The sequence below is a fragment of the Alkalicaulis satelles genome, from assembly GCF_008630495.1.
GTDB lineage: Bacteria > Pseudomonadota > Alphaproteobacteria > Caulobacterales > Maricaulaceae > Oceanicaulis > Oceanicaulis satelles.
Genome location: NZ_VWOJ01000001.1, coordinates 56217 through 111783, shown reverse-complemented (window position 1 = coordinate 111783; position 55567 = coordinate 56217). Strand labels below are relative to the sequence as shown.

Here is a 55567-nt window from a genome sequence, read left to right as displayed (position 1 = left end):
GGGATCGCCTCGCCCGGCCAGGGCGCGGGCGAACACCATGGCAGGCGTTTCGCCATCGGTGAAGCGGAACAGATCGGCGAAGCGGCGCCCGGGCAAAGCCTGGCCGCCCGACAGCTGAACCAGCGCCGGATTGGCGTCCTCGATCACCGCATCCTGGGGATCCTCGCCGTCCAGACGCGCCACGCCGAAGGGTGCGGTGGCGAACATATCGTCAAGCGTGCGCCCGGCGCTGGAGGGCGACAGGGCCGGAACCTGGCCCTCGCCATGATGCGCGACCAGGACGGACGCCGAATCGTGAACGACCACGCGGGCGCACGCCGGGGCCGCATCAGCCCACTCAACAGACAGCCCGACCGGAACATCCACGCCGCCGCGGCCCTTCAGCCGCGCAGCGATGCTGATGACGGTCTTGGCGCCTTGGGATTTCAGAAACGCGCGGGCGGAGTCAGGGGCCAGAATATCGCGTATTCTCAAGGCCTTGTCCGCCGCAACGCCAAGCCAGTCGCGCAAGGTGGCGTTGGCGGCCAGCACCCGCCCCTCGCCATCGGCGAGGCACAGCCCGACAGGCGCATACTCAGCCCATTCCGGCGGCGCCGGGGGATCAAGGGAATCGTCGCCTTGCACGCGCGAAAACCGCCACAGAACCGCACCCGTGCTCATCGGGCTGACATCACAGGCATAGAACGCCGCCCCCTCGACGCCCGGCTGGACAACGGTCAGGGTTTCACAGCCCGGCTCGCCGCGCGCGCCAGCGCGCGCCAGCCGGTACACGCCCGCCGCGCTCTCGCCGGAGAACAGGCGCTCGGGTCCGGGCGCGCCGAACCCCGCCGACAGGCCGCTGGCCTTGGCCAGGTCCCGGTAAGCGGCATTGGCCCACAGCGTGCGCCCGGTGCGCGCGCTGATCAGCATGGGGTCTGGCGCAGCCTCCAGCGCGGCTTCGGCCAGGCTCGGGGGGGAGGGTTCATTGCCGCGCAGGGCGCGTCCCGCCGCCTCGCCGGCCGCCAGGGCGTAGAGCACCAGCAGCGCCGCCGCCGCGATCCCGCAAAGCAGCACCACGCCATGCCAGCCCGCCGCCGCGCCGGCGATCACCGCCACGCCCGCCGCGATGAGCGCGCCCAGGCTCGCCGTCCACAATATGATCCGCGCCAGAGGCCGTGTCAGCGATCCGGGACCGGATGCTGGAGCGGGCGCCGCTGCGGGCGCGGCCGCCGCAGGCGCGTCATCAGCGGTCTGGCCGGTCTCGGCAGGCGTGGCGTCAGTCATGGCGGGCTCCGTGGCGGACAAAAGCGATTCGGCCCTCAAGCATCCAGCCACAAGGTTAATCATGTTTCAGCATTGGCGATATTGCCTTGCCGTTCAGGCGCCGCCGGCGTGCGGCCCGCCAGTACGCGCGGCCATTTCGCCGATGGGCAGGACAGGGGCTGGAACGGAAAGCGCCACGGCCCTTGACCTCAAGTTAGCTTGAGATTCTAGACACAGGGCTGGTTCGTCGTGAACCCTGCAACAGCGAGGAGCTGATCATGACCCGGCGCACATCCGTCATCGCCAATCCCGAACCCGTTATCGAGCACGTCAATCTCACCATCGCCGATCCCGAACACACCCATGCCATGCTGCAAGCGGTGTTCGGATGGCGCGAGCGCTGGCGGGACAATGACTATGGCGGGCGCGTGGCCATTCATGTCGGCGGCCCGTCCAGCTATGTCGCCCTCTACGGGATAGGGTCCGGCACGCCGGCGCGGCAAGGCAAGCCAAGCGGCCCGTTCAATCATTTCGGCGTGGTGGTCAGCGATCTCGACGCGTGCGAGGCGCGGGTGCGCCAATTCGGCCTGAAGCCTTACGGCCACGCCGATTACGAACCGGGGCGGCGCTTCTATTTCGAGGATCTCAACGGGGTGGAGTACGAAGTGGCGAGCTATTAGCGCAGGGCGCGGCGCCTAGCGCCTTTTGCGCTCGGCCAGGCTCATCACATAACCGATCACCTTGGCCACGGCGGCGTAGTGCTCGGGATCAATGGGATCGTCCAGATCGGTGGTCGCATAGAGCGCGCGCGCCAGGGGCGGGTCTTCCACGATGGGGATGTCATGCTCCTGCGCGCGTTCGCGGATGCGCAGGGCGACCGCATCCACGCCCTTGGCGATGCAGATGGGCGCAGGCGTGCGGCCCTGCTCGTATTCCAGGGCGATGGCGTAATGGGTCGGGTTGGTGATCACCACGGCGGCTTCGGGCACCCGGCTCATCATGCGTTTCTGGGCGCGCTCCTGACGGATCTGGCGCAGCTTGGCGCGCACCAGCGGATCCCCCTCGGTCTCCTTGAACTCGTCGCGCAGCTCCTTGCGGCTCATCTTGTTGCGCTGGATGAACTGATGGCGCTGGAACATCCAGTCGAGCGCCGCGATGGCGGCATAGGCGACCAGCGCCGCGATGAGCAAAAGCACCGCTGCGCCATGCACTTCCGAGAGCACCCGCGCAGGCATGAGCATGGGAAAACTGGCCAGATCATCCCGGCGCGGCCATAGCACCAGGAAGATCGCGGCGCCCACCAGCGCCATCTTGCCGATGCCCTTGAGGAAATTGACCCAGCCCTGTGGGCCGAACATGCGTTTGACGCCTTCGACCGGATTGAGCTTGTTGAGCTTGGGCGCGATTTTCTTGGGCGTCCATAACAGGCCGTGCTGGACCAGATTGCCCGCCGCCGCCGCCGCCATCATCAGCGCATAGGCCAGCCCCATGATCAGCGCCAGCGTGGTCAGGGACTGGATCACCAGACCCAGCGCGGCGCCCGCATCCAGGCCGATCTGGTGAGGGCGCTCGAGAAACGGGCTCATGGCGCGCGCCAGTTCCCGGGTGAAGCCCGGCGCCATGAAGGCGATCACCGCCAGGCCGGCGGCCAGGGTGAACCAGCCTGAAATCTCCTGGGATTTGGGCACATCGCCTTCATCGCGCGCTTTTTTCAGCTTGCGCTCGGTGGGCTGTTCGGTCTTTTCAGACTTGTCTTCACCTTCGGCCATGGCGCACCTCTAGCCCAGCGTGGCGGCGAATTCTTCCAGCCGCTCCACCCAGATCAGGGACATGGCGCCCAGCGAGATCGCCAGAATGGAAAAGCCCAACAGGATATTGAGCGGCATGGCGATGAAGAAAATCTGCGCCTGGGGCATCAGCCGGGACAGCACGCCCAGCCCCAGATAGAAGATCAGCCCGAAGGCGATCAGTGGCGAGGCGATGCGCACCGCGATGATGAAGCTGTCTATGAACAGGCCCAGCGCCCACTGGGCCGCATCGCCCCAGATCGGCGCCTGCCCGGCGGGCATCAGCGCATAGGACCCCGCCGCCGCCTGCAGCAGCAGGTGATGGATATTGGTGGTGAAGATCAGGAGCAGGAACAGAAGATTGAAAAACTGGGCCGGCAGCGCGCCGGACTGGCCCTGCATCGGGTCGAAAGCCTGCGCCATGGCCAGGCCTGTCTGATAGGCGATCACCTGACCGGCGACAGCGGCGGCGGCCATCAACAGCCGGGCGCCGGCGCCGATCATCAGCCCGATCACCACTTCCACCGCCACAAGTCCGGCCAGTCCGGACAGGGATTGAGGCGGCGCGGGCAATTCTGGCGCGATCACCGGTCCGGCCACCAGTGCAAAGGCAAGCGCAAACGACAGGCGGATGCGCGGCGGGATTGATGGTTCGCCAAAGCCGGGAAGGATCATCAAAATGGCGCCCATGCGGGCGAACACCAGCACCGCAGCGAACAGGCTGATTCCGATATCGAAACCGGCGATCACCGCCTCACCCCGCCACGATGCGGTCTGTGATCATCTCCATGAACCCGCCCAGGAGCGCCCCCATAAGCGGCAGGAACACGATCAGCGCCAGAAAGATGGCCACGATCTTCGGCACGAAGACCAGCGTCATCTCCTGCACCTGGGTCAGAGCCTGGAACAGGGCGATCATCAGGCCTACGGCCAGCCCGATCAGCATGATCGGCGCGGCCATGCCCAGAAGGGTCCAGATCGCCTGGGTCGCGATGTCGAGCACTTCGCCGGGCGTCATGAGCCGCCTTTCCTCGCTGAGCGGTCACCAGTCATGACGGGATTCTGCGCCGGGCCGAAGCCTGAAGCGCGGTGAATTTATCCGGGCCGGGATTTGACCGCTTCCGTCAGGCCGGATGCTCGCCTATATCCCGATGGATCATGCAGACGAGCGAACTCATCCTGCTGGCCGCCGCCGGGCTGGTGCTGCTGGCGATTGCGGGCGTGGCCGCCACGCGCCGGGCAGGCGCGCCCCTGCTGCTGATCTTCCTGGCTCTGGGCATGCTGGCGGGCGAGGAAGGCCCGGGCGGGTTCGAGTTCCATGATCACGACACGGCCTATCTGCTGGGCTCGCTGGCGCTGGCGCTGATCCTGTTCGACGGCGGTCTTGGCACCAAGCTGCGCCGGCTCAAGGGGGTTCTGCGCCCGGCGGTCAGCCTGGCCACGCTGGGCGTGATCATCACCGCGGGCATAACCGCTGTCGGCGCCAAATACCTTTTTGATCTCAACTGGATCGAGGCCTTTCTTCTGGGCGCCATCGTATCCTCCACCGATGCCGCCGCCGTGCTGATGCTGATCGCGGGGCGTGATCTCAAGGCGCGCCCGCGCGTCGCCACCACGCTGGAGGCCGAATCCGGCTTCAATGATCCCATGGCGGTGATCCTGGTAGTCACAGCCGTGACCTGGATTTCCCAGGGGGGCGCACCGGAGCCGTTTGGAGCAGGTCTTTCCATCATCTGGGCGCTGGCCGCAGGCGGACTGATCGGCTGGTTTGGCGGACGCGCCATTGGCTGGCTGGAGCGCAAGGTTGGCCTGCCCATCGGGCTGTACCCCATCTTCGCGGCCGCCTCGGCGGTGTTCCTGTTCGCCTTTGCGCAAGTCATCGGCGCCTCGGGCTTCCTGGCCGCCTATCTGGCGGGTGTGGCGCTCGCCTCGTCGCCGCGCCGTGCGGCGGACGCCACCGAGCGGTTTTCAGACGGGCTCGCCTGGCTGTCCCAGATCGGCCTGTTCCTGATGCTGGGCCTGCTGATCACACCCAGCCACGCCGCTGAAGTGGCCCTGCCCGCGCTGGGCGTGGCGCTGATCCTCATTCTTGTGGCCCGCCCGCTGGCGGTGCTGATCTGCCTGGCGCCGGAACGCTTCCGCCTTAATGAGCGCGCCTTCATCGCCTGGATGGGGCTTCGCGGCGCGGTGCCGATCTTTCTGGGCGCTTATCCGGTGATCGCCGGTGTTGAGAACGCCAATCTATATTTCTCTGCGGCCTTTGCGGTGGTGATCGCCTCGCTGGTGATCCAGGGCTGGACCGCCGGACCGGTGGCGCGCCTTTTCGGCGTCGCCCCGCCCCTGCCGCGCGCCGGGCGATGGACCAATGCGGGCATGGTGGCGGCGGTGGTGGCCGGTTTCTCCACAGTGAGCTTTGCGGTGTCCTGGGCGGTGACGCGCGAGGCGCCGTCCGAGCGGCTGATCACCACGGCCTCAGTGGCCGAGTTGCGTTCGGCGCTGGAGCCGTTGCGGGCATCCAGTTCAGCGGTCAGGCTGGAATCCTTTCCCGCTGATTGGGCTGATCTGGCGCCCGAGGAGCGCCGCGAGACATTCGCGCGTGTGGCCGCAGGTCTGATCACGGCGCAGAATGCGCGCATTCTCGACGACCGCGCAGCCTTGCTGGCCATGCGCGCGCGCATAGAGGCCGGCGAGCCGCTCCTGCTGCCCCAGCAGGCGCGCCGCGACACGCTGGCCCGGCGGTATGGCGTGCGATACGAGGACCTCGATATGCTGATCGAGCGGGTGGATATCATCCCGCCATCACTGGGCGCCGCCCAGGCCGCGCTCGCCACAGGATGGGGCGGCAATGAAAGCGCGTTGGCGCGCAACGCCCTGTTCGGGCGTTTCCCGTCTGGACAGGAGCGCTTTTCCAGCCTGCTGGCGTCAGCGGGCGATTATGTGGATCTGATCAACACCCACCGCGATTTTGCCGGGCTGAGAGCCGAGCGCGCCCGGCTGCGTGCCGAAGGCGAAGCGATCACGGGCCTGGCGCTGGCCGCCCATATAGCGCCCTATGCGTCCAGCGGCGAAGCCTATGCCGCTCAGGTCGCCAGCGTCATCTCCAGCGCCGGGCTGGAGCGCTTTGACCCGGATGCGCCCCAGGACGCCCATGAAAGCTGAATGCTTCAGTGGCCCTCATAAGCCACAAGAGAAACGCAAGGCACCCCCAGCGCCTCGACACGCCGGGCGCCGCCCAGATCGGGCAAATCAACCACAAAGCTCGCCCCGATCACATTCGCCCCGGCCTGGCGCAGCAGGCGGATCGCGGCCTCCGCCGTGCCGCCCGTGGCGATCAGGTCATCGACCAGCAGCACCGTCTCGCCGGGCGCCACGGCGTCGGTGTGGATTTCCACCTCGTCCACGCCGTATTCCAGCTCATAAGACTGGCTCAGGGTGGTGTGGGGCAGTTTGCCCTTCTTGCGCACCGGCACGAAGCCGACCGACAGCTGGTGAGCCACGGCGCCGCCCAGGATAAAACCACGCGCCTCAATACCGGCCACCTTGTCGATCTTGGCGCCGGCATGGGGCTGGACCATGGCATCCACAGCCTGGCGGAAGGCGCGCGCGTCGCCCAGCAGGGTCGTCACGTCGCGAAACTGGATGCCCGGCTTGGGATAATCCGCAATGGTGCGGATGGCGTCCTTGAGAGACTGCATGGAAAAGCCCTGCCCCTGGCGAGTTGTACGGCCCGGAGCATTCAAGCGCCCGCCCGCCCCGTCAAGGCCGCCTATGCGCTGACCGCGCCCAGCAGCACCACAACCGTCAGGCCCATGAGGATGAGGAAGCCATAGGCCGCATCCAGCGCCGCCACGCGCAAGATCGCCTGGATTCGCCCGGTCGAGTAGACCACGCGCAAAAGCCTGTAGAGATAGATGTGGGCGTAGATGAAAAAGGCCAGCACCGCCCATCCTGGCCCCGTGACCAGGCTTATCAGGATGGCGGCCAGCATGGCGATGAAGATCGCGGCGTGAAACTGCAGCGCGGTGATCAGGTGATCGAAATAGAGAAACCCCCGCCGCCATACATAGACCAGCCCGAGAAGCACCCCGAACAAGGGCACCATGACGAACATGATGCGCGGCGCCCAGGCGAAACTCTCCGCCGCCCAGCGGTCCGGCGCGCGCGCCAGGCGCTCGATCCGGTCAGCGATATAGCTGCGCGCCGCGCGTGAGCCGGTGACGCCATCAGGCGCCTCGCCGAATTCCTCGGGCACGAAGACACGGCGCATGGCGGTGATCTGGCCGTCGCTGATCTGCGGTCCTGTGAGAATGGACTCACCCTCGGACGCTTCGCCTTCGGATTCCTCCCCCGCTGCAGCAGGCGTCTGGGTTTCGAACGCCATCACTGTGTCGATCGCTCTCATGGAGCGGTCGAAATCGGCCTGGGACATCTCCCCGCTTTCCAGCGCCTCGGTCAGGGCCAGGCGCGCCTGATCAGCGCCCTCGGGCTGGAAATTGATCAGGGCGTTCTGGGCCGTGATCAGGGGCAAGATGAGGAAGAACGCCAGCGAGGCGATCAGATAAAGCCGGAAGGGCGGGATATAACGCCCGCGCTGGCCCTTGAGATAGGCGCGCGTGACCCGCCCGGGGAACGCCATCAGCTCCCACAGAGTGCGCGCCACCCGGCCATCCAGGGCGAACATGTCCGATATGCCATCGCCGATAAGGCGCCAGACCGGGCGCTTATAAAGATCGGCATGCTGGCCGCAGGCGTGGCAGACCGGCCCCATCAGCTGCGCGCCGCAATTGGCGCACACGCCGTCGGGCGTGTCAGGCCTCAGGGCGGAGGGCCGCGACGGACGGGTTTGAGGCTTGCGCCCGGCGCCAGCGGCGGCGATGGCCACTGCATGCTCGGCGGCGGTGCGGGCGGCGGCTTCCAGATCAGGTTCGCTCATTCTGAAAGCCGCCCCAGCCATGAGTGCGCAAGATTATTCAGCGCGCTCCAGATCCGCAAAGCACAAATAGCGCGTGCGGTGAACATGGTTGGCGTTATCCACCCAGCCGGTCACACGCGGGCTGACCAGTGCGCGGTTCACCAGATAGTGGATCGGCATGATGGGCTGTTCATCCAGCAGGACCTGCTCGGCCTCGGCCATAATGCGGCCGCGCTCCTCGCCGTCCAGCTGCTGGTTGGCCTCGGAAACCAGCCGGTCGAACTCCTCGTTCTGGAAGCGCGAATAGTTCATCGGAATGGATGCGCTCTCGCCCAGGAACAGGAAGTTGTAGACATCGTTATAGTCCGCGATCCAGCCGCCATCACCCACCTGGAAGTCGCCAGCGCGCAGATTGGCGTAGTGGATCTGGGCCTCGCCGCCGAGCAGCTCGACACGCACCCAGGGCGCAATCTCGGCCCAGTCGCGCTGGACCACCGGCGCCACGCGCGGGTTATCGCCCGAGGTGCGGTGCGCGAAGGTGAAGCGCAGCGGATTGTCCGGGCCGAAACCGGCCTCCTCCAGGAGCTCCCGGGCGCGCTCGCGGCGTTCATCCATGGATTGGTCGGCCCAGCTGATGCGGGCCGTGCCGGGATAATTGTCAATGGTGGGCGGCACGAAGCTGTAGGCCGGGTCCTCGCCCGAACGGCGGATCTCGTTGACGATGAACTCCCGGTTGATCGCCATGGACAGGGCATTGCGCACCCGGGCGTCATCGAACGGGGCGAGCTCGGTATTAAACGAGAAATAGGTCAGGCCCATATACGGGTGCAGGCGCACATAGTCCGGGATCTGCTGGCGCAGGAAGCTCAGATTCTGGCCTGCGAAATCGGCGTTGATGTCCAGCTCGCCGTTGCGCACACGGCGTTCGGCGGCGGGGTTGTCGACGGTGGGATAGAAGAACACCTCGTCGATGCACACATTCTCATTGTCCCAGAACAGCTCATTACGGCGCAGATGGATGAAGTCATTCGCGCGCCAGCGCACCAGCTTGTAAGGGCCGTTGGTGACAATGTTCTGGGGCTGGATCCACGCATCGCCATGGCGCTCCACCACATGGGCGGGCAGCGGGAAGGTGGTGTAGTGGGTTAAAAGGCCCGGCAGATAGGGCGCGGGAAACTCCAGATCGATGCGCAGGGTGCGCTCATCAATCGCGGTCACGCCCAGCGTTTCGGGCGGATTGTTCTCCGGGTCCAGATTGACCGGGCGCGCATTGCGGATGGGATAGAGGACCTTGGAGTATTCCGACAGGGTCAGCGGGTTGAGGATGCGGCGGAAGGCGAAGACGAAATCGTCAGCCGTCACCGGCTCGCCATCGCTCCAGCTCGCCTCGATCAGGGTGAAGGTCCAGCTCAGACCATCTTCGGACATCTCCCAGCTTTCGGCCATACCCGGTACGGGCGACCCGTCAGGCGCTTCGGTGAACAGCCCGATGAACATGTCCCCGATGATATTGTTCTCCCAGACGCCCTGCGCCCGGTGCGGGTCGAGGGACAGGGGCTCGGCGCCATTGCCGCGATGGAGCACGACCGCGCCGCTGTCATCACCATTGCGGTCTCCGCACGCGGCCAGAGTCAGGGCGGCGGCGCCGGCGGCGGCCATAAGCATGAGACGTCGGGTCAGGGTCATCTAGGCGGTCTCCTTCAGTCAGCGCCGGCGCAGGGAACGCCGGGCCCGCATCAAGGCGGGGATGTTTGTACGGTTTCCGGGGTTCAGAGCCGGAAAGGTTACTGTCATCATCATGCAACAAAGCGCACCGCTCCGTAACCTTGCGGAGCCGTGACCCTGCGATGCGGCGGCCTGATGTGTGGACGCTCAACTCTTGACGCGGGTTTAATGTCCTAGAGAACTGTATCTGAATGCAAGCAAAACCGGTGATCCCATCACCCCTTTTCCGCGCTTGCGAAGCCCTCATGGCCTGCGCCCTGCTCTCGGACGCCAGCCAATGGCCAAGTCTGGCTGCGATCCGATTCCACCGCGTTCGGCCGGGTCAGCAGCCGCAGGCTTGAGGAAGGCGTGAGCGCGGATCCCAATCCCGGCGCCCTGGGCTCGCACTTCATGTCGCTCAGCCACCATCCGCGACGCTTCCGCGCCCGCCGCAGCCAATAGCGCCGTCGGACGATCCTTCGGATCGATGGCGTCGCCCGGAATCTGAAATGATGCGCGCCGTCAGCGATCCTTCGGATCGATGGCGTCGCCCGGAATCTGAAATGATGCGCGCCGTCAGCGATCCTTCGGATCGATGGCGTCGCGCAGGCCGTCTCCGATGAAATTGAAGCAGAACAGCGTGATCATCATGGTCGCGGCCGGGAAGAACAGCGTCCAGTTGGCGATCTCCATGTCCCGCGCGCCGTTGGCGATGAGATTGCCCAGCGAGGTGAGCGGCTCCTGAACGCCCAGCCCCAGGAAACTCAGAAAGCTCTCGGCCAGGATCACGGCCGGAATGGTCAGCGTGACATAGACCACCACCGGGCCCAGCACGTTGGGCACCACATGACGCCGGATGATGGAAGCCTGGCTCACCCCGGCGGCCTGGGCCGCCTCCACGAACTCCATGGCCCGCAACGAAATGGTCTGGCCGCGCACGATGCGCGCCATGGTCAGCCATTCCACCGCGCCGATGGCCACGAAGATCAGGATGATATTGCGTCCGAACACCACCATCAGGATGATCACGAAGAAGATGAAGGGGATGGAGTAGAGCACATCCACGATCCGCATCATGATCTGGTCGGTGCGCCCGCCCAGGAAGCCGGCGGTAGCGCCCCAGAGCACCCCGATCACCAGCGACACGGCGGTCGCCACCACGCCCACCAGCAGCGACATGCGCAGGCCCACCAGGGTGCGCGCGAACAGATCGCGCCCCTGAGCGTCGGTGCCGAAAATATGCCAGTTGTCCCAGGTGGGCGGGATCTGCACGCGATCACGATAGATCTCGGTGCTGTCATGGATCCAGATCAGCGGCCCGATGAAGGCCAGGAAGACCAGCACCGCCAGCAGGATCATGCTGGCCACCGCCGCCTTGTTGCGCATCAACCGCGCGCGCGCGTCATCCCACAGGGAGCGCCCCTGCACCGCGCTCGCTTCCATGAGCCCGGCCTTTTCCGACGGGGTGGAGGTGAAAACCATCAGTCGTACTTCACTTTCGGGTTCAGCGCCGCATAGAGCAGGTCTGCGACCAGATTGAGCACTATGATGAGGCTGGCGTACAGGATGACCACCCCCATAACCACAGTGTAGTCGCGCTGCAGGGCGGCGAAGACGAACTGGCGCCCGATGCCGGGCAGGGAGAAGACCTGCTCGATCACGATGGAGCCGGTCAGCAGCGCCGCCGCCGCCGGTCCCAGATAACTCACCAGCGGCAGGATCGCGCTTCGCATGGCGTGACGCGTGATGACCGCTCCTGCGGACAAGCCCTTGGCGCGCGCGGTGCGGATATAATTCGAACGGATCACTTCAATCATCGAGGCGCGCATGAGGCGCGAAATGATGGCGATCTGCGGCAGCGCCAGCGTCACCACCGGCAGGATCAGGCGTTCTATGGTCATGCCATGGCGCGGATCCAGCCCCCCTGACGGCAGCCAGCCCAGATAGATGCCCACCACCAGAGACAATACCGGCCCGACCACGAAGGGCGGGATGACGATGCCCACAGTGGCGAAACCGACCACCCCGAAATCCGCCGCCGTATTCTGGCGCAGGGCCGCCAGCGAGCCCAGCACCGAGCCGATCATCAGGGCCAGCGAGATGGACAAAAGGCCGATGGTGGCCGAAATGGGAAAGCCTTCCGCAATGATGTCGGCGACGGTCTTGTCACGAAATTTCAGCGAGGGCCCGAGATCGCCGCGCACCAGACCGGCCAGATAGTCGACATATTGCTTCCAGAGCGGCTGATCCATGCCGAAATGCGCCAGGATGTTCTGGCGGATCTGCTCGGGCATGGGCTGTTCCATGTCGAACGGCCCGCCCGGCGCAATACGCATCATGAAGAAAGCCACCGTGATGATGACCAGAATCGTCGGCACGGCGACGAGCAGGCGGCGGGTAATATATCCGAGCATGAAGCGTGGGTTCGATTTCGACTGTTGTGATGTCGCGAGGCGGTTTTGTGGGCGCTGCGCGCCGCCTGATCAAGGATGGCTCGCAGTCAATTAGGTTTGTCTAGCAGACGCAGGCCCGTCCTCCATTTCAGGGTTTGCATCTTGCCCGCCCCTATCAGGGCGACCCTGAATGAGGGATGAAGCCGGCGTCCCGGATGCGGGCGCCACAGCCGGTTCCGGCGTGCTGGCCAGTCCGGCGCCGGCGCGGATCGCGATCACCGCCAGCACGGCCAGCGCTGCAATGCGCAGCCGGGCGCTCATCCAGACCGCTGCTGCGGCCAACCTGTCACCCATGATCGTCTCCTCATCGACGTCACACCCTGTCAAGCAAGGCGCGGGCCAGAACGGGCGCAGATTGAAGTCAGCGTGAAAGGGCATAGAGTGCGCAGCGCTGAGAGGGAGTGACAGCCATGCATGCGCGGGCCTGGTGGCGCGATTTTTCGCTGGAGGGCGGCGCCGTGCGCGTGCACGCCACCGGCGCTCTGGTGCCCCTGTCACGCGCCGTGATCAGCGATGTGCTGCACTGGCTGCCCTATTATCTGGCCGTCGAGTCGCGCCGGCCGGGCGTTGCGCAGGATGGCCCGGTCATCGCCTTCGCCCCTCACGCTCCGCGGCCCTGGTATCAGATCTGGGCGGCGGTCCATCTGGCGGGCCTGCGAGTCAGCGATGACCTGCGCCAGGCCGACATCCTGTTTCATTTCTGCGATGCGACCCACAGCCCCCGCCCGCCGGGATGGACCGGCCCGGGTTTCAACCTGGACTGCAGCGACATCTCCAAATCCCGGGTGGCGGGCGTGTTTGAGACGGTATCAGGACGCCAGCTATTGATTGATCCTGAACAGTTTGACGGCGCGTTCGTGGACAAGTCGGAGGCTAACGCCGCTCATGACGGCAGGGTGCGCACCCAGCCCTGCCCGCCCGCTGCCGGCCGGTGCTATCAGCGCCTGATCGAAACAGCGGGACCGGACGGCATGGCGGAGGATTTGCGCTGCGTGATGGCGGGAGGCGAGATCGCCGCCCTGTTCGTCAAGCGCCGCCCCGCTTCGCGCCGTTTCGAGAACCATAATGCCGAGGTGTTCCTGGCTGATCCCGGTGTGCGGTTCAGCACTGAGGAACGCCGCCTGCTCAGGCAATTCTGCCATGCGCTGCATCTGGACTGGGGCGGGCTCGACGTGCTGCGCGACCGGGCCACGGGCGAGATTTGGATCGTGGACGCCAACAAGACAGATATGGGGCCACCGGTCTCCATGGCGCTGGGCGACCGGCTTGAGGCCATTGAGCGCATTGCCGCCGCGCTGCGCCGTCATTGCGAAAGCCTTTTGGGCTGGAGGCGTGCAGCGTGATCGAGTTCATCCACCAGCTGGACGCAGCCTATGAAGAATGCGAGCGCCTCTCGCCCCTGGTGCGCCGGGTTATGGCGCGCAATCCCGGCCCCTTCACCTATACCGGAACAGGCGTGTTCATTATCGGTGCAGGTGAGGTGGCGGTGATTGATCCCGGCCCGGCCCTGCCCGAACACGCTGCGGCTCTGGACGCCGCCCTGGAGGGCGAGCGCGTCACCCATGTTCTGGTCACCCATCACCATGCCGACCATTCCCCGCTGGCCCGTCCGCTCGCCCGCAAGCATGGCTGCAAGGTGTATGGCATGGCGCCGCGCGCCCTGCCCGACATGGTCAGCACGGTGCAAATGGAAGCAGGCGACGATTCCGGCTTCCGCCCGGATGTGGAGATCGCTGATGGCGATGAGGTCAGTGGCCCGGGCTGGACGCTGCGGGCCCTGCACACGCCAGGACACACCTCCAATCATGTCTGCTATGGGCTGACAGAGGAGAACACGCTGTTCTCCGGCGATCATGTCATGGGCTGGTCCACATCGGTGGTGGTCCCGCCTGACGGGCGCATGGGCGACTACATCGCCAGCCTGGAGCGCGTGCGCGCGGAGAACTTCGCCCTGATCCGGCCCACGCATGGACCGGCGATCGACAAGCCGCGCTCCTTCCTGTCAGCCTATATTGGCCACCGGCGCGCACGCGAACGCCAGATCCTGGCGCATCTGGCCAACGGGCCGCAGCGCATCCGTGATCTTGTTGCGGCGATGTACGCCCAGGTGGATGCGCGCCTGCATCCGGCGGCGGCCATGTCCGTGCTGGCCCACATGATCCATCTCATCGAACAGGGCAAGGCGGCGTGCGAAGGCCCGCCCGGGCTCGATTCAGTTTATGCCCTGCCCTGATGACAGGCCCTGTTCAGCCTGTGAGCTTTCTGTCTCAATATGTTCCATCATGACCACTGACGCCCTGACCGCCCTCACCTCCGCTCTGCCGCCCGCCTCCTGGAGCCGCGATGCTGACGAGATCGCGCCCCATGCGCGCGACTGGCGCGGGCGGGTGCAGGGCGACACCCCTCTTCTGCTCAAGCCGGGCAACACCCAGGAGGTCTCGCGCATCCTTGGAATCTGCCACGACCGGCGCATCGCGGTCCTGCCCCAGGGCGGCAATACCGGGCTGGTGGGCGGCTCCACGCCGAAGGGCGAGGTGCTGATTTCGCTCAAGCGGATGAACGCTATCCGCGCCGTGGACCCGGCCAATGATTCCCTGACCTGCGAGGCGGGCGCGATACTGGAAACCGTCCAGACCGCCGCACGCGAGGCCGGGCGGCTGTTCCCGCTCTCGCTGGGCGCGCAAGGATCGGCGATGATTGGCGGGCTCATCTCCACCAATGCCGGCGGGGTGCATGTGCTGCGCTACGGCATGATGCGCGAGCTGGTGCTCGGGTTGGAGGCGGTGCTGCCGGGCGGGCGGGTGGTCAGCGATCTGGCGGGCTTGCGCAAGGACAATACCGGCTATGACCTCAAACAGCTCTTCATCGGGGCGGAGGGCACGCTGGGCGTGGTCACAGGCGCCACGCTGAAATTGTTCGCCCGCCCCGCCTCCACGGCGGTCGCGGTGGCGGCGGTGGCGGACCCGGCCGCAGCCGTGGAGCTGCTCTCCCTGATGAAAGAGCAGACCGGGGGCGTGTGCGCTTTCGAGCTGATGCCGCGCATCGGGCTGGACCTGGTGGTCGCTCACGTGCCCGGTTCGCGCCATCCGCTGGGTAGAGAAGCGGACTGGTGCGTGCTGATCGAGGTATCCAGCGGCGAACCGGACCGGGCGGGACTGTTGATGGAGCATGCCCTGGAAAACGCGTTTGAGCGCGGGCTTGTCAGCGACGCCGTCATCGCCCAGTCCGAGGCCCAGGCCGCCGAGTTCTGGCGCCTGCGCGAATCCATACCTGAGGGCGAGAAGGCTCACGGCAAGGCCGCCAAGCATGACGTCTCGGTGCCCGTCTCGCGCATGGCCGCCTTCATGGCCGAAGCGGCCGGGCTGGCCGAGACCGAGCTTGAAGACGCGATGGTCATCGCTTTCGGTCATGTCGGGGACGGCAATGTGCATTTCAACATCGCCCGGCGCACGCCCGGCGCGGGCGACGACTTCCTGGCCCAGGCCGCGCCGGTGACCGCCCGGCTTTATGATCTTGTGGACCGCCATAACGGCTCGATCTCCGCCGAGCACGGCATCGGCACGATCAAGCAGAGCGAATTCCTCCAGCGCAAACCGCTGGAAGTCGAACTCATGCGCGCCATCAAGGGCGTTATTGATCCTCACGCCATCATGAACCCGCGCGTGCTGCTGGGCTGACGCTCAAGACTTGGATGCAAGCCCCTGCCGCCTTATTTCAGGGTTCAAGCCTGATGAGGACGACTGATGCTGATTCTGCTGTCACCCGCCAAGCAACTGGATTTCGAGCCCGCCCCCGCGCCGCAGCTCACCACGCCGCGCCTGCTGGAGCGTACGCGTGATCTGGCCAAAACGGCCCGGCGCCTGAGCGCCAGCGATCTCAAATCCCTGATGCATCTGTCCGATGATCTCGCCCAGCTCAACCGCGAGCGATTCCAGGCCTTTGACCCTGACGCCAGCGAAGGCCAGCCCGCCGCTTTCGCCTTCGCCGGCGAGGTCTATCGCGGGCTGGATGCGCGCTCGCTGAGCCGCGATGATCTCGACTGGGCACAAGACCGGCTGCGCATACTGTCGGGTCTGTATGGCGTGTTGCGCCCTCTGGACGCCATTCAACCCTACAGGCTGGAGATGGGCACGCGGCTGAAAACCCGCGCGGGCGCCACCCTCTATGATTTCTGGGGCGATGACATCGCCAGCGCCCTGAAAGACGATCTGGTGGGCCAGCGCCAGCCCGCCGTGATCAATCTCGCCTCGCAGGAATACGCCAGGGCGGCGCGGCTGAAATCGCTCGGCGCGCGCGTCATCACGGTGGACTTCAAGGAAGAGAAGGACGGCCAGCTGCGCGCCCTGATGGTCTACGCCAAGAAGGCGCGCGGGATGATGGCGCGCTGGATCATCGAGAACCGTATCGAGGACCCGGACAAGATCGGCCAGTTTAACGTGGACGGCTACCGGCTCGACAAGGCCGGGTCCAGCGCCGACCGGCTGTTGTTCACCCGTCCCCAGCCGCCGAAAAAGGGTTGAAGGTCTGCGCAGGCGCGGTGAGCCGGTAGTGCACCGCCAGCCGCTCCAGCGCCAGCCGCAGGGCTGGCGCGCCCGCCCGTGCAGGCCAGCCGAGCTCGCGCTCGGCCTCGCCCATGGGCGTATCGCGCAGAACCAGCGCCGTCAGCAAGCGGTCCAGCCCCGGCCCGGCCGCTTCTAACGCATCGAGCACGCGCGACTGGGCGGCCAGACGGCTTGAGGGCGCATCGGAGCGGTCGCGCGGCGCGCTACGCGTGCGCGCGCCGGGCTGGCCGCTCCAGTCCATGGTGACGCGCGACATCAGGGCCGAGCGTTCATAGTCGTGGCGCAGCATGGCGGCGGCGGCGGCGTGAACCGGCTCGATCAGCGCCGGACGCCCGCCCTGGGGCCGGGCATAGCGCGCCAGCGGCGATCCCGCTGCGATATCAGCCTGTGTCACGCGCTCACGCCCGTCATCATCCATGACGATGCGTGGGGCGGTCTTGCGGTGCTGAGCGCCGAAATCACCGCCAGCATCCGCGCGTTTTAGGCGGGCGCGCCCCGCACTGGTCAGGCGCCAGCCCGCCTCACTATGCTCCAGCGCGCCAGACGCGGCCGCCTCACGCACCTCGGCCTCGCGCGCAATGGCCATGGGACGCCGGCGCCGGTCAGGGCCCTGGAACACGCCAAACCCCTTGCGCCCCGCAGGCAGCGGCGCCAGCACGCGCCCGGGCGCGTCCAGACGCTTCATCCAGGACGGGGCGCTCATGCCGCCTGCCCCAGCCGCGCCGGGCTGGGCGGGGGCACGCTGCGCAGGCACGCCTCCAGCTCGTCCAGACAATGGTCAAAGGCCGGGTCGTCGCGCCGGTCTTCCACCTTGTGGCAGGCATGGGCCGCGGTGGAGCGGTCCCGTCCGAACGCCTCGGCGGTGCGCGCCAGGCTGATTTCAAACGCCACATGGGTCAGATAAATCGCGATCTGCCGGGCCAGAGCCGCGCGCGCCGATCCGCGCGTCGGGCTGGTCATTTCATCGACGGCAATGTCGAATGCATATGACACCGCCTGCTGAGCCAGGCGGGCTCGCGCCAGATCCAGCGCTCGGGTGTGGGCAGGCATGGGGCGTCCTCCGTCCAGAAGCATTCCGCTATGGGAACACTATAAGAACGGAGGGCCGAAGCGAGGATAACTTTCCTATCGGCGCGCACAGACTCTCTGCACACGCTACAATTTCTGCTTTTGCGCGAGAGGGCTACAACGGGGAGAAGTAGGCGACCAGAAGCACACCCGCCAGAAGCACGCCGGTCCAGATCGCCATCAGCCCTGACGGGAAAATGCGAGACAGGGAGCCTGCAGGGCTGAACAGGTTGAACAAGCGGTTGGTCCAGCGTGAGATCACCACGCCCAGACCGCGCTCGCTGGCGCCGGCCATGAGCTGGCCCATCTGCCCGCCCCAGCGCACCACCCCGTCGCCGAGACGGCGGTAGAGCCAGTCGGCGTCCAGAACGGTGCGATCACCACGCTGCGGGAACAATCTGAGCCAGACCAGCGCCGCGAACACGAAAGCGCCCGCCAGAAGGATCTGGATCTGTCCGATCACGTTGTCCGCGGTATAGGGCTGGTAATCGATGGCGAAGGGCAGAAGGCCGTAGAGCACCTGCCAGTGCGACCCGAGATAGATGCACAGGAAGGCGGCCAGCCCCATGGCCAGCAACATGTTGAGCGGGGCTTCCTTGACCCGGTGGCCCCGGTCCTCACCGAAGAAAGCGAAATAGGGCACTTTCAGCGCGCTGAGCTCCATCACGCCCGCCGCCGCGACAACCAGGATGGCGAAGGCCAGAACATCCCCGTGATAGGACACCGCCGACAGCACCAGCGTCTTGGCGACAAAACCCGAGAAGAGCGGCGCCCCGACAATGGCCAGCGCGCCAATGATGGCCAGTGAGCCGGTCAGCGGCATGGAACGGAACAGCCCGCCCAGCTCGCTGGCCTTGGCCGTGCCGGTGCGGTGCATCACCGCGCCCATCACCATGAACATCAGCGCCATGTAGAACACGCCCACAAAGGCGTTGGCGGCGGCCGCGTTGAGACCGAGCGGCGTGCCCACGCCCACGCCCACCACCATGAAGCCCAGCTGGTTGTTGAGCGCATAGGCCAGAGTGCGGCGCAGATCGTTCTCCACGATGATGAACAGGATCGGGAAGACCGCCATGATCACCCCGATGGTGATCAGGATTTCGGTTCCGGCAAAACCGCGCGCCAGCGCATAGACCGCCAGCTTGGTGGTGAAGGCCGACAGCACCACCGCGCCCACGCCGGTCGCCTTGGGATAGGCGTCCTGCAGCCACATGTGCAGGAGCGGGAAGGCCGCCTTGATGGCGAAGGCGATGAAAATCACAAGGCCCGCCGGATCATCAAGGCCGATGGCGTCAAAGGTCCATGAACCGGTCTGGCTCGCCCACACCGCGGCGCCGCCGAGCAGCAGCACGCCCGAGAGCACCTGAATCGCCAGATAGCGCAGGCCCGCGCGCTGGGCCGCCGCAGTTCCGGCCGCAAAGATCAGCGGCGCGGAGAACAGCGCGGTCAGCTCCCAGAACACGAACAGGGTAATGAGATCGCCTGCGAACACCGCGCCCACCGCCGCGCCGGCATAGATCAGCGCCGAACCGTCGCTGATGCGGCTGCGCTCATGCAGGGCGTAAATGCCGTTGAGGAAGGCGGCGATCAGGAAGACCAGCGCCCAGATGCGCGAGAGCGCGTCATAGCGGAAGGTTTCCAGTGTCAGGGGACCGAGCTCAATAACGCCATAGACGCCCGGCTCGCGCGTGGCGAACCAGGCCGCCAGGCCGGCCAGCGGCGCCAGCAGCATCACCGCCTTGCGCGCCATGGCCCAGGGCAGGGCCAGCGTGATGGCCCCGCCTGCGATCAGGATCAGGGCCGGATTGACCGCGTGCAGGAGGCTGAGGAAATCAGTCATCACGCCCCTCCCCGGCCTTGGAATCGGTCACATCGCCCGCCGCGCGCTCGTAATAATCGCCCCGGCGGCCCAATAGCCAGCGCAGCCCCCAGGCCGCCAGAATGGCCGCCGCCGTGAGCGGCATCAGCACGAACTCAAACGGTCCGGTGACATCGCGATATTTGGCGAAGCCGTCCTCGGTGAGGAAAAACTCCAGCCCATAACCGGCCAGATTGATCACGCCCAGGGCGATCACGATGGCCAGCCCGGCGCGGCGCGTGCTCAGTTGCGCCAGCAGGCCGGCGCCCGGCGCCGTCACGTCCTTCGGGGCGCTCATGGCGTCATCTCCGTCATGAAGACCGGTGTCAGGAAGTCCATCAGCGGACCGATGGCGAAGAATAGCGCTATCGTGCCGATGGCGGTGATCAGCGGAGCGATCCAGGCCAGCGCGGGCGGCTGGCCGGGCTTCATCGGGCTGGGCGCCGGCGCCGGGCGCATGAAGCCGCGGATCGCGATCGGCAGGAGATAGCCGATATTCAGCAAGGTAGAGGCGATCAGCACCGCAATCAGCCAGGGCTGGCCGGCCACCGCTGCGCCCTCCATCAGGAACAGCTTGGGCCACATCCCGCCGAACAGCGGCATGCCGATGATGGAGAGCGCGCCGATGGTGAACACGCCAAACGTCACCGGCATCAGGCGTCCAAGGCCGTCAAGCTGGGAGATCTCGGTCTTCTTGGCGCCGGTATAGATCCCGCCTGCAGCCATGAAGAGGGTGATCTTGCCATAGGCGTGCATGATGATCTGCAAGGCCGCGCCCATCAGCGCCAGCGGGCTGGCCAGCATGGCGCCCAGCGTGACGTAGGAGAGCTGGCTAACCGTGGAGAAGGCGAGCCGGGCCTTGAGATTGTCCTTGGTCATGGCGATCACCGAGGCGATCACGATAGACGCGCCTGCGATCCAGGCCAGAACAGGCGCGGCGGGCAGGGTCTCGATATATTGCGGGCCGAAAATATAGACGGCCACCTTCAGGATGGAGAACACGCCCGCCTTCACCACCGCCACCGCATGCAGCAGCGCCGAGACCGGGGTGGGCGCCACCATGGCGTTGGGCAGCCAGGGGTGGGTCGGCATCAGCGCCGCCTTGCCGATCCCGAACGCAAACAGCACCAGAATGATGGAGCCCACGACTGGTCCCACGCCCGACATCACGCCCCCGGCGGTGAAGTCGGTGGTGCCGGTCAGGGCGTAAACGGCGAAGATCGCGGGCAGGAACAGGCCGATAGAGGTGGCCAGCAGAATGCCCAGATAGATCGAGGCGCCCTTCCTGGCCTTGGCGTCGCCCTTGTGGGCCACCAGCGGGTAGGTCGCCAGGCTCAGCGCCTCGTAGAAGAAGAACAGGGTGATGAGATTGCCCGACAGGGCGATGCCCATGGCCGCAGCGATCGAGATGGTGAAGCAGAAATAGAACCGGGTCTGGTCCTTCTCCTTGTTCCCGCGCATATAGGCGATGGAGTAGAGCGAGTTCACGATCCACAGCCCGCTGGCCACCATGGCGAACACCGCGCCCAGGGGCTCCAGCGCGAATTTCAGCGACAGGCCCGGGGCGATCTCCACCAGCGTGATCTCGGGACGCGAGCCCGCCGCCTCGACCAGATAGGCGACCACGAACGCCAGAGCCACGGCCGTGACCAGGGTCACAGCCTCGCGCAGGTTCGGCCAGCGGCCCAGCAGCACAACGCCAGCGCCGCCCGCGAGCGGCAGGATCAGCGCCAGCGCCAGAGCGAGTTCAGGTGTCCAGCTCACGGCGTCACCCCTCCGTACACAGCCGCATCAGCCGCCGCGCGGGCGATGGAGACGATCGGGTCGGCGTAGACCCCGAACACCAGATTGGCCAGCGCCAGCACGCCCAGCGGAACCGCGATGGCCAGCGGCACGCGCCTGGGGGCGCCCTTGTCCGTCTCGCCCTGGGGCGTCACCCAGATAGCCACCAGAATGCGGTAGACATAGAACACCGCGATCACCGAGGAGATCAGGATGGCGGCCACCGCCCACCACCAGCCCGCGTCCAGCGCGGCCTGGATGAGGTAGAATTTGGAAATGAAGCCCACCGTGAACGGCACGCCCACCAGCGAAAGCGCCCCCACGGTGAAGGCCGCCGAGGTGACCGGCATGGCCTGGCCAAGCCCCTTGAAGTCCTCGATCCGGCGGATGCCGTAGGACAGGGCGAACGCGCCCAGCGCCATGAACAACGCGCCCTTCATCATGGCGTGATTGATCAGGTGGAGCATGCCCGCGGCCAGGCCCAGCGAGGTCGCCATGCCCAGACCCAGCATCATATAGCCCACCTGGGCCACGGACGAGTAGGCGAACAGCCGGCGCACATTGTTCTGGAACAGGGCCTGGGTGGACGCCACCAGCATGCCCGCAATCGCCAGCGGGGTGATCACCCAGATCATGGCGTTGGACACAAACCCGGTATGCACCGAGAACACGTCATAGCTGTAGCGGATGATGACGTAGAACGCGACTTTCGTAGCTGTGGTGGCCAGGAAGGTGGTCACGAAGTTCGGAGCATACGCATAAGCATTGGGCAGCCACTGGTGCAGCGGGAACAGGGCGGCTTTCAGCCCGATCCCCACCAGGATGAAGGCGAAGCCCACCTCAACGGCCCGGTTGCCGTTCATGGCCGCAATGGCCTGGGCCTGATCGGCCATGTTGAGCGTGCCGGTGGTCATGTAGATGAAGCCGACCCCGATCACGAAGAAGGTCGCGCCGATCGTGCCCATGACCAGATAGTTGAACGAGGCGGTCAGCGCCTGGCGGTCATTGCGCCAGCCCATGGCGATGATGGCGTAGGTGGCGATGGACGAGATTTCCAGGAAGACGAAGAGGTTGAACGCGTCGCCCGTGCTGGCCACGCCGCTGAGGCCTGCAAAGCAGATCAGGAAGGCCGAATAGAACAGCGAGCGTTTGCCGCGCGCAATCTCGTCGGCCACGCTGGGGCCTGCGAACATCAGCGCCAGAAAGCCCGTGGAGCCCAGAAGAAGCAGCAGCGCGGCATTGAGCGCGTCGATGCGGTACTCGATGCCGAAGGGGGGCTCCCAGCCGCCCATGGCATAGGAAATGATGGCCCCATCGGCCCGGGTGGCCAGGAAAATCTCCGCCGCCAGCACCAGTGAGGCGAGCACGCTCAGGACAGCGATCGCCCAGGCCACGCGGCCGTTTTTGATCATGGCGGCGGGCGCCGACATGATCAGCGGGATCATCACCAGCAAGGCTGGCGCATGGGCCGCGAGCGCGGCCGGGAGAACTTGCGGCTCCATCGCCCTACACGCCCTTCTTCAATTCGTCGTCGTGATCGATCTCGGACAATTCGTCATCCTCGATGGTCCCGTAGACCTCGCGGATGCGCACCACCAGCGCCAGACCCATGGCCAGCGTCGCCACGCCCACCACGATCGCGGTCAGGATCAGCACGTGCGGCAGCGGGTTGGCGTAGATCGCGTCCTCGGGGATCGTTCCGTAGGTCAGATCGTCATAGTCGAAAATGGCCGGGCCGCCGCCGAACACCTTGGCGGTGGCGATGTAGAGCAGGAACACCGAGGTCTGGAAAATGGACAGGCCCACCATGCGCTTGACCAGATTGCCGGTGGCGATCACGGCGTAGAGGCCAACCATCATCAGCACCAGGATCACGGCGTAGGTGAAGCGTTCGGCGACAATCTCGACCATGGATCAGTCCTCCGCCTCGCCAGCGGGGCGCTCACGCCCGGCGAACGCATAGAAGATGGCGATGATCACCGCGGTCACGCTGACCAGCACGCCGAACTCCACCGCCACGATGCCGATATGCTGGCCCAGATAGGTGCGGTTGGGATCCAGCACGGTGTAGTCCAGATAATTGCCGCCCATGAACAGGGAGATGAAGCCGACGCCCGCAAAGATCAGCGCGCCCAGCGCCATACCGATGCGCGCCCAGTAGGGCGGCACGGCCTTGCGCGCCGCCTGCAGGCCGAAGATCAGCGCGTAGAGGATCACCCCCACGCCGACCACAACACCGGCCGCGAAACCGCCGCCAGGCGAATACTCGCCATGGAAGTGCACATAGAAACCGTACAGGAAGATGAGCGGGATCAGGAGCTTGGAGACGACCCTGAGAACGACGTACGGGCTCATTCGCCATCCTCCTCACGCCGGCCGGCGCCGGACAGGTTCAAGAGCAGCGCCACGCCCACCCCGGCGGCGAACACCACGAACACCTCGCCCATGGTGTCAAAGCCGCGATAGCTGGCCAGCACGGCGGTGACCACGTTGGGAATATTGATCTCCGACGGGGTGCGCTCGATATAGGCCATGCCCGGGCCGGTATTGGCCGGGGTATCGGCGGCGCCGTAAACCGGCAAATCGCCCAGCGCATAGAACACCGCCACGCCCGCCGCCGCCATCACCACCAGCGCCGCCCAATGACGGAAGGCGGTGGTCGGCTTGGCCTCGCGCGCGGTCAGCAGCATGGCCGCCAGCAGGAGCACGGTGGATATCCCCGCGCCCACCGCCGCCTCGGTGATCGCCACGTCAGCAGCCCCCAGAGACACGAACCAGGCCGCCGCGATCAGCGAATACACGCCGGTCAGCATGACCACGGCGAACAGGTTCTGCAGCCGGATGATGGTCAGGCCGATGAACAGCAGCATGATCATGAACAGATAGTCGAAATACTGGGTGATATCGCCGCCGGTCATGCCGCGTCTCCCCGGTTCTCGTCAGAGCGCCAGCGGCGCAGGATCGGCTTCAGGCCGGAGCGGTAAGCCGCATTGGCCACCGCATGGGTGGAGGTCGGGCTGGTCAGGAAGATGATCAGGCCCAGCAGCGCCAGCTTGACGCTGACCAGAGTGAAACCGGCCTGCAGGATCAGACCCAGAATGATGATCTCGGCGCCCAGCGTGTCGGTCACCCCCGCCGCATGCATGCGGGTGTAGAAATCGGGCAGCCGGATCACACCGACAGCGCCGGCCAGAATGATGCCCGCGCCCGTCAGCATGAGGGCGGCGGACACCAGAATGACGGCCAATTGCACAAGTCCCATCCAGTCCATCACGCGCCCTCCCCCTTATCGTCACGGGCCGGCGCCGGGGCCATCTCGTCGAGCGCCACTTCCAGCGAGCGGTAGCTGAAGAATTTCAGGATCGCGATGGTCGCCACGAAATTGATCAGGGCGTAGAGCAGCGCGATGTCCAGGCTATCGGCCCGCCCCACCGCCAGGGCGAACACGGCCAGGAACAGCACGATCTTGGTGCCGAACGCATTCACCGCAAGCACGCGGTCATAGAGCGTCGGACCGATAAACAGGCGCACCAGCATCAGGAGCATGGCGCCAACCAGCATCAGCCCGACCGTGAAATCGATGGCGGAGGCGAAAGTCATTCGGAGCCCTCCCCGGTCGCGCTCTTCACCTTGCGCTCAAAGATGCGGAAGCCCTCCTGCCCGCAGAATGATTCGTCGAGGCCGTGCAGGATGAACCCGCCCTCCTCGATCTCCATGGTCACTGTGCCCGGGGTCAGGGTGTAGGAATTGGCCAGCGTGGCGCGCGCCACATCATCCTTCAGCGACACCGGCGTGCGGGTCACCACCGGTTTGATGTCGATCACCGGCGACAGGACGATTTTCAGGACCGCGATATTGGACTTCACGATCTCTCGCCCCAGCCAGCCCCAATAGGCCAGATAGCGCAGGCGCCAGTAGGGAATGGCCTCGCCGTCCAGAAGCCCCATGCGGATGGTCATGAAGACCGTCACAACAATGGAGAAAATCGCCAGCGACAAAAGCGGCTGCTTTAGTCCGTAGCCGGACAACAGCGCCCACATCGCCGTGAGCACGATGGTCAGGGTCACGCCATAGAGCCATTTGCGGGTCAAGGCCCGATCCTCCCGGATTAGGTGACAGCTGGTGACGGCGAACGGATTGGAACGCGGTTCTAGGCAAGCCGGTTCACGATTTCCAGCAAAACCGGTGCGTCTGGCGGCAAATTCTTCATATGGCCGGGAGCCGGAGCGCCCTCAGAACCGCTCGCCGCGTACGACTTCCACGTCGTGAGCGTAGATGATGCCGGGATAGCGCCTGAAGAAGACCTCAGCCTTCTCAAACACCGCATCGGCTGTTTGAGCGTTCACCACGGTGTGGACGATTTTCATTTCCACCGCCTCGAACACGCCCTCGCGGGTCCAGTCGCCGGTGACGCCATAACCCTCGCGCCCGTCAATGACGGTCAGGCCCGCCGCGCCGCAGCCCTGCATCAGATCGACAAGGCGGCGCAGATGGGCGGCTTCAACGATGGCGATGATCTTCTTTCGGATCGGGCGGGGCATGTCAGCCTCCCAGAACGGCGCTGGCGACCCCGGCGTAGAGCGGAATGCCGATGGTCAGGTTGAACGGGAAGGTGATGGCCAGCGAGAGCGTGAGATAGACAGACGGATCCGCCTCGGGCAGCGCTATGCGCATGGCCGCCGGCACGGCGATATAGCTGGCGGACCCTGACAGGATCATAAGGGCGGCGGCGTCGCCCGGCGTCATGCCGATCAGCCAGGCCAGCGGCAGGGCCGCGAACGCGCCGATCAGCGGCATCACGATCCCGAAGGCCGCGCCGGACCAGCCCAGCTTGCGCGCGCCATTGAGACGGCGCGCCGCCACCAGCCCCATATCCAGAAGGAACAGGCACAAAAAGCCCTGGAACAGCCCGTTCACGAACAGATCCAGGCGCGCCATGCCCGAAGGACCGGACGCCCAGCCGATCAGGAAGGCGCCAATGAGCAGCACCACCGATCCGTTCAGCAGAACCTCGCGGATCAGCTCCGGGCGCGCTTCCGGGTCAGGCCCCTTCGAGGCCCGGCCCGCCAGCCACAGACCCGTCAGGATGGCGGGCGTCTCCATGATCGCCAGCACCGCCACCATATGACCCGACCAGACCAGGCCCGTCAGGGTGAGAAATTCCGAGCCCGCCACGAACGTCACCACCGAGATGGAGCCGTAATGGGCTGCGCTCGCGGCTGCAGTGGCCCGGTCCACCTTGGTGAACGCGCGCAGAAGCGCAAACGCGACCACAGGCAGGGAGAAGCTCAGCAGCACGCCCGCCAGGGCGGCCAGCAGGAGCGTGTAGGACAGACCCACCTCGGCTACCGCCGCACCGCCCTTGAAACCGATGGCCAGCATCAGATAGAGCGCCAGCCCCTTGGCGACGGCTTGCGGAATGGACAGGTCGGAACGCGCAACGCCGGCAAAAATCCCCAAGGCGAAGAACAGCACCGCCGGGGTGGTGAGATTGATCAGGGCCAAGCCAATCGCATCGCTCATGAACAAGAGCGCTAGCGGAGCTGCGGTGTCTCGGCAAGCGGATTTGGCGGATCAGCTTGAGGGAGAGCGCGCGATCACCCAGTTCCAGTAGCGCAAGACCGTCTGGGCCTTGTCCACGGTCAGGGTGTCGAACACACGCAGCGCCTGGGATATGCGCATGGGCGTATCGGTGCGTCCGCCCGCTTCCACCAGCATCACCATATGCTCACGCGACAGGCCTGTGGCCTTGGCGAGCACAGCCAGCGGCTCGCCGCCGAAGTCCTCGATCATGCGGTCGCATAGCGAACGGGTGATGGCGGAGAGACTGGCCATCTCCGCGCGCATGGCTTCGGTATAACCTTCGCGGGCGATATGCTCGGCCACACCTTCCAGCGAAGCGTAGGGCGAAAGCTCGGCCGCTTGGCGGTCGCGCTGGCGCCGGTCGATATAGGCCAGGGCCGCATCCACCGCGCGATCACGGTCATCGCTGCGCGACGCCAGCGGAAACACGTCGCCGGCGGCCTCCTGAAGGATGGCCCGCGAGGCGGCGAAGCGCTCCAGGATCATGCGCCGCTGATCATGGCCGCAGGCCCAGAACAGGTTCAGCGCCTGGGCCGGGCGCAATTCGTTGCGCTTGATCAGCAAGAGGGCGAGACTTTCGTGATCGGCCGCCTCTCGCACCAGATAATCCACGGTCTCCTGGGCCAGGCGCGCGCCCGCATTGCGCAAGACGGCGGTGATCACCTGGACATCCCCGCCCGCACACAGCGCCGCGGCCAGCACTTCGGACACGGTTTCGCGGCGCGCCAGCGCCATGCGGTGGGGATGGCCAGCCTTGCGGGCGATCTCCATCATGTCGAAATCGGTCAGGGCGCGCGCACGCGCCACGATCGGCTCGGCGATCTCGAACGCATCCATGCCCAGACGGCGCAAAAGGCCCGGCGGCGCCTCGGCTTGTTCGGCCAGACGCGCGGCGATTTTTGCGCGCAGCGCAGGATCAGCGGAGGTAAGCAGGGTGTCGAGCACGTCGGCCACCATCCAGCGCTCCTGGGGCGGTACGCGGCTGGCGGGCAGGCAGACAATGTCCGCCAGGCGCCGCGCCAGCAGGGCGCGCGCTTTGGCGGACGGCGCCGGAGGCGGCGGCGCCTGCGGGACAGATCGCATATCGTCAGCCATGCCAGATCCGTGACGTCTCGTGAAACCAGGCGTCACTCTGGAGCATGCGGCGTTAAGGAATGGTCTAAGTCCCTGCTATCCCTCGCGCGGGGCCGAACGCGGATTGGTCACGCGCAAGCCCGCGCCCGGCGGCAGGCCCAGATCGTCACGTGTCCACACAAGCTCCACGCCCCGGGGCAGGAGGGCGCGGCAGTAATCGGGATGGATGCGCACCAGGGTCACGTCGAAATTCCAGCCCTGTGCGCCGGAGCCCCGCACATCGGTGTAGAAGCTGTCGCGCGTTGTGCAGCCATTGGACGGCACGCGCACCACCAGCTCGCCGTCGCGGTTCAACCGCCAGTCATAGACCGGCTCGGATACATGCTGATAATCAGGTCCCGCAGGAGTGTGACAGGCGCCCAGCGCCAAGGCTAGCAAGCCCGCTAGCGCCATACTGAACCGGATCATCACGCCTCTCCCCTCGCCAACGGCGCACCCAGCTTAACCGAGCCTTGCCGCAGGCAACAGCCAGCTTGCGGCAAGAAAAAGGCCCGCCGGTCTGACCGGCGGGCCTTGATCGGCTCCGTCCCCGAACGCGTGTGCGTTACGAGGAATAGAATTCGACCACGAGGTTGGGCTCCATCTTCACCGGATAGGGCACCTCGTTAAACTCGGGCACGCGCGCATAGGTCGCTTTCATGGCCTTGGGGTCGAGCTCGATATACTCGGGCACGTCGCGCTCGGGGCTGCCCAGGGCTTCAAGCACCAAGGCCATGTTGCGCGACTTCTCGCGCACTTCGACCACATCGCCCGGCTTGCAGTGATAGGACGCGATGTTCACGCGCTGGCCGTTCACCTTCACGTGGCCGTGATTGACGAACTGGCGCGCGGCGAACACGGTCGGCACGAACTTGGCGCGATAGACAATGGCGTCCAGGCGGCTTTCCAGTAGGCCGATCAGGTTTTCCGCGGTGTTGCCCTTGCGGCGCATCGCCTCGGTATAGACCCGCTTGAACTGCTTCTCGGTGATGTTGCCGTAATAGCCTTTCAGCTTCTGCTTGGCGCGCAGCTGCAGGCCGAAATCCGACAGCTTGCCCGCGCGGCGCTGGCCGTGCTGGCCCGGGCCGTAGGCGCGGTTGTTCACCGGCGATTTGGCGCGGCCCCAGATATTCTCGCCCATACGGCGGTCGATCTTGTATTTCTGCGAATGACGCTTCGACATGGTTCTCTCTATCTCTTGACGCGGCCCGGCGCAGCGCCCTCTTCGCTGCACGATGGAAACGGCGGTTCTCGCGTCGTCCGTGCGTGTTGATACGAGCGGTCCGGTCGCCCGGCCGCTGAGGGAGCGGGGCTTATGCGCCAGGCGTGGGCGCAAGTCAATCAAGGCGCCTGCAGGCGCAAGAAACGGGTGGCCGCCCGTCACCGTCCCCGCTAGCCTCGCGCCATCGCGCGCAGGAGACGCCCATGACCGAACGCTGTCCCTGGCCGGGCCAGGATCCGCTCTATATCGCCTATCATGACGAGGAATGGGGCGTGCCTGAATATGACAGCCGCGCCCTGTTTGAAAAACTGGTGCTGGACGGGTTCCAGGCGGGCCTGGCCTGGATCACCATATTGCGCAAGCGCGAGACCATGCGCGCGGCCTTTGACGGGTTCGATCCCGAAACCATCGCGCGCTATGACGCGGCGGACACGGCGCGCCTGCTGGCCGATCCCGGCATTATACGCTCACGCGCCAAGGTCGCCGCAGCGATTTCCAATGCGCAGGCTTATCTGGAGCTGGAGGAAAAGGGGCCGGGTCTGTCAGCCTTCCTTTGGGACTTCATGGACGGGCGCCCGGTTCAGAACCGCTTTTCCTCCATGCGCGAGGTTCCCGCCGAAACGCCGGTGAGCCAGGCCATGTCCAAGGCGCTCAAGACGTCCGGCTTCAAGTTTTGCGGTCCGGTCATCGTCTACGCCTTCATGCAGGCGACCGGCATGGTCAATGATCATCTCGTCTCCTGTCCGCGCCATGAGGCGGTTGCGGCGCTGACGCAGTGAACGCCCTGGTTGGCGCACGGCGCGATGCCCGCTAGTTTGCGGGGCTAACAGAGATTCACTGATACGCCGGAGCCGCTCATGACCGCCGCCGTCATCCGATCCACAGGCCTGTGGACGCCAGCGGAATCCATCTCAAACGAAGAGCTTGTGGCCAGCTTCAACGCCTATGTTGAAGCCTACAACTCCGCCCACGCCGACGAGATTGCACGCGGGGAGGTCGAGGCGCTCAGTTCCTCTTCCGCCGAATTCGTGGAGAAGGCGTCGGGCATCAAGTCGCGCTATGTCATCGACAAGGCGGGCGTGCTGGACATCAAGCGCATGGTCCCGCGCATCCAGCCGCGCGCCAATGACCAGATCGCCATTCTGGCCGAGATCGGCGTCAAGGCCTGTCAGGACGCGCTGGAGCGCGCTGGGCGCACGCCGGGCGATGTGGACGGGGTGATCGTGGGCGCCTCCAATCTCCAGCGCGCCTATCCGGCGGTCGCCATCGAGATCCAGGACGCGCTGGGTATTGAGGACGGGTTCGGCTTCGACATGAACGTGGCCTGCTCCTCAGCCACTTTCGCCATGCAGGCCGCTGCCGACATGATCGCACAGGGCCATGCGCGCGCCATTCTGGTGGTGAACCCTGAAATCTGCTCGGCCCATCTCAACTGGCGCGACCGCGACAGCCATTTCATCTTTGGTGATGTGGCCACCGCGATCCTGCTGGAGCGCGAGGATCTGGGCGAAGGCGGCTGGCGCATTCTGGGCACGCGGCTGCGCACCAAGTTCTCCAACAATATCCGCAATAATTTCGGCTTCCTGAACCGCACCGAGCGCGCCGACGGCGACAACACCGCGCTGCAGAACGGCTCGCCCAACGATGACAAACTGTTCGTCCAGGAAGGGCGCAAGGTGTTCAAGGAAGTCGTGCCCATGGTCTCGGAAATGATCCGCGATCATATGGAGGCGCTGGGCCTTGAGCCGGACGAAATGCGCCGCATCTGGCTGCACCAAGCCAATATCAACATGAACCTGATGATCGCACGCAAGGTGTTTGGCCGCGAGGCCGGGGGCGAGGACGCACCCACCATTCTGGACACCTACGCCAATACCTCTTCGGCCGGATCCATCATCGCCTTCCACCTGCACAGCCAGGACCTGGCCGCCGGCGACAAGGGCGTCATCTGCTCCTTCGGCGCAGGCTATTCGGCCGGATCGGTGTTTGTCGAGAAGATGTAAGGTGAGCGGGCAGCCCACCGATGCTGAGCTCTTCGCCCGCGTGCTGGCGAAGACCCACGAATATCTCGATTTTCCTTCCGTGGTCGGTCACGAAACCCCGTTTCTCGACCATCTGGCGCGCGATTTTGAAGCGCTGGGCGCGCGCGTGGAGCGTCCGCGTAATCTTTGCGTAGCCCAACTGGGCGACGGTCCGGTCTATTTGGCCCATATCGACCGCCACGGCGCCATCACCGCCGGGGACGGGATTCCGGTCTATGCCGCCCATGCGGTCAAGAACGAGAAATACGCTGAATCCCAGACCGTGTCGGCCAGCTTCGCCGAAGCTGTCTCCAAGCGGTATGCGGGTGAGACCATCTTCGCCTATGACCGCAAGACCGGCGGGCGCATCGCCTATGGCCGCATAACGGGCGCCGGGCTCGACGCCAGGGGCCGCCTCGCCCTGACGCTGGAGGGCATGATCGCGCTGACGCCGGGCACGCCGGTCGCGTTCGCCCGCTCGCTGGGGCCGGTGGAAGCCGGCTTCGTTTCCGGTCAGCTGGACAATCCGGTCTCCGCCGCCGCGCTGCGCGTCGCCGCCGAATTCGGGCTCAAGGGCACGGTCGTCTTCACCGCCGAGGAGGAGATCGGGCGCTCTGCGGCCCATGCGCTCAGCTGGTTCGCCTCATCGGGCCAGGACCGGCGCGATATCGTGGTGCTGGACACCACCCCGTTTGACGACAGCGCAGCGGCGCTGGCTGGCGCGGTGATCCTGCGCCGGCGCGACGCCACCGCCTCGTTCAATCCCGACATGGTGCGCCGACTGGAGCAGGCCGCCAGCACGTCAGACGCCCCCATCATTTTCAAGGACAGCTTCATCGAGCGCGAGAATGACGCCCGCGCCCGGCGCGGCCAGCCGCTCAAATCCATGGGCCTGACCGAGCTTGGCCGCATCGCCGCCATGTCGGCGGGCCGCTGCACGGGCGCCACCTTGCAGATCCCCACCTTCAACTATCATTCCAACCAGGAATCCACGACGCCGCGGGCCATCACCGCCTTCGCCCGCACCCTGCTGGCCCTGGAATAGGGCCCTCAGCGCGCCCGCACGCGCGCGCCGTCATGGATGCGGTCTGACGGATAGAGCACCACGCGCTCGCCGGGATTAAGGCCGGAGACGATATGGGCCGTGCGCCCGTCATTGGGTCCGGTCTCCACACGGCGCAGGCGCGCGCGCCCGTTCTCCACCGCAAATACGGCCCAGCCGCCCTCGTGGCGGAACAAGGCGGCCACCGGCGCGGTCAGCACATCCTCCCCGCGCCATACTTCGACCGCGGCGCGCACGCGGTAGCCATGACCCAGCGCGGACCAGTCCTCCCAGGGTTCGAGAATGTCCAGGATCACATTGACCCGGCGCTCCTCCACGCCGAGTGCGCTGATCCGGCGCGCGCCGAACGGCTCGACCCGGCGCACCTCGGCGCGCAGATCACCCTCCCCGCCCCAGGCGGTGATGCGCGCAGGCGCGTTCTCGCGAATGCGCACTGCATCCTCCGAGCGCACCTCGGCGATGATCTGCAGATCCACCGGGTCACCCAGTTCCAGAACACGCTGGCCCGGCGCAAGAACCGTCTCGCTCTGCTGCTCCACACTCAGCACCCGGCCGGTGATCGGACTGGTCAGGCGCACGACACCTTCCTCCTGGCCGTTGGCGGGCGGAGCGAGACGCGCCTCAGCCGCATCGCGCTCGGCCTCGCGGGCACGCACGGATGCACGCGCCGTCTGCAGGGCGGCCTGGGCGGAGCGGGACTGGAGGCGGGCGCGGTCCAGCGCGCCCTGGCTGACCGTGCCGCGCTGGGCCAGGGTCTCGAAGCGCTCCAGCTCAGTGCGGGCGTAATCGGCCTCGGCCTCGGCGCGGCCCAGCTCGGCGCGCGCAAAGCCCAGCAGCGCCTCGGCCGATTGCAAAGCGGCCTGGGCTTCCGAGCGGCTGCGCGCGTCCAGCAGCACAGGGTCCACCGGCAAAAGCATGGCCAGCGTCTCGCCCGCCTCCACCGCATCGCCAGCGCGCTTCTCCACCCTCATAAGGCGACCGGCGATGGGCGCCGACACGGTGAACACATCGCGCACCTGGGCATGGCCTTCCGCCGATACGCTCACCGATAGCGGCGCCGTCTGCGCCTCGCCGAAATCGGCCGGAACCGGTCTGGGCGCCACCGCAAACGCGAAAGCCAGCACCAGCACCAGCGCGGCTCCGGCCCAGAACACATGACGGAATTTCAGGTTTTTCAGGGACATGACAGAACCTATTCGCGTGTTTTCAGAACCTTGACCATATCCAGCCGGTCAATGCGCCGGCGCACCAGCGCGCCGCTCAGAACTACAGACATGATGAGGATCAGACCGGCATAACCATAGGAAGCCGGACTGATCATGAAGGGCAGGCGGAACACGTCAGAGTCCATGGACAGCGATAGCGTCCAGGCGAGCCCGGCGCCCGCCAGGAGGCCAACGGGCAGTGCGGCCAGGGTAATCAGGGCGGCCTCGGCCAGCAGTATGTAGCTTACATCCCCGCGCGAGAATCCCAGCACCCGCAAGGAGGCCAGCTCACGCTCGCGCTCGGCCATGGACACGCGCACCGCATTATAGGCGACCCCCAGCGCGATCACACAGGCGAACAGGATGAAGGCGCCGATCACCGTGCCCATGGTCTCGTCCATGATCTCGCGGAAGGTGGCGCGCGCTTCGGCGTTGAACTGCATGCCGGCCACGGCCGGCGCATCCTTGAGCTCCGCATAGAGCGCGCCCGCCTCACGGGCGTCCATGCGCAGCACCGCGCCATTGATCACATCGCCCTCTCCCAGCGCCCGGTTGAGATCATCCAGGCGCATCTGGGCGCCCGATCCCACCCAGGTCTGAGGCGTAGCGATCACCTGCAGCTCCAGCTCCGGGCGCGCGCCGCGCGTCAGCGCCGCCAGGACGGTGTCGCCAGCCCCGGCCCCCAGCCGGTCAGCCAGATCGCGTGACAGCACCAGCCCGCCGGGGACGGGTGCGATCGTCTCTCCGCGCTTGCCGGTCAGGCGCGCAAGGCGCGGGTCGTCCACCACGCCGGTCAGAGCGGTCAGAATCTCGTGATGGCCAAAGCGCAGCCGCACTGGCTCGGCGCGGAAGGGCTCGATTTCCATCACCCCGGGCCGGGCGGTCAGCGCATCCAGGGCTCCCATGGCGCGCTGGTCGGCCAGGTGAACGCTGAGATCCTGACGGTTGGCGAGGGTGAAATATTCCTCGACCATCACCTCTACGGCGTCCGCGAAGTAGAAGGCGCATACCAGCAGCGCCGCAGACGCTGTCAGGCCAGCCCCGGTCAGCCCCGCGCGCAAGGGAAAGCGCAACAGCTGGCGCAGCACCATGCGCGACTGGTGATCAATCTGCCTGAAGGCGATCAGCCGGGCGCCCAGTCCGCGCGAGTAATCCGCCGGCGCCGGCGGGCGCATGGCGTCGGCAGGCGTCAGGCGCGAGGCCCGGCGCACCGCTCCGGCCGCACCCAGCATCACCGCCCCCAGCGCCAGAGCGCCCGCCAGCGCATAGCCGCCCGGATCGAGCCCGAACAGCAGAAAGGGAAAGTGGTAGTAATCGGCCAGCATGCCCGCCATCGCATCCCCGAGCCAGGCGCCCAGCGCCGCCCCGGCGGCCAGCCCCAGCAGAGCGATCACGCTGGCGAATTTGAGGTAATGGCCCGCGATCTGGAGCGGCGTATAGCCGAAGGCGCGCAAGAGGCCGATCTGCTCGCGCTCCACAGCGACCATGCGCGAGACCACGATATTGACCAGAAACGCCGCCACGATCAGGAAAATGGGCGGCATCATGCGGGTCATGGTGCGCATCTGATCGATTTCGGCGCTGACAAAGGCGTCAGAGACCTGCTCGCGCCGGCCATAGGCCCCCGCCGCGCCATAGGGGGCCAGCGCCTGGTCCAGCGCCGCGCGCACCGCCGGCTCGCTGGCCCCGCGCATCAGGCGCACCACTGCCTCGTTGAACGCGCCGGACATGCCGGTGGCGGCGGCCACGCCCGCCTCGTTCATCCAGATCACGCCGAACAGGGCCGGATCCGGCGCCAGCTGGCCGGGCGCAATAGCGTAAATCCATTCCGGGCTCAGCACCACGCCGGAAATGGTGACGTTCTCGCGCCGCCCGGCCAGTGTCAGGGTCAGACTGTCTCCCGGATGCAGGCCGTGGGCGCTAGCGAAACTGTCGAGCACCACCACCTCATCGGACGAACCCGGCGCAGGCAGGCGCCCTTCAGCCAGATGCAGGGCGTTGACCGCTGGCTGCGACCCGTCTTGCGGGAGGGAATGCACAAATCCCGAGGGCGGCGGCCCCTCCCCGCCCAGCTCGAACAGGACCGGCGCGGTGATGCGCGTCTCCACGCTGGCCACGCCATCAATCGCGCGCAATTCCATCGCCAGCGGCAGGGGCGCGCGCACTACCGGCGCCCACAGATCAGCGAAGCGGTAGCGCTCGTAATAGGCCGCGCGCGTCTCGGACAAAGAGACGGTCAACCCGCCCATGGAAACTTGCAAAGACACGCCGGCCGCCGCCACCAGAGCGATGGCGATCACCTGTCCGCGCATGCGCCAGAGATCACGCAGGACCTTGCGGTCCAGGACGCCAAGGATGCGCGCGCTCACCAGCTCAGCTCCGAAGCCGGAACCGGATTGGCGTTCACCCGGTTCTCGCGCACTGCGCCGTCGGCAAACTCGATCACCCGGTCAGCCATCCAGCCTACAGAGACATTGTGAGTGATCAGGAAAGTGGTGGCGCCCAGCTCCCGGTTGACGTTCTGCAAGGCCTCCAGCACCCGCACGCCGGTTTTGGAATCCAGCGCGCCTGTTGGCTCGTCGCACATCATCACATCAGGACGCTTGGCGATGGCCCGGGCGATGGCCACGCGCTGTTGCTCGCCGCCCGAGAGCTGGGCCGGGAAATGATCAATGCGCGGCCCCAGCCCCACCAGTTCCAGGGCCTCGGCCGGGTCCATGGGATTGCGGGCGATTTCGGTGACCAGCGCTACATTCTCGCGCGCGGTCAGGCTGGGCATCAGATTGTAGAACTGGAACACGAAGCCGACATGGTCGCGCCGGTAGCGGGTCAGCGCGGCGTCGCTGGCGTCATGAAGATCCTGACCGCGGAACCGCACCGTGCCGGCCGTGGCCCGGTCCAGCCCGCCAATGATGTTGAGAAAGGTCGATTTTCCCGAACCCGACGCGCCCAGCACCACGATCAGCTCGCCTTCGGGCACATCAATATCCACGCCGCGCAAGGCATGCACGGCGGCTGGACCGTCTCCATACACCCGTGACAGGTCGCGCACCTGATAGGTAGGCGCAGCCCCATCCGGCTCAGCATCCAGGCTGGCCATCATCTCCTCCTGTCCAATTCAAACTCTAGCCTTGCAACAGCCACCGCCCAAGAGTGCGCGCCTGCGCCTGCTTGCCGCAGCAGATGAATGCCGGTATTTGTCCGGACATGACTCAGCTCAGTTCAGTCTATTTCGCGTCACACCGCAGTCCTGAGGACGAAGCGTTACGCCTGCAAAAGCTGGACGCTTTCTACGCCGCCCCCACCCGCGCCTGGCTGCAGCAGTGCGCCGGGCTCACGCCCGGCATGGCTATAGCCGAATTCGGCCCCGGCTCAGGGCGCATGCTGGACTGGTTCGCCGGCCAGACCGGTCTGCACGGTGATGTACTGGGCGTGGATATTGATCTGTCGCGCGCCGGGCCCGTATCGCCGCCCGTGCGTCTCATGCAAGCCGATCTGATGGCCCCCGCCGCCGAGCCCGGCGGGTTTGATCTGGTCTATGCGCGCATGGTGCTGGGCCATCTCAGCGACCCTAAGACCGCCATAGCGCGGCTGATGGAGTGGCTGAAGCCGGGCGGACGCTTGGCGCTGGCCGATCTGGACTGCTCGACCTCAAAACCAGTGGATATGGACGCGCCGGGCATGGTTGAATTCGCCGAGGCCCTGGATGCTACACGCCGGGCCATGGATGAGACCGGACTGATGGACAGCGGCTTCGGCGCGCGCCTGGCTGGCTTGATGCAGAACGCCGGGCTTGCTCACGTTCAGGAGCAGCGCTTTGAGCGGGTTGTGGAGGGCGGTTCGGACTGGACCCTGTTTCAGGCGGATAATGTGGAGATCATCGCCCGGCTCACAGGCGCCCACGGCGCGTCCGAAGTCACCGCGCGTTACATGCGCACCCCGGGCGTGCATTATCATGACCAGGTTCTGGTGTTCTGCACCGGGATCAAGCCGGCCTGAACGCCAGTGCGGCGCCGCTGCACATTGATGGACCCAGCCGGACGCAGTACCCATGTCCAATCCACCAGACAGGAGAGCGCCATGCCGCACAGCCATCTTAACCGCGCCCTGATCGCCGTTTCCTGCGCCGGATTGCTCGGGCTGGCCGCCTGTGGCGATAGCGGATCCGGCGATATGCCGGACTCCCCTGGCGATGGCCCGGCCATCGCGCCTGAGACGGACGCTCCCGCCAATGATGTTGACACACAGGCGGTGCTGGCGGCGCTCGGCGAGGCCTATGTGAACGCCGATCTGGCCAATGGCGAGCGGATGTGGCGGCGCTGCCAGTCCTGCCACACCGTCACCGAGGGCGGACGCCATATGGTGGGCCCCAATCTCTATGGCATGTTCGGCCAGCAGGCCGGAACCATGGAGGGTTTCCGCTATTCCAGCGCGCTCGCAGAGGCCGGATTCGTCTGGACGCCTGCAGAGCTGGACGAGTGGCTGGCCAATCCGCGCACCTTCCTGCCGGGCAACAGGATGAGCTTTGCAGGCCTGCGCAATGAGAGCGACCGCATAGATCTGATCGGCTGGCTGGCCGTGGCCACTGCGCCCGCCGATTTTGCAGAAAGCTTCGATCCTGAAGCTGACGAGACAGGCAGCGAAGGCTGATACCGGCTTTCCCTTGCCGCCTATGGCAAACGCCCCGGCCATCAGGCCGGGGCGTTGCGCATTGAGGCTCAAACCCTGGTCTAGAATTCCAACCGCAGGCTCGCGCTCCAGATGGCGCCGTAAGTGTAATAACGGCTGCCCCAAGAGCCCGGAGCGGCGCCGGGGGCGTTGCCGGCCAGGAAGATGTCCTCGTCGGTGATGTTCTTGCCCTCCAGCTTCAGACGCCAGCGCCCGTCAGGCGAGGTCAGCTGGGCGAACACGTCCAGCGTGGTCACTTCATCCGAGAAGATGGCCGGCGAATTGCCCACATTGCGCGCGAAGGCGCTGGAATAGGTGGCCGAGCCGCCAAAGGCGAACTCGCCCAGCTCGGTGGGCTGGTAGAACACCGCATTCAAGCGGGCGGCCAGATCCGGGAATTGCTTGCCGTCCAGCGTGTCGAACGGCACGCCAACGGCCGGATCGATGCGCGATCCCTCATCATAGCGGAAATTGGTGGTGCCCAGATTGCCCGACAGCTGGAACTGATCTGTGGGACGCCACACGCCCTCAAGCTCGAGGCCGTGAACGATGGCGTCGGCGTTGATCACGCCGAACTGGAAGGTGGCCGGCTCCAGCACGGACAGCTGCAGCGCGTCATAGATCGCGTAGAAATAGGTCGCGTTGAAGCGCAGCGTATTGTCGAACAGATCCGAGCGCAGGCCCACCTCCCAAGAGGAGAGCTCCTCGGGCTCATAGGTGTTGAACGCGACATTCGGCGTGATGGGACGCGTGCCGGCCAGACCGCCGGCCTTGTAGCCGGTGGAGTAGGAGCCATAGAGCATCACATTGTCATTGGGCCGGTACTGGGCGACGGCGCGCCAGGAGAAATTGGTGTCGTCAAAGGACGGATCCACATCCCAGATCGGCGCCAGCGTGTTGGGATCGAGCAGCCGGCGGTTGGCGGTCTTCTCGTCCGAGGTGTAGCGCCCGCCAATGGTGAATGACCACTGCTCATTGAGGTGGAACGTGGTCTCGCCGAACACCGCCCATGAAGTGGTGTCCTGCTCGTCGTCATTCAGACCGAAGGGCTGACCGATAATGCCCGCGAAAATCTGGTTGAAGCGGTTATTGGCGAGCTGCTGCACGTTCTCGCGGAAATAATAGGCCCCGAGCACGTAATCAGCCTGCTCATTGCCGCCCACCAGCTGGACTTCCTGGGTGAACTGCCACTGGTCGAGCTCCTGGTAGAGATCGACAATGCCCGGACCGTCCAGATCGGCGGTCAGGTCCTGGGAGAAGGTGCGCTAGGCGGTGATGGAGGTGATCTCGCCCAGCGCGGTGCCGAATTTCACCTCGCCGCTAAGGCCGCCGCCGCGGAATTCATGGAACGGCGCGATGGACATCTCGCCAGCACGCCGGCCGAACGGCTCGGTCACCGATCCGTCCGCCTGACGCTGGATCGGGGTCGGAACGAAGGCCCCCGAATTGTCGATGGTCCAGTCCGCGATCAGATAGACCGACAGGTCCTGTGCGGAAGGCTCCCAGAGGAAGGAGCCGCGCACGCCATAGCGCTCCACATTATTGACCGTGTCCTGGGGCGTGTAGGTGAACGGTCCGGCCGTCGGGGCGGGATTGTTCAGAAGATTGAAGTCGCTGCCCTTGTTGCGGCTGAAGATATCGATCTTGAAACCGCTTTCGCCTTCCACCACCGGAGACGACCAGGAGGCGCGCACGTCAAAACGCGAACCGGTGCCGGCGGCCACATCCAGCACGCCGCGCGTGCCGGTCAGCTCGGGGCGCCGGGAGATGAAGCGGATGGCGCCGCCATTGGTGTTGCGCCCGTAATAGGTGCCCTGAGGGCCACGCAGCACTTCCACCCGCTCCAGATCGACCAGGTCGATCGTGGTGCCGTTCTGTTTGCCCAGATAAACGCCATCGAGATAGATGCCCACGCCCACCTCGGCGAACAGGGAGGATTCATCCTGACCCACGCCGCGGATATAGACCTGGGCCGCATTGGCCACGCCGGTGTTTTTCTGAATGTTCACGTTCGGCGCGGTAAAGCGAAGATCGGTGATCTCCTCCACCGCCTGCCGGTCCAGATCGCCCGCGCCCAGCGCTGTCAACGCGATCGGCACGTCCTGGGAATCGGCCTCGCGGCGCTGGGCTGTCACGATCACGCGGTCCACGCCGCGCGGCGCAGCGGCCTCGTCTTCCTGAGCGTAAGCGGCTGAAGCGAAAGCGAAGGCCGGCGCGGCGGCGCTGGCCATGAGGACAGTACGAAATAGACGGGCCATGGTTAGTCTCCCCTGTGGCGGCAGATTTGGCCGGTGGTCCGGCGCGTAATCAGCCCTAAACTAGCGCAGCTGGACGCCGCGTCAATTTGTCCGGACGAATTGATATAACTTATGTGACATTTGCGCACCGGCGCATCAGGGTTGTTCGAGCAACTCCACAATGATCCCTGAGGGAGACGACACGGCCGCCCAGCGCACCTCGCCATAGGGATCAAGGGCGAACGGGACCGGACCCGCATCGGGCGAAACGCCCTGCCCCGCCAGCCGGGCCAGAGCCGCATCAAGATCGGCCACCGGCAGGCGCACCGCCAGAATGCCCAGATGCGGCGGGCGCGCGCGGTCAGAGAAATCATCCCCCTCCAGCCCGTCAAAATGCATCAGCTCAATGCGCCCGTCCTCGCCCGGGCGCTGCTGCAGGATGGCGGTCCGGCGAGGGATCACGTGGGAGAGATTGTTGGGCAGGCCGTGATTGGTGCTAACCGGTTCGGGATCGATGTAATCGCCCTCCCAGAAGGGTTCGAACCCCAGCCCTTCCACGAAAAAAGCCCGTTCGGCGGCCAGGTCATGGACCATGGCCATTGTATTGAACGGGTAGGAGAAACCGGCCAGATCATCCCAGCCCTCGATGGGCGGATGCACGCGCGAATAGACCGCCAGATTGACCCCGTCAGGCAGGCGCGCCACCACATTCTTGATCAGAAGCCCGCCAAAATCGAACACCTGGGGCCGGTTGAAGACGCTCCATCCGCGCGCATGGGCGGCGTCCATGACCTCATCGGCCTCTTCAGCACGCACCATCAGGGAGAACAGCCCGCCCTGGTCCCAGACCTGGGCGCCGGGGCGGATCAGATCCTGCTCCACCCCGTCAAAGCGCACCAGGCGCACCCAGCCCACATCCTTGCCCGGCGAAGCCATCAGCGCGTAGGCGCCCGACGCGCCCTCCAGCCCCCAGGCCTCCAGCCATTGCGGCGCCAGCACGCCCTCAGCGCGCACCTCATAGCCGGCCACCTCGATCATGAAATCACGGATGGGCGCCAGATCGCGCACCGACACCACCACCTCCTGCCAGCCCCGGCCGGTTTCAGCGATGAAGGCGGGAGCGGCGCCGGCAACAGCCTGCCCCGTCCCTTCCGCCTGCGGCCCGCCACACGCGCAAACCACCGCCGCCGCCAGTCCCGCCAGCCATCTTCTGATCATCCTGCGCCCTTCCGAATGCACATCACATGGGCGCGCAGAATGGCGCATTTGTCCGGACATGCAAGAGGCGAGGGAAATGGTGCCCAGGGCCGGAATCGAACCAGCGACACGCGGATTTTCAATCCGCTGCTCTACCAACTGAGCTACCTGGGCGGCGGGGCGGGCCGTAGGGCTCGCCGCGCTAGGGGGCGGGTTATAGGGCGGAGATATTTGTCTGTCCATGCCTTTAAGGCAGACGTGGCGCATGCGCCAGAACACCGCCCGCGACGGCCCGCCAGCAGGCGCGCCCTTGCCTCGCCTGCGCCGGACTGGTACCGCCCACGCCATCCCGCTGAACGCCTTCACGGTCTAGGTATTGAGCCGGAGGTGAGTCCTTCCTGACGAGGAAATCCCATGCGCTTTCGCTCCGCCCTGCGCATCTGCGCGTGTCTGGCCGCACTGTCCGGCCTCAGTCTTCCCGCCGACGCCGCCCAGGCCGCCCAGGAAGAAGAGACCATTGCACGCGATGTGATCACCATCACGGCCGGGCGCGCGCCGGGCGCAGGGCTTCTGGACCGGCCGGTGAGCCGCCTCACCCGCGCCGATCTGGATGCGGGCGGGCAGAGCGATCTGGGCCGGGCGCTGGCGCTGAACCCGGCCTTTGCGGGCTCGGAGTTCAACGACGATCCGGGCACCCAGAACAACACCTCGGGCACGGCGGCGGTGAATTTGCGCGGGCTGGGCCTGGGCGCCTCGCTGGTGCTGCTCAACGGCCAGCGCCAGACCATCACCAGCGTGGCCGCCGATGACGGCTCGACCTTTGTGGACATGAATGCGCTGGTCCCCTCCATCGCCATCGAGCGGGTGGAGATCCTCAAGGACGGCGCTTCACCCCTGCACGGCTCGGATGCGCTGGCCGGGGTGATCAATGTGATCACACGCGACCGGTTCGAGGGGCTGGAGCTGCGCGTTGAAGGCCGGCTGCCGGACAATTTCGGCGGGGCGGGCAATAGCATGGAGCTCGCCGTGATGGGCGGGCGCAGTTTTGGAAACTGGCGCCACATGGGCGCGATATCAGTACGCCGCACCGATGGCGTGGAGGGGTTCGAGACCGGCTTCATCCCCGGCACCGGCCTGTCGGCCCTCGGTCAGCCGGGCGCGTATTACATCCAGGCGCCTGGCGGCGGGTTCGCGCTGGTCAATCCGGACGGCTCGCCCATCCCTGTGCTTGATCAGGATTGCGCCGCTGCGGGCGGGCTCCCTCTGGTCACTGGCGCTGCGACGGCGTTTGGCGATCCGGGTTTCTGCCAGCTGGATTTCGGCCAGTTCTTCTCCCTCATACCGGACGAGACGCGCATCAACGCCTTTTCAGCCCTCAGCGCCGATCTGGGCGAGGCGCAGCTTACCGTGCGCGCCGGGCTCGCTCACACCGATCTGAGCCGGGGCAATTCGCCCTCCCTGCCCGCCTTGAGCTTCCCGACCATCCCGGCGGCCAATCCGGGAAATTATTTCGGCCAGGACGTGACCTGGCTGGGCCGCCCGCAAGGGGTCAGCGCGGGCGCGGCCCGCCGCTCATTCGAGCATCTTACCTGGCGCCTGGACGGCGAGCTGACCGCGCCATTCAGCGCGTTTGCGCGCCAGTGGGAGGGGCGTATCGCCGCCGGCTGGTCGGCCAACCGCCTGGACGCCACCATCACCGACGCGGTTGCGGACCGGCTTGATCTGGCGCTCAATGGCCTGGGCGGACCGGCCTGTCCGGCAGGCGCCCTGCCCGGCGCGCAAGGCTGTTTGTGGTTCAACCCGTTCGGCTCAGGGGGCCTGGTCACCGACCCGTCCGATCCACGCTATAACGACCCGGCCCTGCTCGGCTGGCTGATCCAGGAAGACCAGCGCCGTTCCGACGCGAGCCTTGGCAGCCTCGACGCCTCGGCCACCGCCCCGGCGCTGTTCGAGGCGCCCGGCGGTCCCGCCTCGCTGGCGCTGGGCGCGCAGATCCGCCGTGAACGCCTCTCGGTGGAGCATGGCGATCTGTTCAATGACGACGCCTTCCTGTTCATCGTCGGCGGGCCGAACTTCTCCGGCTCGCGCACGGTCTCGGCGCTGTTTGCCGAAACCCTGATCCCGGTAAGCGGCCGCACCCGGGTGCAGGCGGCGCTGCGCTATGAGACGCTGGAGGCCTTCTCCTCCCTCGATCCCAAGCTCTCCATCGCCCACGACCTGACGCACGCGGTGACGGTGTCGGCGGGCTGGTCGCGCTCCTTCAGGGCGCCCTCCCTGCACCAGCAGATCTCGGCGACCACCTCCCTGCAATCGCTCAATACCGGGGCGTCCAGCACCTTCCTGCCCGTGCGCACGGTGGGCGCGGCCGATCTGGGGCCGGAGCGCGCCGACACCTTCACCGCAGGCGCAGCGCTGGCGGCGGCGGGCTGGAGCACGCGGCTCGATCTGTGGCGCATCGAGGTGGACAATCTGGTCGTGCGCGAAAGCGCCCAGGCCATCCTGATCGCCGCCAGCGACGGCGCGGGCGGGTTCAATGATCCGCGCGTGGAGGTCTCGCCCGCCGGTGATGTGACCCTGGTGCGCGCGGCCTATGTCAACGCCCCGTCGGTGACCACCCAGGGGCTCGATCTCACACTCGCGCGCGCGCCGGTGGAGACCGCCTGGGGCGCCTTCGGCTTCGGCGCCGAGGGCGTCTATGTCGAGCGTTACGACTTCACCGATCCGGTGCTGAACCAGACCATCAGCGCGGCGGGCAACCGCAATTTCACCAATGCCGCGCGCTCCCTGCCGCGCCTGCGCGCGACGGCGTTCGCGGACTGGGCGTCAGGGCCCTGGAGCGCGCGGGTGCAGGCGCGCCATATCGCGGCCTATGACAATGACGAAGCGCCCGGCGGGCGCATCGGCGCCTGGACGGTGGGCGATGTGCAGGCGGGCTGGCGGGGCGAAACGGCCGGGCGCGGGTTTGAAGTGACGCTTGGCGCACTCAATGTCACGAACGAAGCCGCGCCCTTCGTGCCAACGCCCCTGGGCTATGACACGAAGGTGCACGATGCGCGCGGCCGGGTGTTCTATTTGCGACTGGCCGTAACCGGCTAGAAGCTGCGGTTGAGCATGACGAAGCTGTAGACCACGTCGCGTGAGTCCGGCGCGTTCGGCGCGGTGCGCGCAAAGCGCCCCTTGGCGATATGGCCCAGCCCGGCTTCCAGACGCGTATTGGTCAGGTTGGGCAGGTTATAGCCCACGCTCATATCGCTCACGATGCCGATACGCCGTCCGCTCTGGCCGGTGGCGTCCGCCAGATTGGCGCGCCCCCAGCGGTCTTCGGTCTGAGCCAGACGGGTTTCCAGAACCCGCGCCTGCAGCTGCACAGGCCCGGTGCGCGCCTGATAGCGCACCCCGCCCGCCACGACGTTGTCGCGACCCACCGGACCGAAAATGCCGGTCGGCCCGAAATCGCCCCGGCGGCCGCCGAAGATCGAGTTGAAGCGTCCGAAATCGCCCCCGGCTTTGTCACCCGTGGCGTAGGTCAGCTGGGCGGACAGGCGCGTGCGCCAGGCGTCCTGGAAGGTATAGCCCGCCTCCAGATGGGTGAAGCCGGCGCGGATGTCCTGGCGTCCTCCCGCAACGGGGCGCGAGCCAAACTGCAGCGCGCCTTCGAGATCGTGATCCCAGGCGCCCGCTGACGGCGCACGCAAGAGGCGCAGGCCCGCCGTGTAGGTGTCTGTGCCGTTCTGGTGATTGAGGCCGATCACATACCCCTCAAGATGGCCCCTACCGGGCGCCAGCTTGCGGGTCAGATGCCCCGCCCACAGCCGGGTGCCCCACTCGGCCTGATCAATCTGGGCGGTGTTGTTGAGGATAGCCTGCCGGTCGCGCGGCGCGATCCGCACAGGCGCGCCGTAAAACGAATCCAGAGACCAGTCATCATTGAATTTCTGACGCCAGCGCACGCCCTCGAAATTATTGGGCGAGTTGGCGAAATTATTGTGCGCAATCAGGCGCCCCGACCCGACCGTCATGATCATGCGCCCGATCTGGACGCTGGAGGCGTCACCCGTGGACACACGGGCATAGGCCTGGAACAGCTCTGCGGCGTTGACCGTATTGACCGCCAGCACCGAACCTTCGTCATTGAGCCAGGTGCGCGCATCAAGCAGCTCGGCGCCGAACGTCACCGCGCCAGCATCAAACTCGCCCAGGATGCGGAGGCGCCAGGACGCCTGCTGGTCCGAACCGTCGCGGCCTGCGCGGTAAGGCGCGCTGAGCGTTTCGTGACGCAGGCGCAGCGAGCCGGAAACCGAAACCCTCTCGGGCAGGATGCGCGCCTGGCCATCCCCCTCGTTCGCGCCAGCCTGCCCCGCCAGCCCAAGTCCCAATACAGATGCCGCAGTCATAAAGCCAATCGGGTTCATGCCTCACCTCCCGTGAACTCCCCTGCTTTGCACATTCGCGTCCAAGCATGTCGGCACGGTTAACCATCTGAGCGCCCTATCCTGACAGGCTTTCTTGTGTCAGCAGGCTTTGCGGCGGCGCGCTGAGCGGCGTAGATGGGCGCATGCTGTTTCTCGATCCCGCCCATTTGCCCAAGGGACCGCTGATGGCGGTCGATCCCGGTTCGCGCACGCTGGGCGTGGCGGTGTGCAACGCCGCGCGCACGGTGGTCACGCCGCTGACCACGATCCAGCGCACCAAATTCACGCAGGATTCTGAAGCTCTCCTGAAGCTCTATGACGAGCGCGGCTGCGCCGGGCTGGTGGTGGGCCTGCCCCTGCACATGGATGGCGGGGACGGGCGCAGGGCCCAGTCCTCCCGCTCTTTCGTGACCAATCTCTTGCGCCTGCGCGACTTGCCGGTGGTGTATCAGGACGAGCGTTTGTCCACCTTCGAGGCGTCCGAGCGTCTGTTGCAGGCGGGCGTCAGGCACGCAGACCTGAAAGACATGATCGACGCAGAGGCGGCGGCCGATATCTTGCGTGGCGCCCTGGACGCCATTGCGCGCGGCGGGACGGATTCATGAGTGCGCTGACGGCGGCGCTGATCCCGGTATTCGGCGTGATCGCGCTGGGCTGGCTGTTGCGGCGCACCCGCCTGGTGCGCGCGGAACTGTGGGGTGGAGTGAACCGTCTATGTTATCAGGCGCTTCTGCCTGCGCTCCTGTTCTCCACCATCGCCAGCGCCGATTATGACGGGCTGCAGGCCGGGCCATTCCTGATCGCGGTGACGCTGGGCTTTGTGGTGATGGCTGTGGTCTCTCTGGCCTTGAAGCCGCTGATCGCGGACGGCCCGGCCTTCACCAGCGTGTTCCAGGGCGGCGTGCGCTGGAACGGCTTTGTTCTGCTGGCGCTCGCTGCGCCCGCCTTTGGCGCGGAAGGCGCAGCGTTGGCCGCCCTGGTGTTCGCGCCCACCGTGCCGCTGATCAATGTGATGTGCGTGGCGGTGCTGTCGGTCTGGGGCGCCAGCGACCGGGCGCCAGACCTCAAGCAGGTGGCCTGGCGCATCGCCGCCAACCCGCTGATTCTGGGCTGCCTGGCGGGCCTTGCCGCCAATCTCTCCGGCTTGTTCCAGGACGGCGTGATCGCCGACACCATCGCGCTTGTGGGCCGCGCCGCCCTGCCCCTTCTGCTGCTGGCCATTGGCGCCGGGCTCGACTTCTCAGCCCTGAAAGCCCGCCCGCGCCTGCTGGCTCTGGCGGTAGCGCTCAAGCTCATCGCCGCGCCGCTGGCGTTTTATGCGCTGGGACTGGCGTTCGGCGTGGAAGGCGTGGCGCTGGCGGTGCTGGTGGCGGTGGGGGCTACGCCCGGCGCCGCGGCGGCCTATGTGCTGGCCAGCGAAATGGGCGGGGATGCGCGCCTGACGGCGGGCCATGTCACCGCCACGACGCTTCTGGCCTTCATCGCCATGCCTTTCTGGATCTGGCTGGCGGGCGGATGAGCGCGCTGATCGCCTCCGCCTTCGCGCCGGTGTTCGCCATGATCGCCCTGGGCTGGCTGGTGCGCGCCAGCGGGCTGATGGACCGTACCTTGTGGAGCGGGGTCAACGCGCTCAATCACCGCGTCCTCCTGCCCGCCTTCCTGTTCGTGATGATCACGCGCGCCGACCTTAGCGGCGATCATGTAGGTGAGCTGGCCCTGGCCTCCACTTCTGGATCGCTGATCATGATCGCGCTGGGTTTGGCGGCTGGGCGCGCCTTGGGCCTGAAACCGGCGGAGACCGCAGCGCTGACCGCAGTGGCGGCCTTGTGGAATCTGGTGCTGACCATGGCATTGGCCGAGCGCCTGTTCGGGCCGGACATTACCGGCGCCGCCGTGGTGCTGCCCGGCGTGGTGCTGGGCGCGGGCGCAGCCGTGGCCGGTTTCGCCGCCAGTCAGGGCGCCGGCCCGCGCGCCGCGCTCCAACGCATCGTGCGCGATCCGGTGCTGATCGCCTGCGCGGCGGGGATGGCCGCCAATCTCGCCGGGCTGGCACGGCTGCCGTTTCTACTGACGCCACTGGAGCTGACGGCGGCGGGAACCATGGCAGTGATTCTGCTGGCCATGGGCGCGGGGCTGGATTTCGCCGCCCTCAAGGGCCGCTTGCGCGCACTCGCTGCGGCCGCGCTGCTGCGCACTCTCATCGCCCCGGCGATCTATCTGGGCCTGGCGCTGGCGTTCGGGCTGAGAGGCGAATCCGCCGCCCTGCTGGCGCTGGCCGGCGGCGCGCCCGCCGCCGCCGTCACCTACGCCTTCGCCGCCGATTTCCGCTCGGAGCCGGGCCTGGTGGCGGGCATGATCACCCTGACCGTCCTGACCAGCGCGCTGGCCCTGCCGCTGGTGACCGCGCTGGCGTTGATGATTTGAGCCCAGTCCGCCTTCGCCTGACGGCTTCGGCGGGACAAGTCCGCTTTGATGAGATTTGGTTGGAGGGCCCGGTCCGCCTTCGCCTTCGGCTATGGCGGGACATCCTTCGCTCGAATGACAGGTAAAGGCTTGCCCAGCCGAAGCTCGCGTGAGCGAGCGAAGGATGGTGGAGGGGGCTGGATTCGAACCAGCGTACGCCGAAGCGGGCAGATTTACAGTCTGCTGGATTTAACCACTCTCCCACCCCTCCAAGGGTCCGCCTTATGGCGGCGCGATCCGGTCTGGCCGGTTTCGCCGGGTCCAATCGAAAAACAGCCCCGCTGAAGCGTCATTGCACTGGAGCGCAAGGCGCTTTAACGAGGCGGCTCCCCGATTTGGAGCGCGGACTATAGTCATGACCCCTACCCGGCGCAATACGCCCCGCAAGCCTGATGCAGCACGCCGTTCAGGCCCCCGGGAGAACCCCGATGAGGGCTGGATATGGGGCCGCCATGCGGTGCTCGCAGCGCTCGCCAATCCGCGCCGCAAGCGCATCTCGCTGCATGTCACGCGCAACGCCTCCAATGATCTGTCAAACGCCGACAAGGCGTTCGCCAAAGTCGAACTGCCCGGCGAGCTGGACGCCAAGCTGCCGCCCGGCGCGGTGCATCAGGGTTTCGCCCTGAAGGCCGGCGTGCTGGACGCCGAACCGCTGCAGGCGGTGGCTGATCCCACCCACGGGCTGCTGGTGGTGCTCGACCAGATCACCGACCCGCAAAACGCCGGCGCCATTTTCCGCTCGGCGGCCGCCTTCGGCGCGCGCGCGGTGATCATGCAGGACCGCAAGGCGCCGCCCGTGTTCGGGGCGCTGTGCAAGGCCTCGGTGGGCTGCACCGAGGTGATCGGCCATGTGCGCGTGACCAATATCGCCGACACGCTGCTCTCCTTGCGCAAGGCGGGCCGGTTCGTGATCGGGCTGGCGGGCGAGGCCGAAGCCTCACTCGCAGAGCTGACCGCCGCCCATGCCGGGCCGGGCCTGGTGATTGTGATGGGTGCGGAAGGCACGGGCCTGCGCCCGCGCGTGGCTGAAAGCTGCGACGCGCTGGCGCGCATCCCCATGGGCGCGAAGGCCGAAAGCCTGAATGTGTCGGCGGCCGCGGCGGTGGCCCTCTACGAGGCCTCCCGCCACGACCCCCGCATCAATCCGCCGCGCTAGAAGCGGGCGGTGCGCCCCGGCCTCGCCAGCGGGTCTCGCCGGTAAAGCGCGACGCGCGCACCGAACCCGAACCGGAAATGTTCACATCGGCATTGGCCGCTTCGCCGCCATGACGCACCGAGCCGGAACCCGAGATGGTGGCGCGCAACGGGTCCGCGCGCCCTGAGCCCAGACGCACCGAGCCCGAGCCGGAAATACGCGTGGTCAGGGCGCCGGTCTGGCCGCTGGCGCGCACGCTCCCGGAGCCGGACACCACGGCGGTGAGGTCACCGATTTCGCCAGCCTGGAACCCGCCCGAGCCCGAAACCGTGACGCTTGAAGGCCCGGAGATGTCTCCGGTCCGCACAGCGCCGGAACCGGAAATGCGCGCATCGGCGGCGCCTGCGATATCGCCTGTGGTGACCCGGCCCGAGCCCGACAGCACCAGGTCGGCGTCCGCCCCCACATTACCGGCGGTCAGCGCCCCGGAGCCGGACATGCGCGCAGTGAGCGGTCCGGCGATGTCGCCGGCGCGGAAATGAGCGCAGCTGCGCATCTCCAGATCGGCTTCGCCCAGCGCGCCCGCCTCGCCCTGATAGAGGCTTTGACGGATCACCAGGCCCATGGAAGCCGGCGCGGTAATGACCAGCGAAGGATAATCGCTCAGTGCGGTCTGCGCGCCGCCCAGACCGAACCAGCCGCCGCGCGCGCCGATATAAGCCTCGCCATCACGGCGCCGGCAGTTGACACGGCCCACGCTCTGCCCGCCATCAATGGCCACCACCCCGCCCGAGAGGCGTACGCTGGCCGCGTCCTGCCCGCCCGCGCCGGGGCGCGCTTCGACGACAATGCGCTCGCCGCCCTCGCGGATCTCGATATTCCCGATGAAATTGGCGATCTGGACGACCCCGGCGTCATAGCCCTGACCTTGCTGGGCCAGCGCCGCCGGCGCGGCGCCCAGCGTCAGGGCGGCCAGCCCGCTTGCGTAAATCTTCATCATGCCCGTCTCCCTTGTCCTGCTGGCGCCAGATGCGCCTTCAGAAGTCCCGATGCGCCAAGCTTGCCATACGGATGCGTTCGCAAGCGTGAAAAAACCGTCATGAGAAGCGCCTGAACCCTATCGACTCGCACGCGCCAAGGGTCTTTTCTCTCGCCCATGACCCATCACGCCCCGCGCACCGAGCTCGCCACCCATAGCGTCTTCAACCAGTCAGAGCCGCTGACGGGGGTGAACTGGCATGATGACGACGTGATGCTGCGCGAGGCGCTGGCGCGATCGGGTGCGGGCGTTCACCGCGGCGCCCTGTCGAAGTTCGGCGCTGAAGTCGGCAGTGAACGGGTCCAGGAGCTGGGCCGCACCGCCAATGAAAACCCGCCGAAATTCAAACCGTTCGACCGCTTCGGCCAGAGGGTCGATGAAGTGGAGTTCCACCCCGCCTATCACGGTCTGATGGCGCTGGGCCTGAGCCACGGCGTCTCGTCAGCGGCGTGGACAACGGACACGGCGGGCCACGCCCTGCATGCCGGATTGCTCATGCTGATGGGACACGGCGATGCGGGCGTGTGCTGTCCCATGTCCATGACCTATGCCTGCGTTCCAGCCCTGCGCCATGCCGGCTGGACGGGGGACTGGATCAAGGGGGCGCTGAGCACGCGCTACGACCCTGACTTCCTGCCCATGCAGCAAAAATCCGGCCTGACTATCGGCATGGCCATGACCGAGAAACAGGGCGGCTCGGACGTGCGCGCCAACACCACCCGCGCCGAACCGGCAGGCGCTGAGGACGAGGTGGTGCTGACCGGCCATAAATGGTTCTGCTCGGCGCCCATGAGCGACGCCTTCCTGACGCTGGCCTATGAGGGCGGCGAGGACGGCGCCATGAGCTGTTTCCTGGTCCCGCGCTGGCGCCCGGACGGAACCCGCAACACGATTGAGATTCAGCGCCTCAAGGACAAGCTGGGCGACCGCTCCAACGCCTCGTCCGAGATCGAATACCGTCAGGCCTGGGCGCGCCGGATCGGCGAGCCGGGACGCGGCGTGCGCACCATTATCGAGATGGTCAATCACACACGGCTCGATTGCCTGGCCGGCTCGGCGGGCCTGATCCGCACGGTCAGCGCCCACGCCATCTGGCATGCCGACCGGCGCAGCGCGTTTCAGCGCCGCCTGATCGACCAGCCCCTGATGCGCGAGGTTCTGGCTGAATTGTCCCTGGAGGCCGAAGCGGCCCTCGCCCTCGCCTTCCGCGTGGCGCAAGCCTTTGACAAGGCGGCGCAAGATCCGGCCGAAGCGGCGTTCGCGCGCATCGCCACGCCCATCGCCAAATACTGGATCTGCAAGCGCGCTCCCTATCTGGTCTATGAGGCCATGGAGGCTCATGGCGGAGCGGGATATGTGGAGGAGCATCCGCTGCCGCGCATGTTCCGCCAGAGCCCGCTCAACGCCATTTGGGAAGGCTCGGGCAATGTCATCGCGCTGGACGTGCTGCGCGCGCTGTCCCGGGACACGTCAGCGCGCGAGGCGCTGGAGGCCGAGCTTTCCACCCTCGCCGGGCTGCACCCGGCTGTGGACCAGCGCCTCTCGGCTCTGCGCGCCATGATGGCCGACGGCCTGGGCGAAGCGCGCGCGCGCCGTTTCGCCGAACTGTCCGCCACCCTCCTGACCGCCGCAGCGCTCCAGCGCGCCGGGCTGGACCTGGCCCTGCAGGCCTATATCGCAAGGCGCATCGCCGAGACCGCCACCACGCTGGGCGCAGGCGAGGCGGCCATAGACGCCGAGTGGTTGATCGGCCGAGCCCGGCTGGCCGTGTAGTACCCCCGTCAGAGCGTATCTGGAGCGCATGCCATGACCTGGATGATCGCGGCCCTGGCCGCCTATGTCCTGCTCCAGCTGGCCATTGCGCTGTGGGCGTCGCGCCGAATCGCGGGCGATGTGGATTACCTCGTCGCGGGGCGGCGCCTGGGCATGTTCGCGGTGGGAATTTCGGTGTTCGCCACATGGTTTGGCGGCGAGACCGTGATGGGCGCCAGCGCCATCATCGCCAGCGAAGGCATCGCCGGAGCACGCGCCGAACCCTTCGGATACGCCATCTGCCTGGTGATCGCCGCGCTGGCCGTGGCTGGCGCCTTGCGCGCCAAGGGCTATATCACGCTGGCCGATTTCTTCCGCGACCGGTTTGGCGGGCGCGCCGAAATCGCCGCGGCCTGCGTGTCCATCCCCACCTCCGTCATCTGGGCGGCGGCCCAGCTGCTGGCGCTGGCCGCATTGCTGGCCACAGTCGCCGGATTGCCTGTGGGCACAACACTGATGGCGGTGACGGGACTGGTGATTGTCTACACGCTGCTGGGCGGGCTGCTGGCCTCGGTGGTGACCGATATCCTGCAAGGCTCGATCGTGCTGGTCGGGCTGGTCATCTTGTTGTTTGCGCTGATCGATCACGCCGGCGGCCCGGCCCAGGCCATCGCCTCTATCCGGCCTGAACAACTGATCCTGATCGCGCCGGGCGAAAGCTGGTTGGAGCGTCTGGACGCGTTCGCCATCCCCATCCTCGGCTCCATCGTGGCCCAGGAGCTGATCTCGCGCTTTCTCGGCTCGAAGACCGCCAAAATCGCCGTGCGCGGCGGTCTGCTGGCGGGCGGACTATACCTGGCGGTGGGCTTTTTCCCGCTGGCTTTCGGGTTGATCGGGGCGGGCGCGGGCTTTGACGCCTCGGCGGGCGATCTCTTCCTGCCCAATCTGGCCGCCGAGCTGCTGCCCACCGCCCTGTTCGTGGTGTTCGCCGGGGCGCTGTTCTCCGCGGTGCTGTCCACGGTGGATTCGGCCCTTCTGGCGGTCTCCGCTCTGACCACAGAAAACCTCTACAGCCGGGTGCGCACCAGCGCCGGTCCGCGCGAGAAGCTTGTGGCGGCGCGGGTTCTGACTGTCGTGGCGGGCGCGTGCGCCTATCTGGTGGCCACGCGCGGCGAGACGATTTACGGCCTGGTCGAACTCGCTTCCTCGCTGGGATCGGCGGGGCTGCTGGTCTCGCTCATGATCGGATTGCACACGAAATTCGGCGACGAGTGGAGCGCGCTGGCGGCGCTGGCGGGCGGACTGATCACCATCTGGCTGGGCGGCTGGGTGTTCGAGATCCCCGGCTCGTTCCTGTTTTCGATCCTGGCCGCTGGCGGCGCCTATGTGCTGGCGGCCCTGATCAGCCGCGCGCTGAAATCTCAGGCGCCCGCCTGATCCAGGATCGCGTCGGCCTCGATCTCCACGATGAAGTCCGGCGCGGCGAGCGCGCTCACCCCCACCATGGTGCTGGCCGGGGGATGGGCGGCGAACACCGCCCGGTGCGCCGCGCCCACCGCGGCCTGGCTTTCAGGCGCCATGTCGGTGACATAGATGCGCGTGCGCACCACATGCTCCGGCCCCGCCTCGAATTGCGCCAGTGCGGCCAGAATGATCTCAAGACAGCGTTCGGCCTGCGCGCCCGCATCGCCCGGCGCATGGGGCCGGCCGTCAGCGTCCACCGACACTGTGCCGGAGACGAAAACCTGATCGCCGCAGCGCACCGCCCGGCGATAGCCGACCCTGTCTTCCCATGGCGCGCCGGAGGTGATGCGCACACGAGATTTCGTCATGGTTCAGTCCTCACCCGAACAACGCGTCAACACTGGCCTGGGCGGCGTCCTGATCGGGATCGGATTCGCCCGTGACGTGACCATGCACCGCCGCACGCGCCGCCGCCAGCAGCGGCTCGGCCTCGCTGCGCGCGGCCAGCGCCGCGCCAGCCAGGTCACCTGCCGCCACCTGCGCCTGAAGGCTGATGATGACATCGTCGAGCACGGTGATCAGGGTTTCGAAATGGGCGCGCACTGCGCGCGGGGCGGCGCGCCAGGCCTCGATCACGGTCTCGCGCCCGCTATAGCCGGTGCGCTCGAAATGATCCTCATAGCCGCACGGCGCCCAGGCGAGCACGTCTTCGGCGCAATCGGGCATGTCGGGCAGCATCTCGAGCAACATTACCACTTCATTGAAATGGTTGAGGTAATCGGTCGCAAGCCCGGTCTCGGGATGAATATTGGCAGACCGAAGCGCGTCCGGCGGCGGCATCAGGGCCGTGGCGGTCATGGGCGGCGCCCTTTGGATTATGACACTCTCAAGTCCGCCACCCTGCCCGCTCATGCTTGATGAAGCGCTAACCGCCTGAATGCGAGCCCCAGAAATGCGACACCCCCGGCTGCGGGGCATGTGCAGCCGGGGGTGCGGACGGGCCGGTGACGCGGCGGGCCGGATCGCCGGCGCCGTCAAAGGAACAGTGTGGCGAGAGCTTAGCCGCCCTGCTGCTCACGATGCTCCTGGGCGATCTCGGCCACGCGTCCGCCGAGTTCCGGATCGGACTGAGCCGCAGCATTGATCTCGTTATAGCGCTGGGCTGAGAGGCCATGGCTTTCGACCGCTTCGAGCATCTCGGCCTGGGCGCCCTGCTGGATCACCTGAGCTTCTTCAGGGTCCTGGGCCGCTTCGAGTTGCGGGCGCATGTCCTCGACAATCTCGCTGACATCGTCCACGGCGCGCACGAAGCTCCAGATTTCTTCATCGCTCACCGGCTCGATTTGCGGCTCTTGCTGGGCCGGCATGCCCTGCTGCTGTCCCTGTTGCTGCGCCAGAGCGGCGGCGGCCGGAGCTGCACTCGCAGCGCCCAGCGCCAGAGCCAGTGCGGAAGCCGTCGTCATGAAAATCGAAGTCATTAGAGCCAGTCTCCATTCATTGCTGCACGGCCCGCATGCCGGGCGCGCTGTGTATGAGACGCTGGCGCGCAGATGTTTGTTGCAAGCATATTGCATTACAATTTGGTCATTTCGGGATTTCCCGTGTTATGCATGCGCCATGTCCTG

56 protein-coding genes and 2 tRNA genes (1 of these 58 running past the window's edge) are annotated in these 55567 nt (G+C 66.4%); 18 read left to right on the top strand and 40 right to left on the bottom strand.

What is annotated here, in order from left to right:
* A protein-coding gene (locus F1654_RS00555; protein WP_233205036.1) for a hybrid sensor histidine kinase/response regulator crosses the window boundary here: on the bottom strand, positions 1-1263 show its 5' end (the start). 1326 nt of this gene lie to the left of the window's left edge; 1263 of the gene's 2589 nt are visible here — the first part of the coding sequence; its start codon is at positions 1261-1263; the stop codon falls past the left edge of the window.
* A 257-nt stretch (positions 1264-1520) separates the two neighbouring features.
* On the opposite strand from F1654_RS00555, the gene F1654_RS00550 reads away from it, so the two are divergent.
* Positions 1521-1922 carry a VOC family protein gene (locus F1654_RS00550; protein ID WP_150021565.1) on the top strand — a complete coding sequence of 134 codons (402 nt, stop codon included), beginning with the start codon at positions 1521-1523 and terminating at the stop codon, positions 1920-1922.
* A gap of 15 nt (positions 1923-1937) precedes the next feature.
* On the opposite strand, the gene flhB is transcribed toward F1654_RS00550, so the two are convergent.
* From flhB to fliQ, 3 genes are read right to left on the bottom strand one after another with little or no spacing between them, the layout of a single operon-like run.
* Positions 1938-3011 carry a flagellar biosynthesis protein FlhB gene (gene flhB / locus F1654_RS00545; RefSeq protein WP_150021564.1) on the bottom strand — a complete coding sequence of 358 codons (1074 nt, stop codon included), beginning with the start codon at positions 3009-3011 and terminating at the stop codon, positions 1938-1940.
* Between the two features lie 9 nt (positions 3012-3020).
* A complete protein-coding gene (fliR, locus tag F1654_RS00540) occupies positions 3021-3779 on the bottom strand; it encodes a flagellar biosynthetic protein FliR (protein ID WP_150021563.1) in 759 nt (252 codons plus the stop codon).
* A 4-nt stretch (positions 3780-3783) separates the two neighbouring features.
* On the bottom strand, positions 3784-4047 hold the full coding sequence (gene fliQ / locus F1654_RS00535) for a flagellar biosynthesis protein FliQ (RefSeq protein WP_150021562.1): 264 nt from the start codon (positions 4045-4047) through the stop codon (positions 3784-3786).
* A gap of 140 nt (positions 4048-4187) precedes the next feature.
* Between fliQ and F1654_RS00530 the strand changes: the two genes are divergently transcribed.
* Complete coding sequence (locus F1654_RS00530; RefSeq protein WP_150021561.1) at positions 4188-6188, top strand: potassium/proton antiporter; 2001 nt, start codon at positions 4188-4190, stop codon at positions 6186-6188.
* 5 nt (positions 6189-6193) lie between these two features.
* On the opposite strand, the gene F1654_RS00525 is transcribed toward F1654_RS00530, so the two are convergent.
* The 6 genes from F1654_RS00525 to F1654_RS00500 all read right to left on the bottom strand — a co-directional run bounded on the left by F1654_RS00525 (position 6194) and on the right by F1654_RS00500 (position 12392).
* The gene (locus tag F1654_RS00525) at positions 6194-6724 is read right to left on the bottom strand and encodes an adenine phosphoribosyltransferase (RefSeq protein ID WP_150021560.1); all 531 of its coding nucleotides are present in this window, start codon (positions 6722-6724) and stop codon (positions 6194-6196) included.
* Between the two features lie 71 nt (positions 6725-6795).
* Positions 6796-7962, bottom strand: a complete 1167-nt coding sequence (locus F1654_RS00520) for a DUF3667 domain-containing protein (protein ID WP_199200406.1) — start codon at positions 7960-7962, stop codon at positions 6796-6798.
* A gap of 33 nt (positions 7963-7995) precedes the next feature.
* A complete protein-coding gene (locus tag F1654_RS00515) occupies positions 7996-9627 on the bottom strand; it encodes a peptide ABC transporter substrate-binding protein (protein WP_150021558.1) in 1632 nt (543 codons plus the stop codon).
* A 594-nt stretch (positions 9628-10221) separates the two neighbouring features.
* Entirely contained in the window at positions 10222-11127 is a 906-nt protein-coding gene (locus F1654_RS00510) for an ABC transporter permease (protein ID WP_150021557.1), read from the bottom strand.
* Positions 11127-12059: an ABC transporter permease gene (locus F1654_RS00505; RefSeq protein WP_150021556.1), complete on the bottom strand. Its 933-nt coding sequence runs from the start codon at positions 12057-12059 to the stop codon at positions 11127-11129. The genes F1654_RS00510 and F1654_RS00505 overlap by 1 nt, the downstream gene beginning before the upstream one ends.
* A 90-nt stretch (positions 12060-12149) precedes the next feature.
* Positions 12150-12392, bottom strand: coding sequence for a hypothetical protein (locus F1654_RS00500; protein ID WP_150021555.1), 243 nt, complete (start codon positions 12390-12392; stop codon positions 12150-12152).
* 116 nt (positions 12393-12508) lie between these two features.
* On the opposite strand from F1654_RS00500, the gene F1654_RS00495 reads away from it, so the two are divergent.
* From F1654_RS00495 to yaaA, 4 genes are all read left to right on the top strand, one after another.
* Positions 12509-13441, top strand: coding sequence for an ATP-grasp domain-containing protein (locus F1654_RS00495; protein WP_150021554.1), 933 nt, complete (start codon positions 12509-12511; stop codon positions 13439-13441).
* Positions 13438-14331 carry an MBL fold metallo-hydrolase gene (locus F1654_RS00490; RefSeq protein ID WP_233205035.1) on the top strand — a complete coding sequence of 298 codons (894 nt, stop codon included), beginning with the start codon at positions 13438-13440 and terminating at the stop codon, positions 14329-14331. Before F1654_RS00495 ends, F1654_RS00490 begins: the two co-directional genes overlap by 4 nt.
* Positions 14332-14380: 49 nt before the next feature.
* Entirely contained in the window at positions 14381-15775 is a 1395-nt protein-coding gene (locus tag F1654_RS00485) for an FAD-binding oxidoreductase (RefSeq protein WP_150021553.1), read from the top strand.
* A gap of 66 nt (positions 15776-15841) precedes the next feature.
* Positions 15842-16618, top strand: coding sequence for a peroxide stress protein YaaA (gene yaaA, locus F1654_RS00480; protein WP_150021552.1), 777 nt, complete (start codon positions 15842-15844; stop codon positions 16616-16618).
* Here the strand turns inward: yaaA and F1654_RS00475 are convergent.
* The 17 genes from F1654_RS00475 to rpsD all read right to left on the bottom strand — a co-directional run bounded on the left by F1654_RS00475 (position 16587) and on the right by rpsD (position 29247).
* Positions 16587-17363 (bottom strand): DUF6456 domain-containing protein, encoded by a 777-nt coding sequence (locus F1654_RS00475; RefSeq protein ID WP_150021551.1) that lies wholly within the window; start codon positions 17361-17363, stop codon positions 16587-16589. The genes yaaA and F1654_RS00475 overlap by 32 nt on opposite strands.
* On the bottom strand, positions 17360-17710 hold the full coding sequence (locus F1654_RS00470) for a helix-turn-helix domain-containing protein (RefSeq protein ID WP_150021550.1): 351 nt from the start codon (positions 17708-17710) through the stop codon (positions 17360-17362). The genes F1654_RS00475 and F1654_RS00470 overlap by 4 nt, the downstream gene beginning before the upstream one ends.
* A 133-nt stretch (positions 17711-17843) precedes the next feature.
* Positions 17844-19568, bottom strand: a complete 1725-nt coding sequence (locus tag F1654_RS00465; RefSeq protein ID WP_150021549.1) for a Na(+)/H(+) antiporter subunit D — start codon at positions 19566-19568, stop codon at positions 17844-17846.
* Complete coding sequence (locus F1654_RS00460; protein WP_150021548.1) at positions 19561-19884, bottom strand: hypothetical protein; 324 nt, start codon at positions 19882-19884, stop codon at positions 19561-19563. Before F1654_RS00460 ends, F1654_RS00465 begins: the two co-directional genes overlap by 8 nt.
* Positions 19881-21350, bottom strand: a complete 1470-nt coding sequence (locus F1654_RS00455) for a proton-conducting transporter transmembrane domain-containing protein (RefSeq protein WP_150021547.1) — start codon at positions 21348-21350, stop codon at positions 19881-19883. Before F1654_RS00455 ends, F1654_RS00460 begins: the two co-directional genes overlap by 4 nt.
* Positions 21347-22813, bottom strand: coding sequence for a monovalent cation/H+ antiporter subunit D family protein (locus F1654_RS00450; protein WP_233205145.1), 1467 nt, complete (start codon positions 22811-22813; stop codon positions 21347-21349). The genes F1654_RS00455 and F1654_RS00450 overlap by 4 nt, the downstream gene beginning before the upstream one ends.
* A 61-nt stretch (positions 22814-22874) precedes the next feature.
* Positions 22875-23279, bottom strand: a complete 405-nt coding sequence (locus F1654_RS00445; protein ID WP_150021545.1) for a cation:proton antiporter subunit C — start codon at positions 23277-23279, stop codon at positions 22875-22877.
* A 3-nt stretch (positions 23280-23282) separates the two neighbouring features.
* Positions 23283-23723: a Na(+)/H(+) antiporter subunit B gene (locus F1654_RS00440; protein ID WP_150021544.1), complete on the bottom strand. Its 441-nt coding sequence runs from the start codon at positions 23721-23723 to the stop codon at positions 23283-23285.
* A complete protein-coding gene (locus F1654_RS00435) occupies positions 23720-24286 on the bottom strand; it encodes a DUF4040 domain-containing protein (RefSeq protein WP_150021543.1) in 567 nt (188 codons plus the stop codon). Before F1654_RS00435 ends, F1654_RS00440 begins: the two co-directional genes overlap by 4 nt.
* Positions 24283-24639 carry a monovalent cation/H(+) antiporter subunit G gene (mnhG, locus tag F1654_RS00430; RefSeq protein WP_150021542.1) on the bottom strand — a complete coding sequence of 119 codons (357 nt, stop codon included), beginning with the start codon at positions 24637-24639 and terminating at the stop codon, positions 24283-24285. The genes F1654_RS00435 and mnhG overlap by 4 nt, the downstream gene beginning before the upstream one ends.
* On the bottom strand, positions 24639-24968 hold the full coding sequence (locus tag F1654_RS00425; protein WP_150021541.1) for a monovalent cation/H+ antiporter complex subunit F: 330 nt from the start codon (positions 24966-24968) through the stop codon (positions 24639-24641). The genes mnhG and F1654_RS00425 overlap by 1 nt, the downstream gene beginning before the upstream one ends.
* Entirely contained in the window at positions 24965-25459 is a 495-nt protein-coding gene (locus F1654_RS00420; protein WP_233205033.1) for a Na+/H+ antiporter subunit E, read from the bottom strand. Before F1654_RS00420 ends, F1654_RS00425 begins: the two co-directional genes overlap by 4 nt.
* A 141-nt stretch (positions 25460-25600) precedes the next feature.
* Positions 25601-25909 (bottom strand): DUF190 domain-containing protein, encoded by a 309-nt coding sequence (locus tag F1654_RS00415; RefSeq protein WP_150021540.1) that lies wholly within the window; start codon positions 25907-25909, stop codon positions 25601-25603.
* Between the two features lies 1 nt (position 25910).
* Complete coding sequence (locus F1654_RS00410) at positions 25911-26891, bottom strand: sodium-dependent bicarbonate transport family permease (protein ID WP_150021539.1); 981 nt, start codon at positions 26889-26891, stop codon at positions 25911-25913.
* Between the two features lie 51 nt (positions 26892-26942).
* On the bottom strand, positions 26943-28046 hold the full coding sequence (locus F1654_RS00405) for a DUF2336 domain-containing protein (protein ID WP_150021538.1): 1104 nt from the start codon (positions 28044-28046) through the stop codon (positions 26943-26945).
* A 75-nt stretch (positions 28047-28121) separates the two neighbouring features.
* Positions 28122-28493 (bottom strand): hypothetical protein, encoded by a 372-nt coding sequence (locus F1654_RS00400; RefSeq protein WP_150021537.1) that lies wholly within the window; start codon positions 28491-28493, stop codon positions 28122-28124.
* 136 nt (positions 28494-28629) lie between these two features.
* Positions 28630-29247 carry a 30S ribosomal protein S4 gene (gene rpsD, locus F1654_RS00395; protein WP_150021536.1) on the bottom strand — a complete coding sequence of 206 codons (618 nt, stop codon included), beginning with the start codon at positions 29245-29247 and terminating at the stop codon, positions 28630-28632.
* A gap of 242 nt (positions 29248-29489) precedes the next feature.
* Between rpsD and F1654_RS00390 the strand changes: the two genes are divergently transcribed.
* From F1654_RS00390 to F1654_RS00380, 3 genes are all read left to right on the top strand, one after another.
* Positions 29490-30065 carry a DNA-3-methyladenine glycosylase I gene (locus F1654_RS00390; RefSeq protein WP_150021535.1) on the top strand — a complete coding sequence of 192 codons (576 nt, stop codon included), beginning with the start codon at positions 29490-29492 and terminating at the stop codon, positions 30063-30065.
* A 78-nt stretch (positions 30066-30143) separates the two neighbouring features.
* On the top strand, positions 30144-31289 hold the full coding sequence (locus F1654_RS00385) for a beta-ketoacyl-ACP synthase III (protein ID WP_150021534.1): 1146 nt from the start codon (positions 30144-30146) through the stop codon (positions 31287-31289).
* Between the two features lies 1 nt (position 31290).
* Positions 31291-32352: a hypothetical protein gene (locus tag F1654_RS00380; RefSeq protein WP_150021533.1), complete on the top strand. Its 1062-nt coding sequence runs from the start codon at positions 31291-31293 to the stop codon at positions 32350-32352.
* 5 nt (positions 32353-32357) lie between these two features.
* Here F1654_RS00380 and F1654_RS00375 read toward each other — a convergent pair whose 3' ends face one another.
* Genes F1654_RS00375 through F1654_RS00365 form a run of 3 tightly spaced genes read right to left on the bottom strand, consistent with a single transcriptional unit; the run spans position 32358 to position 36675 of the window.
* Positions 32358-33554 carry an efflux RND transporter periplasmic adaptor subunit gene (locus F1654_RS00375; protein ID WP_150021532.1) on the bottom strand — a complete coding sequence of 399 codons (1197 nt, stop codon included), beginning with the start codon at positions 33552-33554 and terminating at the stop codon, positions 32358-32360.
* Between the two features lie 8 nt (positions 33555-33562).
* Complete coding sequence (locus F1654_RS00370; protein WP_150021531.1) at positions 33563-35944, bottom strand: ABC transporter permease; 2382 nt, start codon at positions 35942-35944, stop codon at positions 33563-33565.
* Entirely contained in the window at positions 35941-36675 is a 735-nt protein-coding gene (locus F1654_RS00365) for an ABC transporter ATP-binding protein (RefSeq protein ID WP_150021530.1), read from the bottom strand. The genes F1654_RS00370 and F1654_RS00365 overlap by 4 nt, the downstream gene beginning before the upstream one ends.
* Before the next feature lie 107 nt (positions 36676-36782).
* On the opposite strand from F1654_RS00365, the gene F1654_RS00360 reads away from it, so the two are divergent.
* Complete coding sequence (locus F1654_RS00360; RefSeq protein ID WP_199200405.1) at positions 36783-37574, top strand: class I SAM-dependent methyltransferase; 792 nt, start codon at positions 36783-36785, stop codon at positions 37572-37574.
* 81 nt (positions 37575-37655) lie between these two features.
* Entirely contained in the window at positions 37656-38225 is a 570-nt protein-coding gene (locus F1654_RS00355) for a c-type cytochrome (protein ID WP_199200404.1), read from the top strand.
* An 80-nt stretch (positions 38226-38305) separates the two neighbouring features.
* On the opposite strand, the gene F1654_RS00350 is transcribed toward F1654_RS00355, so the two are convergent.
* From F1654_RS00350 to F1654_RS00335, 4 genes are all read right to left on the bottom strand, one after another.
* Positions 38306-39463 carry a TonB-dependent receptor gene (locus F1654_RS00350; RefSeq protein ID WP_269844604.1) on the bottom strand — a complete coding sequence of 386 codons (1158 nt, stop codon included), beginning with the start codon at positions 39461-39463 and terminating at the stop codon, positions 38306-38308.
* Between the two features lie 45 nt (positions 39464-39508).
* Positions 39509-40501 (bottom strand): TonB-dependent receptor plug domain-containing protein, encoded by a 993-nt coding sequence (locus tag F1654_RS00345; RefSeq protein WP_150021527.1) that lies wholly within the window; start codon positions 40499-40501, stop codon positions 39509-39511.
* Positions 40502-40636: 135 nt separating this feature from the next.
* Positions 40637-41698, bottom strand: coding sequence for a VOC family protein (locus F1654_RS00340; RefSeq protein WP_150021526.1), 1062 nt, complete (start codon positions 41696-41698; stop codon positions 40637-40639).
* Positions 41699-41775: 77 nt separating this feature from the next.
* Positions 41776-41851: transfer RNA gene (locus F1654_RS00335), tRNA-Phe, on the bottom strand.
* Between the two features lie 240 nt (positions 41852-42091).
* Here F1654_RS00335 and F1654_RS00330 point away from each other — a divergent pair.
* Positions 42092-44773 (top strand): TonB-dependent receptor domain-containing protein, encoded by a 2682-nt coding sequence (locus tag F1654_RS00330; RefSeq protein WP_150021525.1) that lies wholly within the window; start codon positions 42092-42094, stop codon positions 44771-44773.
* Here F1654_RS00330 and F1654_RS00325 read toward each other — a convergent pair.
* Entirely contained in the window at positions 44770-46071 is a 1302-nt protein-coding gene (locus F1654_RS00325; RefSeq protein WP_199200402.1) for an alginate export family protein, read from the bottom strand. The two genes, F1654_RS00330 and F1654_RS00325, sit on opposite strands and share 4 nt — an antisense overlap.
* Before the next feature lie 161 nt (positions 46072-46232).
* On the opposite strand from F1654_RS00325, the gene ruvX reads away from it, so the two are divergent.
* From ruvX to F1654_RS00310, 3 genes are read left to right on the top strand one after another with little or no spacing between them, the layout of a single operon-like run.
* Positions 46233-46694: a Holliday junction resolvase RuvX gene (gene ruvX / locus F1654_RS00320; RefSeq protein ID WP_150021523.1), complete on the top strand. Its 462-nt coding sequence runs from the start codon at positions 46233-46235 to the stop codon at positions 46692-46694.
* Positions 46691-47608 carry an AEC family transporter gene (locus tag F1654_RS00315; protein ID WP_150021522.1) on the top strand — a complete coding sequence of 306 codons (918 nt, stop codon included), beginning with the start codon at positions 46691-46693 and terminating at the stop codon, positions 47606-47608. The genes ruvX and F1654_RS00315 overlap by 4 nt, the downstream gene beginning before the upstream one ends.
* Complete coding sequence (locus F1654_RS00310) at positions 47605-48513, top strand: AEC family transporter (RefSeq protein WP_150021521.1); 909 nt, start codon at positions 47605-47607, stop codon at positions 48511-48513. Before F1654_RS00315 ends, F1654_RS00310 begins: the two co-directional genes overlap by 4 nt.
* A 164-nt stretch (positions 48514-48677) precedes the next feature.
* On the opposite strand, the gene F1654_RS00305 is transcribed toward F1654_RS00310, so the two are convergent.
* Positions 48678-48763, bottom strand: a tRNA-Tyr gene (locus F1654_RS00305).
* A gap of 144 nt (positions 48764-48907) precedes the next feature.
* Here F1654_RS00305 and F1654_RS00300 point away from each other — a divergent pair.
* A complete protein-coding gene (locus F1654_RS00300) occupies positions 48908-49708 on the top strand; it encodes a TrmH family RNA methyltransferase (RefSeq protein WP_199200401.1) in 801 nt (266 codons plus the stop codon).
* On the opposite strand, the gene F1654_RS00295 is transcribed toward F1654_RS00300, so the two are convergent.
* Entirely contained in the window at positions 49692-50687 is a 996-nt protein-coding gene (locus F1654_RS00295; RefSeq protein WP_150021520.1) for a GIN domain-containing protein, read from the bottom strand. The genes F1654_RS00300 and F1654_RS00295 overlap by 17 nt on opposite strands.
* A gap of 156 nt (positions 50688-50843) precedes the next feature.
* Here F1654_RS00295 and F1654_RS00290 point away from each other — a divergent pair, with 156 nt between their 5' ends.
* Both F1654_RS00290 and F1654_RS00285 read left to right on the top strand, forming a co-directional pair.
* Positions 50844-52499, top strand: a complete 1656-nt coding sequence (locus tag F1654_RS00290) for an acyl-CoA dehydrogenase family protein (RefSeq protein ID WP_150021519.1) — start codon at positions 50844-50846, stop codon at positions 52497-52499.
* A gap of 33 nt (positions 52500-52532) precedes the next feature.
* Positions 52533-53915 (top strand): sodium:solute symporter family protein, encoded by a 1383-nt coding sequence (locus F1654_RS00285; RefSeq protein ID WP_150021518.1) that lies wholly within the window; start codon positions 52533-52535, stop codon positions 53913-53915.
* On the opposite strand, the gene F1654_RS00280 is transcribed toward F1654_RS00285, so the two are convergent.
* The 3 genes from F1654_RS00280 to F1654_RS00270 all read right to left on the bottom strand — a co-directional run bounded on the left by F1654_RS00280 (position 53900) and on the right by F1654_RS00270 (position 55405).
* Positions 53900-54310, bottom strand: a complete 411-nt coding sequence (locus F1654_RS00280; RefSeq protein ID WP_150021517.1) for a RidA family protein — start codon at positions 54308-54310, stop codon at positions 53900-53902. The two genes, F1654_RS00285 and F1654_RS00280, sit on opposite strands and share 16 nt — an antisense overlap.
* A gap of 10 nt (positions 54311-54320) precedes the next feature.
* Positions 54321-54800, bottom strand: coding sequence for a hypothetical protein (locus F1654_RS00275; RefSeq protein WP_233205032.1), 480 nt, complete (start codon positions 54798-54800; stop codon positions 54321-54323).
* Between the two features lie 200 nt (positions 54801-55000).
* A complete protein-coding gene (locus tag F1654_RS00270; protein WP_199200400.1) occupies positions 55001-55405 on the bottom strand; it encodes a DUF4168 domain-containing protein in 405 nt (134 codons plus the stop codon).
* Positions 55406-55567 lie beyond the last annotated feature (162 nt).

Bases quoted from the DNA above. Each gene is read 5' to 3' on its own strand.
- fliQ (WP_150021562.1), bottom strand. From the start codon at position 4,047: ATGACGCCCGGCGAAGTGCTCGACATCGCGACCCAGGCGATCTGGACC.
- F1654_RS00515 (WP_150021558.1), bottom strand. From the start codon at position 9,627: ATGACCCTGACCCGACGTCTCATGCTTATGGCCGCCGCCGGCGCCGCC.
- yaaA (WP_150021552.1), top strand. From the start codon at position 15,842: ATGCTGATTCTGCTGTCACCCGCCAAGCAACTGGATTTCGAGCCCGCC.
- F1654_RS00270 (WP_199200400.1), bottom strand. From the start codon at position 55,405: ATGACGACGGCTTCCGCACTGGCTCTGGCGCTGGGCGCTGCGAGTGCA.
- F1654_RS00325 (WP_199200402.1), bottom strand. From the start codon at position 46,071: ATGACTGCGGCATCTGTATTGGGACTTGGGCTGGCGGGGCAGGCTGGC.
- F1654_RS00425 (WP_150021541.1), bottom strand. From the start codon at position 24,968: ATGACTTTCGCCTCCGCCATCGATTTCACGGTCGGGCTGATGCTGGTT.
- F1654_RS00500 (WP_150021555.1), bottom strand. From the start codon at position 12,392: ATGGGTGACAGGTTGGCCGCAGCAGCGGTCTGGATGAGCGCCCGGCTG.
- F1654_RS00300 (WP_199200401.1), top strand. From the start codon at position 48,908: ATGACCCCTACCCGGCGCAATACGCCCCGCAAGCCTGATGCAGCACGC.
- mnhG (WP_150021542.1), bottom strand. From the start codon at position 24,639: ATGGACTGGATGGGACTTGTGCAATTGGCCGTCATTCTGGTGTCCGCC.
- F1654_RS00470 (WP_150021550.1), bottom strand. From the start codon at position 17,710: ATGCCTGCCCACACCCGAGCGCTGGATCTGGCGCGAGCCCGCCTGGCT.
- F1654_RS00465 (WP_150021549.1), bottom strand. From the start codon at position 19,568: ATGACTGATTTCCTCAGCCTCCTGCACGCGGTCAATCCGGCCCTGATC.
- F1654_RS00275 (WP_233205032.1), bottom strand. From the start codon at position 54,800: ATGACCGCCACGGCCCTGATGCCGCCGCCGGACGCGCTTCGGTCTGCC.
- F1654_RS00400 (WP_150021537.1), bottom strand. From the start codon at position 28,493: ATGATCCGGTTCAGTATGGCGCTAGCGGGCTTGCTAGCCTTGGCGCTG.
- F1654_RS00440 (WP_150021544.1), bottom strand. From the start codon at position 23,723: ATGAGCCCGTACGTCGTTCTCAGGGTCGTCTCCAAGCTCCTGATCCCG.
- F1654_RS00285 (WP_150021518.1), top strand. From the start codon at position 52,533: ATGACCTGGATGATCGCGGCCCTGGCCGCCTATGTCCTGCTCCAGCTG.
- F1654_RS00355 (WP_199200404.1), top strand. From the start codon at position 37,656: ATGCCGCACAGCCATCTTAACCGCGCCCTGATCGCCGTTTCCTGCGCC.
- F1654_RS00315 (WP_150021522.1), top strand. From the start codon at position 46,691: ATGAGTGCGCTGACGGCGGCGCTGATCCCGGTATTCGGCGTGATCGCG.
- rpsD (WP_150021536.1), bottom strand. From the start codon at position 29,247: ATGTCGAAGCGTCATTCGCAGAAATACAAGATCGACCGCCGTATGGGC.
- F1654_RS00475 (WP_150021551.1), bottom strand. From the start codon at position 17,363: ATGAGCGCCCCGTCCTGGATGAAGCGTCTGGACGCGCCCGGGCGCGTG.
- F1654_RS00385 (WP_150021534.1), top strand. From the start codon at position 30,144: ATGACCGCCGCCGTCATCCGATCCACAGGCCTGTGGACGCCAGCGGAA.
- F1654_RS00435 (WP_150021543.1), bottom strand. From the start codon at position 24,286: ATGACCGGCGGCGATATCACCCAGTATTTCGACTATCTGTTCATGATC.
- F1654_RS00295 (WP_150021520.1), bottom strand. From the start codon at position 50,687: ATGATGAAGATTTACGCAAGCGGGCTGGCCGCCCTGACGCTGGGCGCC.
- F1654_RS00530 (WP_150021561.1), top strand. From the start codon at position 4,188: ATGCAGACGAGCGAACTCATCCTGCTGGCCGCCGCCGGGCTGGTGCTG.
- F1654_RS00520 (WP_199200406.1), bottom strand. From the start codon at position 7,962: ATGAGCGAACCTGATCTGGAAGCCGCCGCCCGCACCGCCGCCGAGCAT.
- F1654_RS00375 (WP_150021532.1), bottom strand. From the start codon at position 33,554: ATGTCCCTGAAAAACCTGAAATTCCGTCATGTGTTCTGGGCCGGAGCC.
- F1654_RS00405 (WP_150021538.1), bottom strand. From the start codon at position 28,046: ATGGCTGACGATATGCGATCTGTCCCGCAGGCGCCGCCGCCTCCGGCG.
- F1654_RS00290 (WP_150021519.1), top strand. From the start codon at position 50,844: ATGACCCATCACGCCCCGCGCACCGAGCTCGCCACCCATAGCGTCTTC.
- F1654_RS00485 (WP_150021553.1), top strand. From the start codon at position 14,381: ATGACCACTGACGCCCTGACCGCCCTCACCTCCGCTCTGCCGCCCGCC.
- F1654_RS00415 (WP_150021540.1), bottom strand. From the start codon at position 25,909: ATGCCCCGCCCGATCCGAAAGAAGATCATCGCCATCGTTGAAGCCGCC.
- flhB (WP_150021564.1), bottom strand. From the start codon at position 3,011: ATGGCCGAAGGTGAAGACAAGTCTGAAAAGACCGAACAGCCCACCGAG.
- F1654_RS00330 (WP_150021525.1), top strand. From the start codon at position 42,092: ATGCGCTTTCGCTCCGCCCTGCGCATCTGCGCGTGTCTGGCCGCACTG.
- F1654_RS00505 (WP_150021556.1), bottom strand. From the start codon at position 12,059: ATGCTCGGATATATTACCCGCCGCCTGCTCGTCGCCGTGCCGACGATT.
- F1654_RS00510 (WP_150021557.1), bottom strand. From the start codon at position 11,127: ATGGTTTTCACCTCCACCCCGTCGGAAAAGGCCGGGCTCATGGAAGCG.
- F1654_RS00445 (WP_150021545.1), bottom strand. From the start codon at position 23,279: ATGGTCGAGATTGTCGCCGAACGCTTCACCTACGCCGTGATCCTGGTG.
- F1654_RS00495 (WP_150021554.1), top strand. From the start codon at position 12,509: ATGCATGCGCGGGCCTGGTGGCGCGATTTTTCGCTGGAGGGCGGCGCC.
- F1654_RS00390 (WP_150021535.1), top strand. From the start codon at position 29,490: ATGACCGAACGCTGTCCCTGGCCGGGCCAGGATCCGCTCTATATCGCC.
- F1654_RS00365 (WP_150021530.1), bottom strand. From the start codon at position 36,675: ATGGCCAGCCTGGATGCTGAGCCGGATGGGGCTGCGCCTACCTATCAG.
- F1654_RS00525 (WP_150021560.1), bottom strand. From the start codon at position 6,724: ATGCAGTCTCTCAAGGACGCCATCCGCACCATTGCGGATTATCCCAAG.
- F1654_RS00460 (WP_150021548.1), bottom strand. From the start codon at position 19,884: ATGAGCGCCCCGAAGGACGTGACGGCGCCGGGCGCCGGCCTGCTGGCG.
- F1654_RS00450 (WP_233205145.1), bottom strand. From the start codon at position 22,813: ATGATCCCGCTGATCATGTCGGCGCCCGCCGCCATGATCAAAAACGGC.
- F1654_RS00410 (WP_150021539.1), bottom strand. From the start codon at position 26,891: ATGAGCGATGCGATTGGCTTGGCCCTGATCAATCTCACCACCCCGGCG.
- F1654_RS00345 (WP_150021527.1), bottom strand. From the start codon at position 40,501: ATGGCCCGTCTATTTCGTACTGTCCTCATGGCCAGCGCCGCCGCGCCG.
- F1654_RS00280 (WP_150021517.1), bottom strand. From the start codon at position 54,310: ATGACGAAATCTCGTGTGCGCATCACCTCCGGCGCGCCATGGGAAGAC.
- F1654_RS00340 (WP_150021526.1), bottom strand. From the start codon at position 41,698: ATGATCAGAAGATGGCTGGCGGGACTGGCGGCGGCGGTGGTTTGCGCG.
- F1654_RS00360 (WP_199200405.1), top strand. From the start codon at position 36,783: ATGACTCAGCTCAGTTCAGTCTATTTCGCGTCACACCGCAGTCCTGAG.
- F1654_RS00550 (WP_150021565.1), top strand. From the start codon at position 1,521: ATGACCCGGCGCACATCCGTCATCGCCAATCCCGAACCCGTTATCGAG.
- F1654_RS00310 (WP_150021521.1), top strand. From the start codon at position 47,605: ATGAGCGCGCTGATCGCCTCCGCCTTCGCGCCGGTGTTCGCCATGATC.
- ruvX (WP_150021523.1), top strand. From the start codon at position 46,233: ATGCTGTTTCTCGATCCCGCCCATTTGCCCAAGGGACCGCTGATGGCG.